This is a genomic window from Kitasatospora sp. NPDC042419 (assembly GCF_056437345.1).
In genome coordinates, this window is the sequence record NZ_JBWKAW010000010.1 from 229,463 (window position 1) to 287,133 (window position 57,671).

Genomic DNA, 57,671 nt, shown 5'->3' on the forward strand with positions numbered 1-57,671 from the left:
GAGGCGCGGGAGTCTGGCGGCGCGTCAGCGCGTGCGGCCCGGTCGGTTGTTGCACCGCCGGAGGTGCGCGGTGGTACGGCCGGAACGGACACGCCGTGTGACGGGAATCACCGGCGGGTCGAGTGGCTCATCCGTGGTCAAACGGGGCTCTACCGGGCGGCGCCGAGGCGGTCCAGCAGGCCGGCCTTCGCCTGGGCGACGAGGTCGAGGAACTGGTCCCCGCTCATCTGGATCCGCTGGCCGAAGTCGTCGGTGATCCGCACCCTCCGGTCGGCGGGGGCGTCCGGGTCGACGAACAGGTGCGGGCAACCGCAGTTGCAGTCGCCGCAGAACGTCGCGAGCGGTTCGGGTCCGGTTTCGTGCATGGGGGCCACCCTGGCTGCGTACGGTCGGCGCGGCAGCGCGCCTTCCTGCGTTCTGCCCGGGAGGGGCGGAGTGCCAAACATCCTTGCAGGCAAGGTGGTTGAAGGAGTCGGACGTGCGGCGCGCCTGCGCTGCCGTCGCCCCGCGGGCCCCGGGCCGGCCGGGCGTCCGTCCCCGCGTCCTCGGGCTCGCGAGCGGTTGTTAGCCTGCGTGGATGGGACTGGACATCACGGTGGTCATGGCCGACTGGGAGCGGCTCGCGCGGACACCGGCGGGGGAGCGCCTGGAGGTACTGACCGACGCGGTGTACCCGGACTTCTGCTGCGAGTCGTGCGAGGAGGCCGACTACGCGGTGAAGGGCGGGTGGGTGTGGCAGCGGCGGTCGCCGTGGTGCGCCGAGTACCGGTTCTTCGGTACCACCGGGTCCTACAGCTGGCACTTCCACCTGGCCAACGCCTGGGACGACATGAGGGCTTCGGCCCCGCCCGAGCTGCGGGAGGCCCTCGACTGCTTTCTGGGCGGCCTGGTGTGGGAGAGTCCGGAGGCCGCCGCCGCGGCGGCCACCGACGACGACGATCCTCCGCCGGCCGGGGGCTTCCCCGGCGACCCGGCGCCGTGGCGCCCCCGGGTGCTCCTGCTCCGCGCACCGGACGAGGTGACGGCGCTGGTCCGCGCCTGGGAGGCGGCCGAGCCGCGGTTGGAGGAACTCCGCGGGCCCTTCGGCTCCGAGTCCGCCGGCTGGGCGGCCCGGCCCCGGAGCTTCGACCAGGCCGTCGCGCTCATGCGCGAGTGGGGTGAGGTGGTCACGCGGGCCGGGGCCCGGGGCTGGGGTCTGATCGGACTCCGGTGACGGCCGCAGTCCGCTCGTAGCGGCCGGTCCGCCCGAACCGGCGTCCCGGGCCCCGGCGTACCGAACCGGCGTCGCGAGCCCTGGCGTCCGCGGTTCCGGCGTACCCGGTTCCGGCGTCCCGGAAGGCCTCGCGCGCGCCCCGCCGGGCGCCGCGCGGTTCGTGCCGGCAATGCGGAGTCTTTAATTCCGCGTAACCGATACCGGGTAAGCGGACCGGCGAAGTCCACCGCCGGCGCGGCGGAAATCCGGTTCTAGCAGGAGAAACTCGATGGTCAGGGCCCGACCTTCCGTGTCCGGGCGGAACGTGTACGAGTCCTGCCGCGTGATCGTCGTTCTGTCATGACCTTGACCGTTCGGGATCTCGTGGGGCAGGATATCCCGGGGTCGGAACGTTCTTTCGACTTGTGCGATCCCGTTCCCGCCCTGCTGAAATGCCCGCAGAACTGCTGCTTTTGATTGCCACTTGACATCAAGGGAGCTTTGTGTGAGTTCGGCGCATGACGGTACCGCATTGGGTAAGAAGCAGTCGCTCGCGGGTATCCTGGCGCGTGCCCGCGCGAAGATCACCGAAGGTCCCCGTCCTCGCCAGGACCGGAACAACATTCTACTCTCGCATTCACAGAATACTTTGTGGTTCGTCGACCGGTTGCGGACCGGTATGACGACCTACAACGTGGCGTTCCTGTTCCGGCTCGAAGGCGATCTCGACGTCGAGGCCCTCACCGACGCATTCACGAGCATCGTCATGCGCCACGAGGCGCTGCGGACCCATGTGCTCGTGGAGAACGACGAATACTTCCAGGGCATCGTCGAAACCCCTGAGGTCGTCATCGCGCGGACGGCGGTGGAATCCGAGGGCGAAGCCGACCGGATCATGGCCGAACTCGCCGAGACCGCGCTCGAACTGACGGAGTTCCCGCTGTGGCGCGCCTCCCTGGTCACGGTCGGCAGCGGTCTCCACTACTTCGGCTTCGTCGTCCACCACATCATCTTCGACGGCGTGTCGACGTCGATCTTCTTCGAGGAGCTGGAGGAGGAGTACAACGCCCGGCGGGCCGGCGCCGTACCCAAGATCGAGCCCCCGACCGTGCAGTTCGCCGACTTCAGCGTGTGGCAGCGCAAGCGCATGAGCGCGGGCGCGTGGCAGGAGAGCGTGGACTACTGGGCCGAGGCGCTCCGCGACGTCGATGTCATGGACATCCCAGGTGATCGCCCCGTCCCGCCCGAGACGACCTACGCGGGTTCCGCGGAGGTGACCACCTGGCCGGGCCTGGCCGCTCAGGTCAACGAGCTCGCCTCGTCATTGTCGACCACGCCGATCACCGTCTACGCCACGGCGATGGGTTCCCTCTTCAGCAAGTACGGGGGATCCGAGGACGTCATCTTCGGAATGCCGACGGCCAACCGCACCGAGGTCGAGTGTGAGAGAACGATCGGCTTCTTCATCAACATGCTGCCGCTGCGGTTCCGAATAGACCCCGACGCGACGTTCCGGGAATGCCTCGCGGACGTCCAGCGCCGCTTCCGCGACGGCCAGTCGCACGGACAGCTCCCCCTCGAGGAGATCATCGCCGGTGCCGGTGTCAAGCGTGAATCGGCGCGCTCCACCCTGTTCCAGTACACGCTGACGATGAACGAATGGGCCGAGCCGCTCCGGCTGGACGGGATCACCGCGGTCGAGCACGAGCCCGACACCACGCACGCTAAGTTCTTCCAGTCGTGGACGGTCACGAAAAAGGGCGCGGACCTGGAGATCCACACCGCGTACAACACCGACATCTTCGACGCGGCGACGATCGCGACCATGCAGCGGGTGCTCGTCGGAATCCTGCGCAGGGCGATATCCCTGCCGGACCTCAGTATCAAACAGTCGTGGTCCCACGACGAGGAATCCCGCGCGGTTCAGGCGCTTCTCGGAAAGGGCGCCGAGAATTCGGTGCCGACCGGCAACGTCTTCACGCACTTCGCCGCGGTCGCGGACGAGCACGCGCAGCGGCCGGCGGTGAGCACACCCGGCGAGTCGCTCACCTACGGCGAGCTGCGGCACCGCGCGGAGGCGCTCCGGGCCCACTTCGCGGCGCACGGCGTCGGCCCCGGCGACCGGGTGGGCGTCGCGCTCGAACCGTCCCCGGACTTCGCCGCGACCGTCCTGGCGCTGATGGCGCTGGGCGCCGTGTACGTCCCGATCGACGCGATGAACCCGGCGGGCCGCATCGAATCGATCGTCGCCAACGCCGCACTGCAGCGCGTGGTGTGCGACGCCACGACGGCCGGCGTCGCGCCCGCACTGGAGTTCCGGCTGCCCGCGGACCTCCCGGACCCGGTGCGGGCTCCCGGGGCGGCGGTTCCGGTGGCGGCCCCCGGCGGCGACGCCACCGCGTACCTGATGCACACCTCGGGAAGCACGGGGACGCCGAAGGGCGTGCTCATCAGCCACGACAACATCCTGGGGTTCATCCGGAACGTCCGGACGCTGTTCGAGCTCACTCCGGAGGACCGCTTCCTCGGCTACGCGTCGTGCGGGTTCGACGTGTCGGTCTTCGAGATGTTCGGTGCGCTGCTGACGGGCGCTTCGCTCCACTTCGTGCCGTCGGCGACGCGTCTCGACATGTCGGGCGTCCAGCGGTTCCTGGAGGAGCACCGCGTCACGGTGACCGACCTGCCGCCGTCGGTCATGAAGCTGCTCGATCCGGCGCCGCTCGACGACCTGCGCATCGTGTTCGTCGGCGGCGAGGCGTTCTCGCACGAGCTCGTGCGGGCCTGGGGCAAGGGCCGGCGCATCTTCAACGGGTACGGCGTCACCGAGTGCACCGTCACCAGCATCGTCGAGGAGCTGGTGGAGCCGCTGGCGCCCGCCGCCCTGCCCATCGGTGGTCCGATGGACAACCACGTCGCGTACGTGCTGGACGCGCAGAACGTTCCGGTGCCCCAGGGCGTCATCGGGCAACTGGCCATCGGCGGCGTCGGACTGGCGTCCGGGTACTGGAACCGGGACGAGGACAACCGGCAGCGGTTCATCCCCGACCCGTTCGGCGACGACCCCTCGGCGCGGCTCTACCTGACCGGTGACCTCGCGCGGCACAACGGCGACGGCCGCCTGGTGTACGTCGGGCGGGCCGACAAGCAGGTCAAGATCAACGGCGTGCGCATCGAGATCGGCGAGATCGAGAGCGCCGTCCGCGCCGCCCGCGGAGTCCGCAACGTGTACGTGCAGGTCCAGCAGGAGCAGGACCACAAGCGGGTCGTCGCGTACTGCGCGACCGGTGGAGCGCGCGACGTCTCCGAGACGACACTCCGGGACCACTGCCGCAAGCACCTCGTGTCCACGATGGTGCCGGCCAAGTTCGTGCTGCTGGACGAACTCCCGATCAACGGGAGCGGCAAGATCGACGAGCGCGCCCTGCCGGCCGTCGGCGCCACCGTCGAACCGGAGCCGGTGGACGAACTCACCGATGTCGAACGCAAGATGATGACCCAGGCCTTCGGCCCGATCCTCGGCCGCACCGACTTCGCGAAGAACGTCAGCTTCTTCGACCTGGGCGGGACCAGCCTGCAGGCCGCCCAGCTGATATCCAAGATCAAGAAGATCTTCGCGACCGAGGTCTCGCTGGCCGCCTTCTTCGCGGATTCCAGCGTGCAGAGCCTGGCCCTGGAGGTCGAACGCGCCAGGCTGGCCAGTCTGTCCCCCGAGGAACTCCAGCAGGCCATCGAGCAGATGACCGAAGAGGACGTCACCCGACTCCTGGCGGAGTGAGAGCCGGGACTTGGACCGCAACGGCAGGGAACGTGTGATGCAACGTGAAGGCGAACGCCTGAGCGCCCTTCTCCGTACGAGATCGGCCACGGCGGACACATCGAGTCTCATCGAACTGAGTCGCTCGGCGACTTCCGGCCGGGTGCTCCTGCTCGTCCACCCGGTGGGCGGCAGTCTGCTGGCCTACCAGCCGCTGGTCCACAGGCTCGTCGACCACAGGTGTCTCGGGCTGGAGGCCTCGTCGCGGACGCTCGTCGACGGCGGGCCCGCCGAGTCCGTCCAGGACCTCGCCCGGCGCTACGTCGAGGGTTTCGGCGAGGACCGCCCCAGGATCGACGTGGTCTGCGGCTGGTCGTTCGGCGGCGCCCTCGCGTGGGAGATCGCCTGTCTGCTCGCGGAAGGCGGGGAGCGCCCGAAGGTCGTGCTCCTCGACTCGACGTGGGCGGTCGGGGAGGTCCCGGTCTGGACGCCCGCCGAAGCGGTACGGGGCTTCCTGGACGACGTGCTGAGGGTCAGCGGGCGTGACGTCGAGGTCACGGCGGACACCCACGACGAAGCCGCCGCGCTGCTGGACATCGATCCGGAGACGTTCACCGAGCGTCTGGAGATCTTCATGCACAACCGGCGGCTCGTCTGCAGCTGGCGGCCCACGCCGGGTGACCTCGACGTCGTCTCGGTGCGCGCCGTGGAGTCGCTCAAGTCCGACTGGCACACGGCGACCACCGGCGGCGTGGACGTCCACGACCTGCCCGGGGACCACTACACCCTGCTCGGCGACGCCGACAACGTCGCCTCGATCGAACGGGTCCTCAGGGACGGAGGTCCCGCCTCGGAACCCGCCCCGGACGCGCCCGAGCAGGCCGGCGAGGCGGCGGCCCACCGGGCCGGCGAGGTGGCGGCCCACGGAGCGGGCGGAGCGGGCGGGGCGGGCGAGGCCGACGAAGCCGGTCTGCACGCGTCGTTGGCCGAGCTCGTGGACACACCGCACTGGCGTGACCTCGTGATCCGGTCGAGGCGGATGGACCCGGAGGCCATCGCCGAGGCGTACCGGGAGCTCGGCCGGCGCGGCCTGCTCACCCCCGACTGGCCGAGTGGGTTCGGCGGCGCGGGAACGCCGACGCGTCTCGCCATCGAGCTCTTCGAGGGCTTCTGCTCGACCGGCCTGCCGGACCTCGTGTACGCGCTCACGGTGCAGATCGTCGGGAACTTCGTCCTCAAGTCCGGTTCGGACCGGCTGAAGCGGGAGCTGCTCCCGCGCATCAGCCGGGGCGAGGAGTTCTCCACGGTCCTCTACAGCGAGCCGCGCGCCGGCAGTGACCTCGCCGCGCTCCGGACCAGGGCGGAGCGCCGCGGCGACCGCTACGTCCTCAACGGCGTCAAGGTGTTCAGCATCTACAGCGACCTCGCGGGGTCGGCGCTGGTCTCGGCGCGCACCGGACAGGGCGGGAACAAGTACGACGGCATCACGCTCTTCGTCATCGACCTGGCGGCCGACGGCGTGACCGTCGAACTCGTCGAGACGGTGCAGCGCGAACGGATGTGCCGGGTGCGCCTGCAGGACGTCGAGGTCGAGAGCTGGCGCCGGGTGGGCGACGAAGGCCGCGGATGGGCCCTGCTGGACGGGGCCCTGGCCATCGAGCGCACCGGCATCGACCACGTCGTCAGGGCGGCCCGCTGGCTGAGGGCGCTGCGCGGGACGACCGGCCGGCCGCGGGGCCTCGAACGCCTCGACCGCCTCGAAGGGCAGGTCGAGTGCGCCACCACCCTGGCCCGCGCGGCCACCGAGGTCTTCCTGCGGGCCGACGTCAAGGCGATCGACACCGCCGTCGCCAAGCTGTACACGAGCGAGACGTGCCAGCAGGTCGGGCACGAGGTGCTCCGGCGCTGGAGCACGCTCGGCGGGACACCCGGCGCCGACGACCTGGTCCGGGAGGAACTGTTCTCGGGGCTGACCGAGTCACCGGGGCTGACTCTGTCCGCCGGCACCTCCGAGATGATGCTGTCCACCATCTCGGCGGACCTCAAGGAGGAGTACTCCCAGCGCTGCCTGGCGGTCCTGCACCGCTTCGGCGGAGAGCTGGTCGACACGGTGCTGGAGGTCCTCGGACCCGTGGGCGCCGGCGTCAAGGTGGAGCCCCTGTTCGCCCACTCGCCGGAGCGGCGCACGGCGCTGGCGGACACCCTGGCCGAACTCGGCCTCGACGGGGTCGAGCGGCCGGAGGACGAGGGAGGCCTCGGTCTCGGCCTCACCGTCGGCTGCGCGATCAGCCTGAGCGCGGGGTACCTCGGGTACGAGAACGCCTACCAGCCGTGCCGGCTCCCGGGCCGGGGGGCCGGGACGGGCGACGAGGGCGCCTCCCACGGGGACTGCGGTGAACCCGCGTGCAGGCTGCGTCACGCGGCCTACGTGCTGGGGCTCGGCATCGGGCTGTTCCGGAGCGCCTGGGAGCACGCCTCCACCCGGGAGCAGTTCGGCCGGCACCTCGTCGACTTCGACGCCCTGATGTTCCCGCTGATCCGCGGCTACGCCGAGATGAACGCCCTCGGTGCGCGGCTCCACGAACTCGCGGACGGCGTGGCGGACGCGGACGAGGGCGCCATCGGGCGGTTCGAGCTCGTGGAACAGGACGTCCTGGTGCGCGTCGTCCGCGGGGCGATGCAGGTCCTGGGCGCCCAGGGCATCACGGAGTGGTCGGTCGCATCGCGTTTCTACATGAAATGCGCGGAGAACATCGGGTTTCTCGACCGCGAAGGCACAGCGACGAACGGATAACCCGGACCGCGGTTCCGCCGGTGCGCGGCCGGCGGCGATTCCAGGCCCCACCGGATCGTACGAGTGTTGTTCGAGTTTCGTAAATCCCAGGCGAAGGCGGTCTTTCGATGCGAATTTCCCTCACGGGTCCCGAACCCTCGGACATGATTTCGCCGGACCTCTACGACGAATCGCAGTACGCGGTGCGGAACATGCATTCCGTGTGGCAGGATCTGCGCAAGAGCGACGGTCTCCGGCAGCAGCGGACCCCCGACGGCCAGGATTTCCTCGCGGCCCTGCGCTACGCGGACGTCCGCGACGTGCTGGGCGATCCCGCGACGTTCTCCTCCGCGTACAGCACCATGCTCACGGTGCGCGGGGGCGGCGACGTGGCGGCGGGGGCGGCGATCCACCTCACCGACCCGCCGCTGCACCCCGACATCAAGCGCGTCTTCACCCCGCTGATGACGGTGCCGGCGACGCAGCGCCTCCAGCAGGCCATCACGGAGCGCATGTCGGAGCTGTTCGAGACGATCCGCGGCCGTGAGTCGTTCGACTTCTGCGACGCCATGGTCACCCTGCCCATGACGATCACGGGACAGCTGATGGGCATCCCGCAGGACAAGTGGACCGTCACGGGCCGGGCGACGGTGCGCGCGATGGGGGGAGTGGACGCGGCCGAGTCGGAGTACCGGCGCCGGTTCGACCTCTTCGAGGCGCACACGACCATCATGTCCGTCCTCGGTGACGTCCTGGAGGGCTCCCCGCCCGCCGACTCGGTGAGCGGCCGCTGCCCGGCCACCGCCGACGTGGTGGGGGACGCGGACCGGAACGTGCCGCTGCTGAACGCCTACGCGTTCCTCATGGGCGCCAATCCGACCGTGCCCCAGACGATCAACCAGACGCTGATCCTGCTGGCCGGCGACGACGACCTGTGGTCGTGGTTCACGCGCCAGGAGGAGACCGACCAGAGGTTCGTCGACGAGGCGCTCCGCTGGGCGAGCCCGGTCAACCACGTGCTGCGGCGCGCCACCGTGGACACCGAGATCGCCGGGACGGAGGTGCGGGCGGGGTCGCTGGTCTCCGCCTGGATCGCCTCGGCCAACCGCGACGAGGAGGTGTTCGCGGATCCGTTCAGGTTCATTCCCGACCGCTCCCCGAACCGCCACCTCGCATTCGGCCTCGGTGTGCACCGGTGCATCGGCCAGCATGTCGCCGGACTCGGTATGAAGATATTCTTCGACCTCTGGCGGGAGAATGTGCGGTCGGTTTCCCTCGACGGCGATCCCAAGCACCTCATCTCGAACTTCCTGAATGGCGTAGTGTGTCTGCCGCTGGCAGTGACCTGGAAGTAGCCGGCCCCGGCGGCCAGGTCGAGGATTGCGTGCGGAAGGCAGAACCGGTGAGCGATTTCGTAACCACAGTTGTCGGACCGAATGACTGGCCCACGGTCGGCGCGTTCTTCGAGCCGAAAGGGCTTGTGGAGAACTGCTGGTGCACGTACTTTCGAATGACGGCGAAGGAACGATCCTCCTGCGGCTCCGCGGCGCGCAGGGAGAAGCTCCGCGACCTGGTCGAGGCCGGCGAGCGGGTGGGCGTCCTCGGCTCGGTGGACGACGTCCCCGTCGGCTGGATCGGAGTCGGCCCCCGGTCGGGTTTCCCGAGGCTGCGCGGATCCCGTGCGGCCAAGCTGATCGAGGGCGACGACCCGGAGCGCATCTGGTCCATCGTCTGCCTCTACCTGGCCCGCGACCACCGCCACCAGGGACTCGTCAGGGTGCTCATCGACCGGGCGGTGGAGTGGGCACGGGACGAGAAGGCGGACGTCATCGAGGCCTACCCCGAGGACGACCGGAACCCCGGGGCCGCGATCGAACGCGGAAGCTTCCACGGCAGGGTGAGCACCTTCGAGTCCTGCGGATTCACCGTCGTCGAACCCCGCTTGCAGCACAGGGCACTGGTACGGAAGGAACTGCGTTGACTGTTCACAAGGTGCTTGCGCTCGAACCCTTTCTGAACAACCAGGCGGCGACCACACCGGAGAACCTCACCGATGGTCGACTGAACGTATGGCGCAACTCGATTCCGGCGCGGTCCGCGCCGCTGGGGCTCGTCGTGGACGGCGTGCCGCTGCGCAGCGCCCCGCTCGACGGACGCGGCCCGGACAACGTCCTCTGCTCGGGACAGCGGATCGACGTCCCGCAGCGGCGGTGGGACTGGCTCTACGTCATCGGGTGCGGTGAGCGGCGGGTCAGGGACGTCGTCACCTGGCACTTCTCCGACGGCACCGTGGACCGGGACCACCTCGCGCTCTCCGACCTGTGGGAGGGCCGGTCGGACTTCGGCGAGGAGCTCGCGCTGCGCACCGACGTCATCCACTACCCGCACCACGTACAGGAGCGCATCGGGATCACCCTCTGGTGCCAGCGCGTGCCGATCACCTCGCGAAAGCCGCTCGGCGCCATCTCGCTGCCCAGGAACCCGGCCGTCCACCTCTTCGCCATGACGCTCGTCGGCCGGCAGGTGAGCGCCGGCCCCGAAGGCGATCCGCAGATACAGGGAGCCAGCCGTGAGCACAGGTAGGACGACCGGCGCGTCAGTGCGCGCGGTCCGCTGGACCGGTGCCGCCGGCACCTACCCCCAGTGGTACGAGGACCCGTTGAGCTGCCTGCAGACCACCCTGGGCAGCATCCTGCTGGAGCACGGCCTGCGGCCCGTCGACGTGCTCGGCCCCGCCTGCGAGTTCGCGTTCGCGCCCGACGACGTCATGAGCGAGGAGTTCTACCGTCCCGCGCAGAGCAGCCGCGGTGTGGCGGCCGACCTGTGCCCGTACCACGACGTGGAGTCCGCCTGGACGACGGGATCGGACGCCGAGGACCTGATCGACCTGATCGAGACGCACGCCAGCGTCATCGTGGCGGTGGACAACTACCACCTCCCGTTCCGCCCCGCCTTCCACGACGTGCACGCGGCCCACCTCGTCGTGGTGCCGGCCTGGCGCCGGACGGCCGACGGCGACGTGGAGTTCTACGTCTCCGATGCCCAACCACCGGCCTTCCAGGGGTGGTTGTCCGCCGAGCACCTGGTGGACAGCTGGACCTCCGGCAATCCGTCCGACACCCAGGACGTCTTCTTCTCCAGCCGGGAGATCGGCGGCCGGGTGCTGACGACGACGGTGCGGTCGCGACCCGAGGAGCCCACGGCCGACCGGGTCGCCCGGGCGCTCCGGGGCAACCTCGACCGCTGGGCGACCGGTACCGCCGGCTCCGCGGACCGCGTGTGGACCGGCCGGGCCGGACTGCTCCGCTTCGTCGAGCGCCTGCAGGAGAGCTCCGGCACCCCGGCGGAACTCCGCAGCGCCTACACGTTCGGCTGGGCGATGCAGGCGCAGGCGTTCCTGCACGGCCGGTTCGCGCAGGAGTCCGCGCACCGGTCGAAGCAGGGCCGGCTGCTGGAAGTGGCCGCGTCGGCGGACCGGGTCGTGTCGGCGTGGTCGAACCTGCGACTGCTCAGCGCCCACGCGGCGACGACGGACGGGATCACGGAGCTCGTGCCGCGCCGCGGCGCCGAGTTGGTGCACGCGTACGAGCAGCTGGCTGTCGACTGGCAGCTCGCCCTGTCGAAGGAATGGACGGACGTCTGATGAATGGCGGGTCTGTGGGCGAGCTGGCGCTCGCCGGGGGCGAGCCCGTGCTCGGGGCGCTCGCGCCGGTGAACTGGCCGAGGACGACGGACGCGGACCGCGCGGCCGTGCTGTCCGTGCTGGATTCCAACGTCCTCGTCTCCGACCGGACGACCGAGGAGACCGCGGTCGAACGGCTGGAGCGGTCCTGGGCGGAGTACCTGGGCGTGCGGCGCTGCGTCGGCGTGAGCAACGGGACGACCGCCATCGAACTGGCGCTCCTCGCGCACGGAGTGGGCCCCGGCGACGAGGTCGTGGTCCCCGCCCTGACCTTCGTCGCGACGGCGATGGCCGTGGTGCACGTCGGCGCCACGCCGGTGTACGCCGACGTCCACCCGGTCACCTTCAACATGACGGCGGACAGCCTGGCCGCCCGGATCACGGAGCGGACCAAGGCAGTCGTCCCGGTCCACCTGCACGGGCTCAGCGCGGACCTGACCGCGATCGACGACGTCGCGCGCCGCCACGGCTGCGTGGTGATCGAGGACGCCGCGCAGGCCCAGGGCGCCCGCTACCACGGCGTCCCGTCCGGCGCGTCCGGCAACACGGCCACGTTCAGCCTGCAGATGACGAAGAACCTCCCCACCTGCGGGGAGGGTGGCCTCGTCGTGACCGACGACGAGCGCGTCGCCGACCGGATCGTCCAGCTGCGCCAGTTCGGGGAGACGATCCGCGCGGACCGCCCGCGGCGCTACGTGAGCCACCGGCTGGGCTTCAACGCGAAGCTGAACAACGTCCAAGCGGCTTACACCTCGAGCCAGTTGGAGCGGTTCGACGCGTACCACGCGGCCCGGCGGTCCAACGTCGAGGCCTTCCTGGCCCGGCTGCGCCACCTGGACGGCCTGACCTGCCCGTCGGAGCCGGACGGGTACGAGCACGCGTGGCACATCCTGCGCTTCGTCGTCGACTTCGACCGGCTCCTCCCCGGCGTGGACACGGGAGAGGCGCGGAACCTGCTGATGCGTGCCCTGCGCGCCGAGGGACTGCCGGCGACCAGGTACCAGATGATGCCGGTCCCCGAGCAGCCGGCGCTGCGCTCGCTCTGCCGGCAGACGCCCGAGGCGTGGCCGGTCACCCAGGACGTCGTCGACCGCAGCTTCACCCTCCAGCAACGCCATCTCCCGCCCGACGCCGGGCCGTTGCTCCAGAGCTTCGCCGACGTCGTCGAGAAGGTCTGGTCGAACCTGAAGGTCCTGGAGGAGCTCGCGGAAGGTGCGGGCCGCTGACCGGGGCCGAGCACGAGCCGACTCTCGCGCAGATGGAATCCTGCGCACGCGCCATCCGCGAGCACATCGTCGACATGTGCGCCGGTCCCGAAGGCGGCCACCTGGGCGGATCGATGTCCGCCGTCGAGATCCTGGTCGCGCTCTTCTTCCACACGATGAACATCGACTCCGACGACCCCGAGTGGAAGCAACGGGACGTCTTCGTGCTGAGCAAGGGCCATGCGGCGATGGCCCTCTACGCCACGCTCGCCGAGCGGGACTTCATCACCCGCGAGGAGGTCGCCACCTTCTGCCGACCGGGGAGCAGGCTGGCCACGCACGGCAACGTCACCGTCCCCGGGGTCGAGTTCGCCACCGGCTCGCTCGGCCACGGGCTCGCCCTGGCCAACGGCACGTCGTGGGCGCAGCGCCAGGCCGGCGAGTCACCCGCGAACACGTTCGTGCTCCTCGGTGACGGCGAGCTGCAGGAGGGGACGGTGTGGGAGGCGGCCCAGGTGAGCCGCGCCATCGGCGCCGACAACCTCGTGGCGGTGATCGACGTCAACGGCTTCCAGCAGACGGGGTCCGTGCGCGACGTGAGCGACGGGGCACCGGTCGCCGACCGCTGGGCCGGCTTCGGCTGGCGCACCGTCGAGGTGGACGGGCACGACCTGGCGGCACTCTGCGCGGTCCTCGACGAGGCGGCCCGCGCGAAGGGGCCGACGGCGGTGGTCTGCCGCACGGTCAAGGCGCGGGGCGTGGGCGCCCTGGCGGGCCGCGCCTCCTCCCACTTCGTCCTCCTCGACACCGAGAAGAAGCGGGCGCGCGTCAAGGCCAGCATGAGCCCGACGGCTTCCCGCGTGACCGTGAAGGGGGAGCCCGGGCATGCTTGAGATCGAAGCGGAGCGGGTCAGCACCCGGGCGGCCTTCACCGAGGCCCTGCCGGAACTCGCGGTGCGCCACAACGTGCTGGTGGTCGACACCGACACGGGAAGCATCAAGCCGACGCCCGAGATGGACTACCTCAACGTCGGCATCGCGGAGAACGCGGCCATCGGGCTCGCCGCCGGTGCCGAGCACAGCGGACGGCGCGCCCTGGTGTGCACGTTCGCCGCCTTCTCGGTGAGCCGGGCGTTCGAGTTCATCAAGCTCGACGTCGCCTACCCGCGCCGCCGCGTGTGCATCGTCGGCACGCACGGAGGCGCCAGCGGCGGCTGGCTGGGGCCGACGCACCACGCCACCGAGGACCTCGCGCTGATGAACGCGCTGCCGAACATGCGGGTGGTCGTGCCGGCCGACGCGCGCCAGGCGGTGTCCCTCCTGGAGCAGTGCCTGGAGTACGACGGTCCGACGTACCTGCGGCTCGGACGCAAGGCCTCGCCGGTGTTCGCGGGACTGCCCGAACCGGAGCTCGGCATCCCGCAGGAGGTCCGCGCCGGCCGGGACATCGCCCTGGTCGCCACCGGCCCGGAGGTCCTGGCGACGGCGCTGGACGTCGCCCGGGGGCTCGCCGACGCGGGGTACAGCACGCAGGTGATCAACGTCCACACCGTCGACCCGGACTCCGCCGGCGCCGTCGGCCGGGTCATCGCCGCCGAGTGCCGGTGGCTGGTCACGCTGGAGGAGGCGTGGACGTCCGGCGGCATGGGCGCGCAGGTCGCGTCGGCGGCCGGAGCCCGCGGGATCCCGTGGCTCCCGATCGGCGTCACCGGCTTCCTCCCGCCCGACAGCCACGCGTCCCTGCTGGAGGCGAGTGGACTCACCACCGAATCCGTGCTCCACGACGTGCTGAAGTTCGTCACCCATCCCTAGTGATCGAGAAAGGACAGACGAGATGGACACACAGTGCATCAGCTGCGACGGCCCGCTGAAGATACCGGGGGACAGCTACCAGGGGGAGATCGTGAGCTGCCCGGGGTGTTCGACCGAGCTGGAGATCCAGTCGACGGACCCGCTGGAGCTGGCGCTCGCGCCGGAGCCCGAAGAGGACTGGGGTGAATGAGCGGCGGGGGACGTCGACGCCCCTCGGGTTCCTCCTGTCGACCGTCCGGTTCGAGGAACGGCGGCTTCTGGCCGAGCTGGAGCGCCGCGGTGTCCCGGTCGTCCGGCTGGACCCCCGCGCCATGTCCTTCGGACCGAAGGACGTCGAGGGGCTGCGGGGGATGACGGTCCTCAACCGTGAGATCTCCAGTCAGCGGGCGGCGCTCGCGGCGGAGTCGCTGGAGGCGTTCGGTGCCCGGCCGTCGAACGACGCCTCGGCGACCCGGGTGTGCGGCAACAAGTGGTCCACCTACCTGCGGTTGAAGCAGTGCGGTGTACCGACGCCGACGACCCTGCTGGCGCCGACCCCGGAGGCCGGCCTGGCGGCGGTCGCCGAGATCGGCTACCCCGCGGTGATCAAGCCGCTGAGCTCGTCCTGGGGCAACCGGGTCGGCCTGATCACCGATCAGTACGCGGCCGACGCCGTCCTGGAGACCTGCGCCGCACTGCCCTCGGCCGTCGCGCGGACGGTGATCGTCCAGGAGGCGGTCCGGCCGGGATCGCCGGACCTCCGGGGAATCGTGGTCGACGGCGTCTGCCTGGGCGTCATCACCCGGTCGAGCGGTGACTGGCGGAACAACGTGGCCAGGGGAGCGACGGTGGAGCGGCACCCGCCGAGCGAGGAGCTCCACGGGCTGTGCGTCCGGGCGGCCGCCGCCGTGGGCGCGAAGATCGCCGGAGTGGACCTGGTCGAGCGAGCGGACGGGAGCCACACGGTGCTCGAAGTGAACTCCCGGGTCGAATTCCAGGGATTCGAGCGGGCGACGGGTGTCGACGTCGCCGCACGGATCGTCGAGGCCTGTACAGCCGAGATGACGGAGGTGAGGGAACCGGTATGAAGCGCATCGCAGTGGTGGGCGGACGGGGTTTCGTGGGAGGCGAGCTGCTCCGCCTGCTCGTCCACCACCCCGAGGTCGAGGTCGCGGCCGTGACCTCCGACACCCAGGCCGGCCGTGCCGTGGAGACCGCGCACCCACCGCTGCGCGGGAGCGGTCTGCGGTACAGCCGGCGTGCGGACCTGGAGCCGGTCGACCTCGTCCTGCTGGCCGGCGTCCACGGGTCCACGGCGGAGATCCTCGACGAGGTCGCGGCGCTCGCGCCGAAGATCGTCGACCTGACCGCGGACTTCCGGATCGAGGACGCGGCGCTCATGGAGCGCTACTACGGCTGGAGCCGTGAGGGGGAGCACGCGAAGGCGTTCGTCCGCGGGCTGCCCGAGTTGCACCGCAAGCAGATCGTCGACGCGAGCCGGGTCGCCGTCCCGGGCTGCATGGCCACCAGCGCGATCCTGAGCCTCGCGCCGCTCGCGGCCCGGGGACTCCTCCAGGAGGTCCAGGTCGACGCGCGGACCGGCAGCAGCGGCTCCGGCGCCTCCGGCGGCGACGCCAACTCCCACGCGCTGCGCGCCGGCGTGATGCGGGTGTTCGCGCCGTTCGACCACCGCCACGAGGCCGAGGTGTCCGAGGCCCTCCGGGTGGACGCGTCGATGACGGTCACCGCGACGCCGCAGGTGCGCGGCGTGCAGACGCTGACGAAGGTGACCGTCGGGGAGGTGAGCGAGCGGGAGCTGCTCGGCATGTACCGCGAGGACTACGGTGCGGAGCCGTTCGTCCGCCTGGTGAACAGCCCGCGCGGCACCTTCCGCTACCCGGACCCGAAGGTCCTGCTGGGCTCGAACTTCTGCGACGTCGGCATCGTCGCCGACAACCGCGGCAAGGCGCTCGTGATGGGGAGCCTGGACAACCTCATGAAGGGAGCCGCGGGCGGCGCGGTGCAGTGCATGAACCTCATGCTCGGTCTGCCGGAGACCTCCGGGCTGACCTTTCCCGGACTGCACCCGGTGTGATCATGATGAGAATCGTGGTGAAGTGGGGCGGCAGCCTCCAGGAGAACAGCACGGCGATCGCCGACGACATCGCCGCCCTGTGGCGCGAGCACCGCATCGTCGTGGTGCACGGCGGGTCGAGGGACATCGACGACACCATCGCGGAACTCGGGCTGCCGAGGCGCACCCTGCGGTCCCCGGACGGCATGGTGACGCGGTACACCGACGCGGCGACCCTCAGCGCGCTCATGATGGCGATGCGGGGGCGGACCCAGGCCCGGATCGTCTCGGAGCTGGCGGCCCGCGGCGTCACGGCCGTCGGGCTGTCGGGCATGGACGGCGGACTGGTCCGCACCGAACGCAAGGCGGCGATCCGCGCGGTGTTCGGCGACAGCGTCCGAGTGGTGCGCGACAACTTCGCCGGCCGCGTCGTCGGCGTGGACACGAGCGTCCTGGACGCCCTCCACGCGTGCGACATGGTCCCCGTCGTGTGCCCCCCGGGCATGACGGCCGACGGCCAGGCGACCAACGTCGACGCGGACCGGATGGCCTGCGCGATCGCGGCGGCCTGGAGCGCCGACCGGCTGCTCCTCTTCACGGACACGCCGGGCGTGCTCGCCGACCGCGACGATCCCGCCTCCACCATCGCCTCGCTGAGCCGGGACGACGCCAAGAGCCTGGTGGCGGAGCTGAGCGGCGGCATGCGGATGAAGGTCGCCGCCGCGGTGGAGGCACTGGGCAAGGGCGCACGGGCGGTACAGGTCTGCGACGGTCGCGTGGACTCGCCCATCACAGAAGCTCTACGAGGGAGCGGAACCCTCATCGGAAAGGGCCGGGGCACACCGTGACGATTCGCCTTCTCAGTACCCAAGCAGGAGAACTGACCGACAGTGACGCCGTCGCGTTGCTCGCCGAGGTCGTGGCGATCCCGTCCGTCTCCGGCAGCGAGCGGAAGCTCGCGGAGCGGCTGCGGGACATCGCGGTCGGATTCGGCGCGGAGAGCCACCTGGACGACGTGGGGAACGTGCACGTCCTGGTCGGGCGGGGACCGCGCACGGTCATGCTGCTCAGCCACCTGGACACCGTGCCGGGTGACGTTCCCTTCGAGCACAGCGAGAGCCTCGTCCGCGGCCGCGGGGCCGTCGACGCCAAGGGCCCGTTGACGGCGATGCTCGTCGCGGCGCTCACCAGCCGCGATCTCGGCCTCCGCATCCACTGGGTGGGCGCGGTGGAGGAGGAGACGCTGTGGTCCCGGGGCGCCGAACACGTCCGCACGACCGTGCCCGTCCCCGACGCCGTGATCGTGGGCGAGCCGAGCGGGGCGTCCTCGGTGACCGTCGGCTACAAGGGGATGGTCGAACTCGGGGTGCGCTGCGAGGTCCCGCGCACGCACACGGCGACGCCCGGGCCGAAGTCCAGCGAGATCCTGGTGCGGGCGCTCGGCAGGCTCTTCGACACCTACGGGGCGCGGGGCAACGACACGTTCAAGGACGTGGGCATGATCCTCAGGGACGGCCGGTTCGAGCCGTTCTCCAGTTCCTGCTCGCTGGTGTTCCGGACCCCTCCGGGAACATCGGCCGAGGACCTGCGGCGCGAGGTCTCGACGGCCCTCGGCGAACCGGTCGAGGTGTCGACGGTCTACGAGGTTCCCGCCGTGACGGTCCCGCGGAGTTCCGTGTGCGTACGTGCGCTGTCCCGCGCGATCTCCGCCGGGGGGCTCCGGCCCGGCCACAAGCTCAAGACGGGCACGAGCGACATGAACACCCTGAGCAGGACCTGGAAGGTCCCGATGGCCACCTACGGGCCGGGGGACTGCCACCAGGACCACACCGACGACGAACACATCCTCGTCCAGGAATACCTCGACGGCATCCGCGTCCTGCGGGCCGCCCTGAGCGAACTGGACAAGACCCTCCCGGAGGCAGCGTCATGACGGAGCAGCCGAGTCTCTTGGCCCTGTGGTCCGTTCCGCGATCGCGATCGACCGCGTTCGAACGCGCGATGTACGAGCGCGGTGATTTCCTCGTGCTCCACGAGCCGTTCTCGCGGGTGTCCGACTTCGGCGAGGCGGAAGTCGCCGGCCGTACGTGCGGGAGCCAGGAGGAGGTGATGGCCGCCCTCGTCGACACGGCGGCCGGCCGGCCCGTCTTCTTCAAGGACACCACCGACTTCCCCGTCGACCGGCTCGGCGCGGACCCCGCGTTCCTGCGGCGCTGCCGCCACGCCGCGATGGTCCGCAACCCCCGTGACACGGTGCGCTCGCACCTCGTGATGCAGTCCGACGCCACCTCCTCGGCCATGGGGTTCGGGCACCTGTGGGACATCGTCTCGACGGTGACCGCGGCGGGGCTGCCGATGCACCTCGTCGACGGCGACCGGCTGGCCGGCGACCCCGGGGCGGAGATGCGGCGGTACTGCACGGCCATGGGGATCGAATTCCGCGCCGAAGCGCTGGACTTCAAGCAGGAGCCGCCGGCCAGCTGGAAGGCGACCGAACGCTGGCACGCCGGTGCCAGCGAGTCGAACGCCCTGGGCGCCTCCCCGTCCGGGAGGAAACAGCTGTCGGAAAGCCTGGAGCGGACCGCCCTCGCATTCGAGCGGGATCAACTGCCCTACTACGAACGGATCACGGCGGCACTGGGCAACAGCGGCGGCTAGTGACCCGCGCCGCCGACCGGCCGATGTCCGACCAATCCCGACAACAGCCGAGCGGCGTACGGCTCAGGACATTAGGTTTGTCATGAGCGCCGGATCCTCCCGACGGCCGGGCCCGGACCGACCGGACGGCCACCGGTGTCGCCGCTCGCGGCGCACCGCGGGAACGGCGCTCCACCGGACCGGACAACACGTCTGTGCAAGGACGACAGAGGAGAACGGACAATGACGTTAGGCCGTAGCTTCACCAAGCTGTGGTTGTCGCAGGGGTTGTCGAACCTGGGCGACGGCTTGGTGCTGGCGGCTGTGCCTCTCCTCGTCGTGACGATGACCCGGGACCCGTTGCTGGTCTCGGGGATGACGGTGGCGCAATTCCTGCCGTGGGTGATTTTCACCCTGCCGGCCGGGGCCCTCGCGGACCGCATCGACCGGCGCCTCATCATGGTGTGGGGAAATGCGATCCGCGCCGTCGGTTTCGGCCTTCTCGTCCTGACGCTCGTGGCCGACCTGCACAGCATCGTCGTCCTCTACCTCGCCGTCTTCCTCGCCGGCACGGCCGAGACCCTGGTGGACAACGCGGCACTCACGGTGCCGCCGCGCCTGGTCGAGCGCAAGGACCTGGAGCGGGCCAACGGGCGCCTGTTCGCCACCCAGTCGGCCATCAACAACTTCGTCGGACCGACGGCGGGCGCCGCCCTGTTCGCCCTGTCGGCGGTCCTGGTGTTCACCTCCACCGCGGGACTCTTCGCACTCGCCGCACTGGCCGCGATCACCCTGCCCCGGATGCTGCCCAACGCGAGCGACACCAGCGGTGCCAAGCACACGCCGGGCGAGGTGGTCCGCAGCATCCGGGAGGGCTGGTCCTACTTCTGGAACCACCGGCTGCTGCGCCGGGTGGCGTTCATCTCCGGCTCGATCAACCTGTTCTCCTCCGCCACCGGCGGCCTGCTCGTCCTCCTGGCGACGGGCCCCATGGGGGTCGCCGAATCCTGGTACGGCGTCTTCATCGCCGTGCCGGCGGTGGGAGCCGTCATCGGCTCGCTGATCGCGGCCAGGGTGGTCCCGGCCATCGGCGGCGGGCCGGTCACCTGGCTCGCCGCGCTCGTGCCCGCCGCCAGCTACGTCGTCCTCGGCCTCAGCGGGAACATCGTCCTCTCCGAGATCGTCATGTTCCTCGCCGCCATCGCCACGGCCCTGAACCAGATCGTGGTGAGCACGCTCCGACAGGCCGCCGTCCCCGACGAACTGCTCGGCAGGGCCACCGCCGGGTACCGCCTGATCGTGCTCGGCGCCGTGCCGGTCGGCGCGCTGCTCGGCGGCGGGCTGGGGCGCTGGCTGGGCCCGGAGAGCACCTTCGTCGTGTGCGGCATCGGCCTGGCGCTCGCCGCGCTCGTGTTCGCCTCGCGGGTGACGACCCGGGCCCTCCGGGAGGCCGAGCGGCCCGTCCGGCCCGCCACCGTCGACCAGATCTCCTGAACCACAGCCGCAACACCCAGAAAGAGCGCGACCTGATGAGCCTGACACTGTCACACACCACCGTCGACGCACTCGACCCGTACGCGCAGGCGCAATGGTGGTGCGAGATGGCCGAGTTCACCCCGAAGGACGGGGTGCGGCCGGGATCCGACGAGTGCTACGTCGTCACCGGGCACGGGTACACCGTGCTCTTCATCCTCGTGCCCGACGGCAAGAAGGTGAAGAACCGCCTGCACTTCTGCATGCGCCCCGAGGGCCGCTCGCAGGACGCGGAGGTGGACCGCGCGCTCGCGCTGGGCGCGAGCGTCGTCACCGACTTCCGGCAGTCGGAGGGCTGGGTGGTCATGGCCGATCCGGAGGGCAACGAGTTCTGCATCCTGGCCGACCGGTAGCCGGCCGGCGCGCTCCTGAGCACAAGACAAGCCGAGCAGACGAGAACAGGAGATCCCGTGACCGAGAACCGCGATGTCGTGTGCAAGGCCGAGTACGAGAAGCCCGCCGACGAGCTGGAGGAGGAGGTCGCCGCCATCATCGCCGAGGTGCTGGACGTCGACCAGGTCGGCCGGCGCGACAGCTTCTACGACTTCGGCGGCACCTCGCTGGCGGCCATCCGCATCTGTGCCCGCATCGAGCGCCGTCTCGGGTTCCGCGTCGACCCGGCATGGCTGCTCGAACACGACGAGCTGGCCGACTTCGCCGAGCAGATCCGGCTCGGTGCGGCGTGACCGAGGCGAAGAACGTGCCGCCCCTGCGGACCGTGCACGCCGCGGTGGCCGAGTCCGCGGACCGGGCGCCCCACGACCTCGCCCTGGTCCAGGGCGAGGAGCGCATCGACTACCGGACCCTCACCACGGCGGCGAGGGTACTGGCGGGCCGGCTCGCCGGATGGGGCGTGCGGCCGGGGGACATCGTCCCCCTGCTGGTGCCGCGCGGCGCCCACCTGATCGCACTCCAGCTCGGCGTGCTGATGAGCGGCGCGGCCTACGCCACCCTCGACCCGCGCTGGCCGGCGGGCCGCATCGCCTCGATCCTGTCCCAGCTCGACGACCCGGTCGTCGTCGGCCGGCCCGGCGCCGAACCCCTCGGCGTCACCCGCACACTCGCCCCGTCACCGCTGTCCGCGATCGCGGACGACGCGGACACCGGCCTGTTCGAACCGGTGCGGACCGCGCTGGACGACCTCGCCATGGTGTTCTTCACCTCCGGCAGCACGGGCGTCCCCAAGGGCGTCCTGATACCCCACCGCGCGGTCACCCGGATGTTCGGCCCGGGCGGGCTGGACGGCTTCGGACCGGGGCACGTCACCCCGCAGGTCGCGCCCGCGGCGTGGGACATGTACGCCTTCGAGCTGTGGGGCCAGCTCACCACCGGCGGCGCCTGCGTCGTGGTCGAGGAGAGCCACCTGATGCCCAGCCGGCTGCGCGCCCTCGTCGCCGACCAGGGCGTCGACACGATCTGGCTGACGACCTCACTGTTCAACCTGGTCGTCGACGAGGACCCGAGCGCGTTCGAGGGCCTGGGGACGCTCTACGTCGGCGGCGAGAAGCAGTCCCCCCGGCACGTCGCGAAGTTCCTGGAGCGCCATCCCGACCTGCCGATCTGGAACGGCTTCGGCCCGGCCGAGAACTGCATGCTGACGACGGTGCACCGGATGGTGCCGGCCGACGCCGCCGCACCCGCCGGCATCCCGGTGGGCGTGCCGGTGCCCGGCACGACCGTGGTCCTGCTGCGCGAGGACGGAACGCCCGCACCGCGCGGCGAACGCGGCGAGATCGTCGCGGTCGGCGACGGCGTCGCACGGGGGTACCTGAACAACGAGACCCTGACGCGTGAGCGGTTCCCGACCCTGGAGGTGGCGGGCGAGCAGCGCCGCGTCCTGCGGACCGGCGACGTCGGCATGCTCGACGGGGACGGGATCCTGCACTACCACGGCCGCCGCGACCGGCAGGTCAAGCTCAGCGGCAACCGGATCGAACTCGGCGACGTCGAGGCCGCCGCGTCCGCGATCCCGGAGATCCGCACCTGCGCCGCCGTCGCGCGGACCGACGCGGGCGGGACGGTCGAACACATCGCGCTGGTCTACACCCTCGTCGACGGCGCCGAACTGGCTCCGCGGGACGTGCGCAAACAGCTCACCACGAGGCTCCCGGCGTACGCCGTGCCCGGCAGGTTCGAGCAGCTGGACGACCTGCCGCGGCGCGACAACGGCAAGGTCGACCTGCAGGCTCTGGAGAGGCGCCCCGGCTGATGCGTGAATTCCCGCAGACCTTCGAACAGGAGGCGCTCTGGATCGCCGACCAGTTCACGGGGGATCCCTCGCCGTTCCTGGAGACGTGGGCACAGCACATCACGGGGCCGCTCGACGTCCCCGCCCTGGAACGCGCCCTCGCCTCGCTCGTCGAACGGCACGCCGTGCTCCGCACCAGGTTCACCCTCGGCGAGACCGGCGCGGTGCAGTGCGTCGACCCGGCCGGCGCCGTGCCCCTGGAGCGCCTTCCCTGGCCCGGCGGCGACCTGCACGACACCCTGCGGCGGGCCGGGCAGCGACCGCTCGACCTGACCGAGTCCCCGGCCCGGCTGACCCTCTACGACTACGCGCCGGGCGAGTACGTCCTGCTGCTGCAGATCCACCACGTCGCCGTCGACGACGCCTCGCTGGTGCTGCTCGACCACGAGCTGTCCGCACTGTACGCCGCGGAGACCGGCGGCGAACCGGCGGAGCTCCCACCGCCGGGACCCTCGCTCGGCGAACACGCCGTCCGGGCACGGGCGGCCGGGATCGCCCCCGAGGACCTCGCGTTCTGGGCCGGCTTCCTGGACGGCGCGCCCGCGCTCACCCACCTGCCGCCCCGGCCGCGCCCGCTCGCCGCACGACGGGGGAGCGCCTGCGACTGCGTGCGCGCCACCGTCCCCGCCGAGCTGGGGGACGCCGTCCGGACGGCGGCACGCTCGCTGCGCACCACGCCGCACGTGCTGATGAGCACCTGCATGGCCGTCACCGCCGCCGCCGTGAACGGCGAGGACGTCGTCATCGGCAGCCCCGTGTCCCGCCGCGGCGAGCCGGACCTCGACGGCGTCTTCGGCTGCCTCACCGACCTCCTGCCGGTGCGGTACCGGGTCCCCTCCGACGCCACGTTCGGCGAGGTGTGCGCCGCCGCGAAACGCAGCTCCCTGGACGTGCTCCGCCACCGCAACGTGCCCTACGCCCGGCTCGGCGGCGGCGTCACCCGTACCCGGGGGGTGCTGTCCGGCGAGCGCACGAGCCGCATCTGCCTCGTCCTCGACCAGTCGCCGAGCCGGCTGGAGCTGCCGGGACTGGAGTGCGAGCGGGTGCACGTGGGGGGAGCCTCGGCGAAGTTCGACTGGCTCCAGTACGTCGTCGCGGACGGCAGGGGCTGGGACGTCCGGGCCGACTACGCCCTGGACTACTTCACCGAGGACGAAGCGGTGCTCACGCTGCGGCAGTGGCTGACCGCGCTCTCGGTGGCCTCGGACGACCCCGGTGTCCCGGTGCGCGAGCTGTTCACCAGACTGGCGGCGCTCGCATGACACCCGCTCCGCGGCCGGGCGCCGCGCCCCGGACGACCGCGGACGACGTGGCGCACGTCGGCGGGGCGCACCCCTGTCGGCCCGGACCGTGACCCCTCCGGGCGGCCGGGAGCGCCGGGACCCCCTGGGCCGGCGCCGCGTCGAAGCAACGCAGGACTGCTCTTCGGGCAGGTCGATCTGCCGCAGGCAGACAACGCTGGATCACTGGATCACTAGAAAGAGAGCGACACGGTGGTGAAGACGGAGCTGCGAACCGACCTGACAACGCGCGAGTGTGAGTGTGGTGCGACGGTTTGGCTGACGGGCCTGCCCAGCTCGGGAAAGACGACGATCGCCCACGCCGTGGCCGACCGCCTCCGGGGCGAAGGGCGCAGGGTGGAGGTGCTCGACGGTGACGAGTTCCGCGAGGTCCTCTCCGCGGGCCTCGGCTTCGGCCGCGAGGACCGGTACACGAACGTACAGCGCATCGGGCTGGTCGCGGAGGTGCTGGCCCGCAACGGCGTACTGGTGCTGGTCCCGGCCATCGCCCCCTACGCGGACAGCCGCCGCGCCGTGCGGGAACGTCACGAGACCTCCCGCACCCAGTACCTGGAGATCCACGTCGCCACACCGTCGAGCACCTGCGCCGAGCGCGACGTGAAGGGCCTCTACGCCAAGCAGGCCGCGGGGGAGCTCACCGGACTGACCGGGGTGGACGACCCGTACGAGGCCCCGGAGTCGCCCGACCTGCGCATCCCCGCGCACGAGCAGTCGGTCGCCGAATCCGTGTCGACGCTGCTGGGCCTACTGGTGGAAAGGCGTCTGATATGAGCTCCCGCCACATCGACCTGGTCGCGGACCACGCCCCCGCCCTCACCCACCTGGACGCCCTGGAGTCCGAGTCGGTGCACATCTTCCGCGAGGTGGCGGGCGAGTTCGAGCGGCCGGTCATCCTGTTCTCCGGCGGCAAGGACTCCATCGTCATGCTGCACCTGGCGCTGAAGGCGTTCGCCCCGGCCGCGGTGCCGTTCTCGCTGCTCCACGTCGACACCGGGCACAACTTCCCCGAGGTCATCGACTACCGCGACCGCGTCGTGGCCGAACTCGGGCTGCGCCTGCACGTCGCCTCCGTGCAGGAGTACATCGACAGCGGCGTCCTGCGCGAACGCCCCGACGGCACCCGCAACCCGCTGCAGACGGTGCCGCTGACGGAGAAGATCCGGAGCGAGCGGTTCGACGCGGTGTTCGGCGGCGGGCGGCGCGACGAGGAGAAGGCACGGGCCAAGGAACGGGTGTTCTCGCTGCGCGACGAGTTCTCGCAGTGGGACCCGCGCCGCCAGCGCCCCGAACTGTGGCAGCTGTACAACGGCCGCCACGCCCCCGGCGAGCACGTGCGCGTCTTCCCCCTGTCCAACTGGACCGAACTGGACGTGTGGCAGTACATCGCCCGCGAGGACATCGAACTGCCCGAGATCTACTACGCGCACGAGCGGGCCGTCTTCCGGCGCAGCGGCATGTGGCTCACCGCCGGTGACTGGGGTGGTCCGCGCGACGGCGAGACGGTCGAGACCCGGCTGATCCGGTACCGCACCGTCGGCGACATGTCGTGCACCGGCGCGGTCGACTCCGACGCGACGACCATCGAGAAGGTCATCGCCGAGATCGCCGCGTCCCGCCTCACCGAGCGGGGTGCCACCCGCGCCGACGACAAGCTCTCCGAAGCGGCGATGGAAGACCGCAAGCGCGAAGGGTACTTCTAGAGATGAGCAGCGACAGGACCACCTCTTCCTCCACCCCCGCCACCGCTTCCTCCACCCCCGCCGCCCCGTCCGGCACCCCCGCCGCCGGGGACCCGGCCGGCCCGTCGGCCACCAGCCTGCTGCGTTTCGCCACCGCCGGATCCGTCGACGACGGCAAGTCCACCCTCGTCGGACGCCTGCTGTACGACTCCAAGTCGGTGCTCGCCGACCAGATGGAGGCGGTGGAGCACGCCTCGCGCTCGCGCGGCGCCGACGGACCGGACATGGCGCTGCTCACCGACGGGCTGCGCGCCGAGCGCGAGCAGGGCATCACCATCGACGTGGCCTACCGCTACTTCGCCACCGCCCGGCGCCGCTTCATCCTCGCCGACACCCCGGGCCACGTGCAGTACACCCGCAACATGGTCACCGGCGCCTCCACGGCCGAGTTGACGGTCATCCTGGTCGACGCCCGCAACGGCGTCGTCGAACAGACCCGCCGGCACGCCGCCATCGCCGCCCTCCTGCGCGTCCCGCACGTCGTCCTCGCGGTCAACAAGATGGACCTCGTCGACTACCAGGAACCCGTCTTCGCCTCCATCGCCAAGGAGTTCACGGCGTACGCCACCGAACTGGGCGTCCCCGAGGTCACCGCCGTCCCGGTCTCGGCACTGGTCGGGGACAACGTCGTCGAGCCGTCCGCCCGCATGGACTGGTACGGCGGCCCCACCGTGCTGGAACACCTGGAGTCGGTGGAACCGGGCGACCGGGCGGCGAGCGGCCCCTCCCGCTTCCCGGTCCAGGTGGTCATCCGGCACGAAGGGGAGCGCTACTACGCGGGCCAGCTGCTCACGGGCCGCCTCCGGGTCGGCGAGACGGTGACGGTGCAGCCCTCCGGCCGCGTCACCACGATCACCGCGCTCGACATCCTCGGGCAGCCGGCGGACGCCGTGTCGGCCGGCTCGTCCCTCAGCGTCCGGCTCTCCGACGAGATCGACATCGGACGCGGTGACATGATCACCACCGGCCTCCGGCCCCCGCGGATCACCAAGGAGGTCGAGGCGACCGTCTGCCACGTCGCCGACACGCCGCTCACCGTAGGCCGGCGGGTGCTGCTCAAGCACACCACCCGGACCGTGAAGGCGATCGTCGAGGACATCCCGTCGCGGCTCACGCTCGACGACCTCTCCCAGCACCCGCAGCCCGGCCGGCTCGTCGCCAACGACATCGGCCGCGTCCGGGTGCGCACCGCCGAGCCGCTCGCGCTCGACTCCTACGCCGACTCCCGGCGCACCGGATCGTTCCTCCTGATCGACCCGGTGGACGGCACCACGCTCGCCGCCGGGATGGCGGGCGACTCGTTCGCGGCCGCGGCGGTGTCCTCGGACGCCGACGCGGACGGGTGGGACTTCTAGGACCGGCACCGGGACCGGATACGGCCGGCCGGGCGGAGTGGGTCGGGGTGGGGCGGGGGCCGACAGCAAGCGGCCCCCGCCGCACCCCGGCGCTGTCTCAGGAGCCGGAGGCCGTGACGGACCGCGCGAGTTCCAGCATGGCGTCGTTGCCGGCCTTCGCCGCCGTCAGCTCCGGCAGGCGCCGGCGGATCAGCTCGTTCTCGTACGCGGTCTCGACGGTGAACCAGACCCCGACCACGTTGGTCCGGGCCTTGCACTCGACGTCGGCGGTGGCCGTCGCGATCTCCTGCGAGGACGGCCTGGCGGTGGCCGCCCAGCGGGGGTCCTTCAGGGCGTCCCCGGGCGTGGCGTAGGAGTGGCCGCGCTCGGCCATGCAGCGCGACCAGTCCCGGAAGGCCGCCACGACCCGGGGGTCCCGCATCGAGCGCTCGAAGCCCTCGTAGTTGACCCCCACCGCGACGTCGGCGTCCCGGCCGGTGCCGCCGCGCGAGGTGAGCTCCTTCTGCGCGGCTCCGACGCACCCGCCGGGCGGCAGCTGCCGGCCGCGGAACGAGGAGGCCGATCCCGGGGCGGACTCTCCGTCCGGTCCCAGGCCGGCACCGAGCACCGTGCTGAGGTCGGCGCTCAGCGGAGGCGCTCCGCTGGGCTTCCTCCCGCGGTCCGGGTCGGGCGAGTGGTAGCCGTTCACCGAGACGTCGGCGATCTCGATCGGGTCGTACCGGTGGGTGGTCTGGGTCTCGGAGGACGCCCCGGCTCCGGCCGGGCGGGTGTACTCCAGACCGAAGTCCCGCACGCAGCGGCCGACCAGCACGGCCTGCGCCGCGTCGTACTGCCGGAACTGCTCCGCGCTCAGCAGGTAGGCCTCGACGGGCAGCGTCCGGTCGTCCACGCGGTTCAGCAGCGGGACGTCCCCGATCGGCGGCGGCTCCATCGGGGCGAGGGAGGAGGTGGGCGCGGCCGCGGGTCCGGCGGCGGGGCGGGAGGCGCAGCCGCTGAGGAGGACGAGGGGGACCAGCAACAGGGCCGGCAGCGAACGGCTGCGGCGGAGGGACGTCAAGGAGGGCTCCTCGGGCACCGGCCCGCGAGGTGGTGCGGGCGTTCGGACGGTGGGGCCGGTCCGGGCGCCGGACCCCCGGTGGGCGGGGGTCCGGCACCCGGTCAGGACAGGGTCGGCGTTCCCGGGAGGGTCAGCGCTCCCAGCTCTGCGAGTGGTTGTTGTTGCGCATGTTGACCGAGCCGCCGTTCCACGGCACGGCGCCCAGGTTCACCCACTGGTCGTGGGGGACGTACTGGTTCGGGCCGGTGTTGCGGATGCTGTACTCGCGGTAGTGGACGCGCAGGTTGTACGTGTGGTCGAGGTTCCGCACGGAGGCGGCGTTGTTGAGGACGGGCTGGCCGTTGCCGGCACCGCCACCGCCGAACTTGCCGTCGTAGTTGCCGCCCTCGCCCTTGCCGAACTTGGCGCCCTGCAGGTTGGGGCTGTAGTAGACGCACGCGTCGCCGGTGACGCAGCCGCCGCTGCTCGCGAGAGCCGGCCCGGCGGTGCCGAGGAGCACCGTGCCGAGGGTGACCGCTGCCAGAGCGGCGGCCGCCATCTTCTTCTTCATGACACTGCCTTCCGATCGGTGGACGGGGAATTCCCCGCGTTCCCGTCAGCGGGGACGCGGGAAATTCCCTGATCATTTCCGGGACGTTTTCCGCCCGGCGGATGACGACTCTGCCCCAGCGACGGAGCAGATCCGAGGGGGATTCGGCTCTTTGAGACGTCTCAACCGGCGCCGACCCGCTGACGTGGGGATTGGGAAACGGATTCGGCGCACTGTGAGACGCCCGGGAATCGACCGCCGGGGGATTCGGCCGATTGCTTCCCGGTTTCCGATTCCACCTAGGCTGATCCGCTTCGGGAGATCTGCCCCACGGCGTTCCGTCCGGGGCTATCCGGAATCTGATCAACCGTTCGGGAAAGGTCGCCGCGGAGGGGTGTGCCGGAAATTCGGCGGGATATCCGTGACGCCCTCCGTGAGGGGCGCCCGGGTGGGCCTGCCGCCGGGGAGGGCGGTCCGACGGCCGGGGCTCCGAGAATTCCTGGCATATTTGATCAAAGTCGTCGGCGGTCGCCGGGAGAATGCGTGGTCACGGGCTCGCGATGATCCGGAACAATGAATTCCGATGGCTGCGGCGGCGGTCGGAGCAGCGGATTCCGGAAGGCGCCGGCCCCGGGCGGCCCCGTCCCGCAGGTGTGCACGGGGAGGCAGGACGAGTGCGCCGGCGGGCGCGGCTCTGGCGGCGGCTCTCCTTCGTCGAACTGCAGGGCTCCGTCGCCCGGTTGTGGCGGGTCGCGCACCGGGAGCCGGGGCTGTGCCGGGACGGCGGGGAGCCGTCCCGGCGCTCCCGGCGGCCCGGTCCCGCGCCGCGGGCGGGCCCCGGCCGAGCGCGCGACGCGCTCCCCGGAGCCGGGCCCGCGCCACCCTCGCCCGGGTGGCCGCCGACGGGTCGGTACTGTGGCCGGACACCCCGTCGAAAGGCGCCCTTCCCCATGGCCAAGAACGCCGCCGAACCACGTGCCGCGGCCCGCAGGGCCCTGCTGCAGCTGACCGGCGTCAGCCGCTCCTACGGCGAGCGGGAGGTGCTCCACCCCGTGAGCCTGTCGCTGGCCGCCGGAGAGTGCGTGGCGCTGCTCGGACACAACGGATCGGGCAAGTCGACCCTGCTCAGGGTCGCGGCCGGACGCGACGCGCCCAGCAAGGGCACCGTGCTCTTCGACGGCATGCCGATGGACGAGAACGACCCCCGGGTCCGGGCCCGGGTGGCGGTGGTCGGCGACACCGTCGCCTGCTACCCCGACCTGACCGTCCGTGAGCACCTGCTCCTGGTCGCGGTCGCGCACGGGGTCGCCGATGCGCCCGACTGGGTCTCCCGGGTACTGGCCGACCGGATGCTCGCCGAACGGGCCGACGCGCTGCCCTCGGCCCTCTCCTCCGGGCAGATGCAGGCCCTGCTGCTGGCCTGCGCGCTGGTGCGCCCGCGTGACCTCCTGCTGCTCGACGAGCCCGAACAGCGGCTCGACCCGGACGCCCGCCGACACCTCGCCGACCTGCTCAGGGCCGAACTGGCGGACGGCGTCGCGGTGTTGCTGGTCACCCATCACACCGACCTCGCCCTGGACGTGGCCGACCGGGTGGTGGTGCTGGAGGACGGCGGGATCCTGAAGCAGGGCGCGACCCGCAAGGTGCTGGCGGCGGAGTTCGCGGCCCGCCCCGCCGCGGACCCGGCGGGCGCCAAGTGACCGCCGCCCGCCCGGAGGCCAGCCCCGCCGCCGAGGCCCGGACGGACGACGACGGGACCACCGAGGGGACGGACGAGCAGACGGACGACTGGACGGACGACGACGACTGGACCGACGAGACCCTCGCCCTGCTGCGCGCCCTGCGCGCCCCCCACCGCCGCAACCGCGCCAAGTCGGTCGGCTACGCCGTCTACTGCGTGGTGCTCCTCCTGATCATCTGGGGCGGTGTGCCCAGCCTCGGCCTGTTCCTGCAGGCCTCCATGGGCGCCGACTACACCGGCCACGGCGGCGACCTGCTCGCCGCGATGCCCGCCGGTGTCACCGCGATCGGGCTGGCCACCTTCCTGCTGCTGGTCCGGGACGGCCTGTGGCGCGGCCCGGTGGTGCCGCCGCGGGCGGCGGCCGACTGGCTGCTGATCCACCCCGTCCGGCCCCGCCCGGTGCTCCGGCCGTGGTTCTGGCTGTCCTGCGCCGTGGCCGCGTCCCCCGGCCTGGTGGCGGCGGTCGGCGGCATGGTCGCGCTCGGGCTGACCGTCCGGGTCGGCCTGCAGGCCGCACTCGGCTGGTGCCTGCTCGGGGGGCTCTGCGTCCCGCTCCTGGCGACCTGCGCCGCGCTGGTGGTGGAGCGCAGCGACCGCGCCGCCCTCTGGGTGCGCCGGCTCACTCCGTGTCTGACCCTGCTGATCGTCGCGCTGGCGGGGCAGGCCGTGCTGGCCGTCGCCGGTCACCCGGTGCACTGGCTGGAGTCGGTCGAGCTGTGGTCGGGGCCGTGGGGCTGGGCCGCGATCGCCGCACTGGCGCCGACCCCGGCCGCCGTGGCGGGCGGCTGGGTGGCCGCCGCACTCCTGCTGCTGTCGACCGGGGCCGCCCTGGTGCTCGCCGACCGGGCCGCCGCGACGGTGCCACTGGCCCGGCTGCGGGAGCGGGCCAGGACGGCCGCCGGGGTGCTGGCCGCGCTCCGGACGGTCGAGCTGCGCAGCGCGCGGCTCGCGGTGAACAGCGCCAACGGCAGCGCCCGGCAGCGCCGGCTCCGGCTGCCGGCGCCCCGGCGGGCCTGGCTGGTGGTGCCGTGGCGGGACACCCTCGCCCTGCTCCGTTCCCCCGCCCGGCTGGGGCGCGCGGTGGTGCTGGCGGTGCCCGCCCTGTTCTGCGCCGTCCTGGCGCACGGCGCCACGGGCTGGCTGTCCTGGGCGGCCACCGCCATCGCCCTGGTGTTCGGCTACCTGGCCGTCGCGCAGTTGCTGGAGCCGGCCCGGATCGAGACGGACGACGTCCGGCGGGCTTCCTGGTCGCCGTATCCGTTCGCCGGTCTGATGCTGCGTCATGCGATCGTGCCGACGCTGGCCGGGATCCTGCTGGGGCTGGCCTGCGCGGGGGCGCTGCTGGCGGCGGGCGCGGGTCCGGCGGCCTGGCTCGCGCCGGCGGCCGCGCCGGCACTGGTCGCGGCGGGGCTGGTGAACGCCTGCCGCGGGGTGCTGCGCAAGGACCTGATGTTCTCCCCGGCGCAGGGCGCGGGCGGCGGGACGGGCCCGGTGCTGTTCGCCGTCTGGTACGCGGCCGGGCCTGCGGTGGGCGTGGCGGTGTTGACGCCGATGTTCTCCTCGGCGCTGCGCGGCGGGGCGGTGGCGCCGGTCGGCAAGGCCGCCCTGATGGCGGTGGTGGTCACCGTCCTGCTGCTGCGCTGGGCACGGGCCAGGGCCGCGAAGATGAGCAGCGCCCGCACCGGAGGGAGCACCCCCTAGGCCGTCGGCTCGCTGCCTTCCGGATGTGCTCTCCGAGCGCCGGCCGGCCGGCGAGCGGACGGCACCGCCCCGGGTCCCTGGACGTCAGGAGCCCGGGGCGCTGAGCCTTCGTGAGCTGATGGGGCTCAGGCTGCTCCGTCCGTGTCGGAGGGCCGCAGGGGACGCCCCCGTTCGCCCAGTACCGCTGCCAGTTCCTCCCGTGCCTTGGCCGTGTCCGGGTGCGCCGCCCCCAGGATGCGGGTCCGGTCCTCCACGACGGACGTCAACAGCCTGACGGCCTCGTCTGCGCGTCCTGCCTGTCGGTACGAGGAGCCGAGGTGGTGACGGGCGGTGAAGGTCTGGGGATGGTCCGGGCCCAGGACCCGAACGCAGACGGCCAGGGCCTGCTCTCCGACGGCGATGGCCTCGGCGAGGCGCCCGACGAGCCGGTAGGACACCCCGAGGCCGCTCTGGGCGGTGATGGTCTGGGGGTGGTGGGGACCCAGGAGTCCACTGCGGGCGGCCAGGACCTGCTCTCCGATGGTGACGGCCTCCTCCAGGCGCCCGGCGAGGCGGTAGAAGGGAGCGAGGTTGCCGTGGGAGATCAGTGTGTCCGGGTGGTGGGGGCCCAGGAGTCGACGACGGGTGGCCAGGACCTGTTCTCCGATGGCGACGGCCTCGTCGTTGCGGCCCGCGCCATGGTAGGAGAGGGAGAGGTTGCTGAAGGCGGTCAGGGTTTCCGGATGCTCCGGGCCCAGGACCCGCACCTTGTCGGCGAGAGCCTGCTCCTCCATGGTGATGGCCTCGTCGAACCGCCCCGCGTCCCAGCGGCAACTGGCGAGGCTACCGCGTGCGGCGAGGGTGTCGGGATGGTCGGGGCCGAGGATCCGTGTGCAGTCGGCCACCACCCGTTCCAGCAGGTCGACGGCATCGGCGGTGCGCCCGGCCTGTCGGTAGAACGCGGCGAGGTTCCCGCGGGTGGTGAGGGTGTCGGGGTGCTCCGGGCCCAGGAGCCGCTCTTTGTCGGCGAGGACCTCCTCCCCGAGGTCGATGGCCTCGGCGGTGTACCCGGTCCGGTGGTAGGCCGTGGCGAGGTTGTTGCGGGCGGTGAGGGTGCTGGGGTGGTCCGGGCCGAGGAGCCGTACCGTGTCGGCGAGGACCTTCTCCCCGACGTCCACGGCATCGTCGAGACGTCCGGCTTCTTGGTAGGCCATGGCGAGATTGCCGCGGGCGGTGAGGGCTTGGGGGTTGTGAGGGTGCAGGAGGCGTGTGCTGTCGGCCACCACCTGCTCCAGCAGCGTGACGGCCTGGGCGGTGTGCCCCGCCTCCTGGTGGGCGAGGGCGAGGTTGCCGCGGGCGGTGAGGACCTCGGGGTGCTCCGGGCCCAGGAGCCGCGCTTTGCCGGCGAGGACCTCCTTGCTGAGGTCGATGGCCTCGGCGGTGCGTCCGACCGCCTGGAGGACCACGGCGAGGTTGCTCCGCACCGTGAGGGTGTCGAGGTGGTGCCCGCCCAGGACGCGCGCGCTGTCGGCCGCCACCCGTTCCAGCAGGGAGACGGCCCGGGTGATGTTCCCGGCCTCCTGGTGGGCCAAGGCGAGGCTGCCGCGGGCGGTGAGGGTGTCGGGGTGGTCGGGGCCCAGGACGCGCGTGCGGTCGATCGCCACCTGTTCCAGCAGCGTGACGGCCTGGGCGGCGTGTCCGGCCAGCAGGTGGCAGACGGCGAGTTCGGCACGGACGCCGATGGCGTCAGGGTGATCGGGACCCAGGGAGCGGACGCTGTCGGCATCGAGCCGCTTGAGCAGGGCGAGGGCCTCCCCGATCCGTCCGGCGTGTCGGTGGCAGGAGGCGAGGATGCCGCGTGCGGTGAGCGTGTCGGGGGAGTGGGCCAGTACCTCTCCCAGCAGGGCAGCGGCCTCGTCGGTGCGGCCCATGCGTACGAGCAGGGCGGCGAGATCGGTGCGGGCGGTCAGGGCCCTGGGGTGGTCGGGGCCCAGGAGCCGTACCTGGTCGGCAGCCACTTCCCTCAGGAGGCCGACGGCTTCGTCGCCGCGTCCGACCTGCCGGTAGGACGAGGCCAGGTTGCCACGGGCCATGAAGGTCCGGGGGTGGTCGGGGCCCAGGATGCGCGCGCTGTCGGCCGCCACCTCCTCTTCGAGGCGGACGGCCTCGTCCGTTCGCCCGACCCGGAAGTACGACAGGGCGAGGCCGGCCCGGGCCGTGAGGCTGTGGGGGTGGTCGGGGCCCAGGAGCTCTACGCGGCCGGCGAGGACTTCCTCATTGATGGTCAGGGCCTGTTCGTTCCGTCCGGCCTGGTGGTAGGAGTCCGCGAGGTTGCCGAGGGCACCGAGGGTGTCGGGGTGGTGGGAGCCGAGGACCCGTCGGCAGTCGGCCACCACCTGTTCGAGCAGGGTCATGGCGTGGGCGGTGCGCCCGGCCTTCCGGTGGGCGAGGGCGAGGTTGCTCCGCGCCGCGAGGGTCTCGGGGTGGTCCCGGCCGAAGCGCCGCGTGTTGTCGGTCACCGCCCGTTCCAGCAGCGGCACGGCATCGGTGGTGCGCCCGGCCTGCTCGTAGCAGACCGCCAGGACGCCCCGCGTTGTGAGGGTGTTGGGGTGGTCCGGGCCCAGGATGCGCTCGTAGTCGGCGAGGACCCGCTCCCCGGTGGCCACCGCACGGTCCAGGTGACCGGCCTGTTTATGGGCGAGGACGAGGTTGCCGCGGGTGGCCAGAGTATGGGGGTGGTCGGGGCCCAGGAGCCGTTGGTGGTCCGAGACGGCCCGCTCCCCGGTGGAGACCGCGTCGTCGAAGCGTCCGGCTTGCCTGTACGCGACGGCGAGGTGGGCGCGGGCGCGGAGCGCATCGGGGTGGTGGGGGCCGAGGAGACGTTCGCCGTCGGCGGTCAGCTGGTTCCAGTGGGTGGTGGCGGCGGTGGCCAGGCCGGCTTCGAGGAGGCTGGTGCCGTAGCGGAAGAGCAGGCGGTGGGCGTGGGGGTCGGCACGGTCGAAGTGCCAGAGGAGTCCGCCGGCGTTCCCCCGCAGCGCTTCGGTGTTGGCCCTCAGGACGACGGCGAGGGCGTGGTCCTCGTGCTCCTCCTCGGGCCACAGGGTGAGGAGCGCGTCGGCGGCCGTGCAGTGCGGGTGCTCGCCGACGGGGACGGTGTCGAGGGTGGCGCGGGCGGTGAGCGCGTGGATGGTGACCTGCCGGTTCGGTTCCTGGGTGAGGGTGAGGAGGCTGTAGTTGTGCAGGACGGCCAGGGCGTCGAGCGCGTCCTCCTCCCGCACCCGCCGTACAACGCCACGCCCGTCCGCGACCGCGGCGCGCTCGCCTCCCACCGCTCCGGTACGGGCGCGGGTGAGGTGCTCCAGAACCGGCACGGTGGCCCACAGGGCCTCGGGATGGCCGGCGGGGTCGAGGAGCGAGGTCAGGACCAGCGCGTGCACGGTCAGCGGATCCTCCTGCCGGACGGCGTCGAGGGACAGCAGAAGGGCCACCGCGACGGACAGGTGGTAGCCGTCGACGCCGTCGCGCCCCGGTAGGACCTCCTCCAAGGACCGGCCGCGCTCACGGAACGACCGGAGGTACTGGCTGCTGCTGCGCCGCCGCTGGATCATGTAGGCGGCCGCGTAGGCGAGCGCCAGGGGCAGGTGCCCGAGCGCCTCGGCGAGGTCGGCGCTCCCGGCGTCCAGCAGGTGGGAGTAGCGGGCGGCTTCGAGGCGCTCACGCAGGTAGTCGGCGGACTCGGAGGCCGAGTAGACGCCGACGTCCACGAGTGCGCGGCCGGCGTCGCTGGCCTCGGCCCCCCGCAGCCTGCTGGTGGCGATCACCCGTCCGCGCCCGCCGCGGCTCGTGGCGGGCCACAGGTCGCCGAGGGTCTGGTCGGTGATGTTGTCGAGGACGACCAGCCAGGACCTCTCGGTGGTGGCGAGCCAGGCCAGGAACGCGGCCGCGTCCTGCTCGACGGTCTCCGGCTGTCCGCCGACCCCGGGCACCCGCACCTTCGCGGCGGTGCGTGCGTACGCCTCCAGCACACCGGCCGGTCGTGTGGCGTCCACCCACATCACCAGGTCGGTGCCCTCGTTGATGGCCCGGCGGGCGTAGTGCGCCGCGAGCTGGGTCTTGCCGACCCCGCCCTGGCCGGCCAGCACCTGGGACAGGACGACGGTGCCGGACCTCTCCCGTGCTTCGTCGATGACCTCGCACACCGCGGTCCGCGGTTGGAAAGCACTGGGCGGGGGCGGAAGCTTGCCCTCCAGGACCGGCCATTGGACCGGGCCCTTCGTGGCTTCGACCGACTCCAGGTCGGGCATGATCCGGCGGTCGCCGTGCCGTGACAGGAGGTCGGCGAACCGCGGGATCCCGAACAGGGGGTGGACCGGCTGGGCGTGCAGGCGGCGCTGCCCGAGTGCCGGGTCGGCTTCGGTGACGACACCGACCAGCCGTCCCTCGCAGAAGACGGCGCTGCCCGAAACCCCCGCCCACGGCGACGCGCCGTTGCGTCCCCTCCGGTGCTCGGGCCAGATCGGGGTGTCCAGGACCCATCCCCCGCCGGTCCGGGAGGTACCGGCCGGGGGCAGGTCGCCCCGCAGGTGCTCCACCTGCGGGTCCCCGCCGTCGTCGGCGAACGACGGGAAACCCAGGCCCTCGTACGACAGCAACGCGGCCCCGGTCGGTCGGCCCCACCGTACGGGCGCGGAACCGCCCACGTCGACGGGCTCGTCCAGCCACAGCAGTGCCACGTCCACCGTGTCGGGAACGTGGTCGCGGGGGGTGGGCCAGCACACGCGGACGCTGCGCCGGTGCGGCTCCGGGCTCAGGACCGGATGTCCGACGCGCACGCTCAACCGCTGCCCGGGGTCGCGCACGACGTGGCGGCTCGTCAGGACCAGCTGGGGCCCGATCAGGTAGCCGGTGCCGTTCGGTGCGCCCCCGACGCGGATCAGTACCAGTCTATTCGGGTCCATGTCACTCGTCCCAGGGCTCGGGCTGCGGCGGCTCGGGCGGCTGAGTGCCGTAGGCGGGGTCCGGCGCCTCGGCGTACGCACCGCGGACGCCGCGCTCGACCCGGAAGCGTTGATCGGGGCCGATGGCCTCGTCCAGGACGTTCAAGGTGAGGGTGAGCCGTTCCCGCCGGACGGTCCCGCGCGCCCCTCCGGCCTCGGCCTCGCCCTTCGCGCCGAGCGCGCCGACGGACACCTTCACCTTGCCGTTGCCGTCCCGCCGGAACTCGACCTCCAGCTCCAACTCGGCCTTCTCCACTTCGAACCTCAACTGCTGCCCCGCGCCATCGGTCTGCGCCTGGTACAACTCCGACCGCAACTGCCACAGCGCTTCACTGAGACTGATCTCGCCCATCCGTGCCGTCCCCATCCATCCATGCCCGCCCCACACCGAGGTGACCGCGGCGGACAACCGATCCAGCCCACCCTCGACAGCCCCAACAGCTCAACCACCCAAGGGAGGAACTGCCACCGGGCCGTCGACGCGTACCAGTCTGCTGGCCGACGCGGGCGCTCGTCCCGGGAACGGCCAACTGCCCGCCCCGCCGGTCCGGCGGTGCCGACCCTGGCACGCCAGGAGAAGCGCCGCGCTCCCACAGCCGGGCACCCGACGCCGCGCACTGGTCCGACAAGATCCGAAAGAGGGGGCCCGGACCCGTACTCCGCAGGTCGTCGGCCCCATCGGAACGTCTGATGCCACGTCAAAGTTCCTAGTTTTCCTGCGAACTTGTGCGAAGCTCCCTTAAGCTCCCGTTAAATACAGCGGCTTACCGCACGCGCGAGAAGTCCCTTGCGAGACAGGGGCGGTAGGCCCGACTGCACGATGAGAGCAGGGATGACAACGACACGTGAACAGAGGCTCGGGGCCGCGCGCGGCCCCGAGCGGCGGCGGCCGGGCGTGTTCGGCCGCCGCGCCGTGGGCGGCACCGCGGCGCTGGTCGTCGGGATCGGAGCGGCCTCGCTGCTGGCGGCCCCGGCGGCCTTCCCGCAGGCGGGCGACGGGACGGTGACGGTCCGCGTGGTGCGGGCCGTGGACGCCAGCGGGGTGTGGACGCCCGCGCTGGAGCCGGGCCTGGCCGGTGTGAAGGTGACCCTCACGGACGACGCGGGCGTCGGCATCGAGGGCACCACGGCGGCGGACGGCACGGTGACGCTGGCACCGGCCGCTGCCAAGCTCACGGGCGGCAAGTACCGCGTCCAGGTGGTGAATCCGAAGCCGGGCAAGCTCTTCCCGGCCTTCGCCTCGCGCCAGGGCCTGACCGGCGCACCCACCCAGCTGAGCAGCAACGAGGAGTTCGTCGACCTCTCCGGCGGCAGGAACGCGGCAATCACCACCGGGTTGTGGAGCCCCGGTGACTACTGCCAGAAGAACGCGCCGCTGGTGACGACCTGCCAGCCCACCACGCGCGAGGGCGGGACGCAGCGCACGCTGGTGTCCTTCCCGTACAGCGCGCGCGGGCAGGAGGGCGTGGACGTCGACGCCACCGACGTCGCCACCAACGCGGAGACCGGCGCGCTGTACGGCATCGCGTGGAACCGGGCGGACCGGCGGGTGTTCTCCTCGGCGGTCGCCAAGCGCACCACGGACTACGGCCCCGGCGGCGCGGGCGCGGTCTACGTGACCGACCTCGCGCAGAAGCGGACCACGTTGTTCGCCACCGTCCCGAACGCCGGTGCGACCGTCCACGGCGCCGGCACCGACGACGCGTTCCTGGCGGTGCCGGGCAAGGAGAGCCTCGGCGGCATCAAGGTCACCGACGACGGCAAGGACCTCTTCGTCGTCAACCTCAACGACCGCAAGCTCTACCGCTACGACGCCACCGGGCCCACGGCGGCCGCACCGAAGGCCGCCTACCCGATCCCCGACCCGGGCTGCCCCGCGGCCGGGGACTGGCGGCCGTTCGGCCTCGGCCTGCAGGACGGCACCGGCTACCTCGGCGGCGTCTGCTCGGGCGAGTCGACCGGCAAGGCGTCCGACCTGCGCGCGGTGGTGCTGCCGTTCGACCTCGCCACCGGGGCCTTCGCGGCGGCGGTGCTGAACCAGCCGCTCGACTACCCGCGCGAGTCCACGGTCGGCGGCGGTCCCTGCGAAGGGGCGGGCTGGTTCCCGTGGACCGACGCCTACCCGACCTCGCAGAACGGCAACCCGTGCGGTGCCGCCACCATCGCCAACCCCGAACCGGAGTTGGGCGAGATCGCGTTCGAGACCGACGGCTCGATGCTGCTGTCCTTCCGCGACCGCTTCGGCGACCGCGCGCCGGCCGGTCCCACGCCGGGTTCCGTCGCCGTCGTGATGTCGGGCGGTGACCTGAACAAGGCCTGCCCGGCGAACGGCACGTACGTGATGGACACCAACAGCGGTTGCGGGATGTCCCCCCGGGGCATCCGCTTCTTCGACACCAGCTGGGGCGGCCACCGCAACACGGCGTTCGCCGGCCTGGCCTTCTCCAAGGTCGAGAACACCATCGCGACCTCCGCCTTCGACCCCGACCACACCGCCTTCGGCTACGGCACGTCGTTCCTCCAGCGGAACGGCGCACAGGACCCGAAGTTCGGCCTGCGCCTCAACCCGGCAGGGACGGCGGCGCCGTTCGGCAAGGGCGCCTCGATGGGCGACCTGGAGGTGCTCTGCGACCAGGCCCCGCTCCAGATCGGCAACCGGGTCTGGTACGACCCCGAGCGCAGCGGCGTCCAGCGCCCGGGCCAGCGCCCCGTGCCGGCGGCGACCGTCAACCTCTACGACGAGTCGGGGAAGCTCGTCGGCACCACGAAGACCACGGCGCGCGGCGAGTACTACTTCGACGACTCCAACGTCACCGGCGGCCTCAAGCCGCGCACCAAGTACACCGTCAGGCTCGACAACCCGGCCGACTACGCGAAGGGCGGCCCGCTGTACCAGTGGGTGCCGACCGACGCCGACGTCGGCGAGAACCGGTTCGTCGACTCCAAGGGTGTCGTCCCGGCGGGCGGGCAGTACGCCGAACGCGCGCTCACCACGGGTGGACCGGGCGAGAACGACCACACCTACGACTTCGGCTTCCGGCAGCAGGAGGGCGCGCTGCGCCTGGTCAAGCACGACCAGGACGGCAAGCCGCTGGCGGGCGCGAAGTTCCGGCTCTGGAAGGAGACCAACGGCACCGACGGGCTGCAGAGCTCCGGCGAGAAGCCCGACACGGCGGTCGGCGACCCCTGCACGACCGGGGCCGACGGCATCTGCAAGGGCAGCGGTGTGCCGGGGACGTACTACTGGCAGGAGCTGGCGCCGCCGGAGGGCTACACCCCGCCGGAGGTGGCGGTGTTCGGGCCGCTGGTGCTGAACGCGGAGAACCTCGGCACCGGAGTCGAGGTGACGGCCGTCAACCGGCTGATCCCGACGCCGACGCCGACTCCGACGGCCACGCCGACACCCACCCCGACACCCACGCCGACCGGGACGCCCACGACGACACCCACACCCACGCCGACGCCGACCCCGGCGCCGACCGGGGTGACGCCGACGCAGACGCAGGCTCCGACGCTGCCGCGCCCGCCGGTGACGCCGCCCGCCCCGCCGGCCCCCGGCCCCGGGCACCTGCCCAGTACCGGTGCGAGCGAGGGGACCCCGGTGATGCTGGCCGGTGCGGGCACGCTGACCGTCCTCGGCGCGGCACTCGTGCTGCTGGCCCGCCGGCGCAGGACCCGGCAGCAGTAGCACGCCCCGCGTGGCGGTCCTGAAGGACCGGCACCGATCGGGCGGGTCCGCGGACTCCGGTCCCCGGACCCGCCCGACTGTCGTGACCGACCGACGAGAGAAGGCAAGCGCATGGCCCGGAAGGCCGAAGCCCGGAAGGCCGGGGCCGGTGAGACAGGGGATCGGAAGGCGGAAGCCCGGTCGGCGGAGGTCCGTGAGGCCGGGTTCCGCGCGGCGGCGACCCGCCCGGCAGGAGCTCGGAAGACAGGGCCCCGGAAGGCAGGGACCCGGAAGGCCGAGAGCCGGAAGGCCGAGACCCGGCCGGCGGAGGCCGACACCCGCGGACCGCGTCGCCGGACCGTCCGGCTCAGGATGCTGGTCGCGCTCGTGGCGTGCGCCACCGCGGCGGGCGGCGTCGTCGCCTACCGGACCGTCGCCGACGAGGCGGGGGAGCGGCCGGTGACCGTCGACGAGGCCTCCCGGCTGGCCCTGTCCCGTCTGAACCTGTTCCAGGCCAGCCCGGTCACGGTGACGCTCACCGCCGCCGAGGGCGGGGGCGTCGGAGTCCGGGTCGAGGGCGTCGTGGACTACCGCACCCGCCGGGGCGCGGGCCGCTACCAGGTCACCGGGGCGAGCGGCCCGCTCGACCGCGGCCTGGTCGTCTGGGACGCCGCCGGCCTCGGGCTCGCCCCCGAACCGGCCGGCAGCGAGGGCCCGGCCTGGCAGCAGGCCGAGCGCATCCCCCGGCAGGGCTGGTCCCCGCGCGCCTACACGGCGGACCCACTCGACGCCGGGCTCCAACTGCTCGTCCAGCTCGGCGCCGACCGGCCGGACAACCCGCTGCTGCTCGCCCAGTCCGGGGCCCGTTGGCTCGGCACCGACCGCCTGGACGGCCGGGCCCACGACCGGTTCGCCGGCCCGCGCGCCCAGGGCGCCGCACCCGACGGCGGGCGGTCGCCGCTGACCTACTGGGTCGACGGCGACGGCACGCTGCGCCGGGTGACGATGCGGATGCCGGGCCTGGGCACCCCGACCACGGTGGAGTTCGCCGGACAGGACGCCGGCGCCAAGCTCCCCGAGGCCCCCTGGCTCACCGGCTGACCCCGGCCCGCTGCCTGTTCCTCCGGCCGCCGCTCGCCCGGCCGCTACTCCTCACCGGGCCGGCCGCCGCCCGCCGGGTGGGTCGTCCCGCACCCGGCGGGCCGTCCCGCTCGCCCCGGTCGGCCGACCCTCACCCCGCCGGCTGCGCGGGCAGCGCGCCGGCATCCGTCGGGAGCGGGTACGCCCCCGGGTCCACCGCCCCCGGCAGGCCGGTCGCCGGGCGGCCGGGCACCGTCGGGTCGGGAAGCGACGGCTGCGCGGGCGGCGCCGGCACCTGGTTGAACGGGACGCCGGGCGGCGCCTGGACCGGGGCCGGGCGGCCCGCGGGCAGCGGACCGCGCCCCTGGCCGCCGCAGCCCGCCGCGGCCTCCAGGCCGTCCGGGCTCTGGGTGGCGGGCCGGTTGCCACCGAAGCAGTTGCCGGGGTCGGTCGAGGCGAGCACCAGGTCGGCGCCGTTGCCGTCCACCTGGTTGCCCTCGACCCGGTTGCCGCCCGCCGGGTGCCCCGGGGGATCGGTGACGATCACCCCGGCCGCGCGGTTGCCCCGGACGAGGTTGCGCTCCACCCGGTTCGCGGTGCCGCCGCCGATCCCGATGCCGATGCCGAAGCCCCCGTCCGCCTGCTGGGGCGTGTCGGCGGCGTTGTTGTCGACGACCACGTTGCCCGCGATCACCGCGCCGTGCTGCGGGGCCAGCGCCTCCAGGTCGTTGGAGTTGACCGTGACGCCCACCCGGTTGCCGGCCACCCGGTTGCCCAGGATCGACAGGCCGTCCGAGGCGTTGGTCAGCTCGACGCCGACCGCGTTGCGCTCGACGGTGTTGCCGCGCACCACGGTGTCGCAGGGCTTGCACTGGCCGACGTAGATGCCGGAGTCGGCGTGCCCGGAGGCGTAGGAGTCCTCGATCACGCCGGCGCGCGCGTCGAAGGCGTAGATGCCGTACAGGCCGTTGTTGTAGGCCGTCACCCGCGTCGCGCGGAAGCCCTCCACGGGCGGGAAACGGGCGGTGTCCAGCGGGTCGTACGCCGAGCCGCCCGCGCCGCGCTGCTGCAGCTTCTCGTCGGTGACGCCGGTGAACAGGACGCCGTTGGCCAGGTAGCCGTGGACGGTGAGGTTCTCCACCACCGAGCCGGGGCCGGTGACGGTGATGCCGTTGGCCAGCTTGAGCCCGCCGTCGAGGACGACGGCGGAGCGGTCCGTCCCGCGCAGCACGACGTTGCGCTTGGCGACGCGCACGCTCTCGCGGTAGGTACCGGGGCCGACCAGCACGGTGTCGCCCTCGCGCGCGACGTCCACGGCCTTCTGGACGGTGGGGAAGTCCTCCGGCACGCGGACCACGTTCCCGGCCGGATGCCCGGCGTCGTCCGAGTCCGGACCCGCCGAGGAGCAGCCGGTGGCCAGGGCGGCCGTGACGAGCAGGGCGGTCGCGGCGGCCGCGGTCCGGAGGACTGACTGACGATCAGGCAACGTGATTTGCATGGCAAGTGTTCTATCGTCTCCAATAGGGCGCATGCCCACGGAACCGGAAAACGCGTCGCCGCCGACCCCGCCCGCCGCGCCCGGACTCGGGCGGCGACGGGCGCTGCTGGCGGCCGGCGCGGTGCTCGCCGCCGGCGTCGGGGCGGCGGCCGGCGAACTGGCGGGCGGCGGGCCGGTGGGCGGCGACCGCGCTCCGGGGCGGGCCACCGCGGCCGGTGGTCCGCCACCCGTGGAGCCGGTCCCCTTCCACGGCTCCCGGCAGTCCGGCCTGACGGCACCTCAGCTCCCCGCGACGAAGCTCCTCGCCTTCGACCTCCCGCAGACCACCACCGCCGCGGACCGGGAGGCCCTGCGCGCTCTCCTCGCCGCCTGGACCCGCACCCTGGCCGCGGCGTCGGCCGGCGCCGGTACGTCACCCGACCGGTCACCCGGTACGTCACCCGACCCGCGACTGCGGGCCGACGGCACCACCCGGCTCACCTCGCTGGTCGGCCTCGGCCCCGCCCTCGCCGCCCGCCTCGGCCTCGCCGTCCCCGCCGGACTGGCCGAGCTGCCGCCGTTCCCCGGTGACCGCCTGGACCCGGCGCGCAGCGGCGGCGACCTGCTGCTCCAACTCTGCGCCGCCGACCACTGGACGCTCGCCGTCGTCACCGAACTCGCCACCACGGCCGCCCACGCCGCGGGCGCCACGCCCCGCTGGTCGCAGTCCGGCTTCCTGCCCGCGACGGCGCCGGGCACCACACCCCGCAACCTGTTCGGCTTCAAGGACGGCACCGCCAATCCGGACGAGACCGCCGCCCGGCAGTGGGTCTGGGGCCCGCCGGGCCCGCACGAGAACGCCACGGTCCTGGTCTACCGGCGGATCCGGATGGACACCGCCGCCTTCGCCGCCCTCCCCGAGGAGGAGCAGAACCTCGCGATGGGCCGCCGCGCCGGCGACGGCGCCCCGCTGACCGGCACCGCCGAACGCGACGAACCCGACCTCTACGCCAAGCACCCCGACGGCGCCTACGTCATCCCCGCCACCGCCCACGTCCGCCTCACCGGCCCCCGCCTCGACGGCGGCGCACGCATGCTCCGCCGGGGCTACAGCTACGACGACACCCCCGGTGACCGTGGTCTGCTCTTCTGCGCGTTCATGCGCGACCAGGGCCAGTTCATCCGCGTCCAGGACCGCCTGGCCGCCCGCGACGCCCTCAACCCCTTCCTCGAACACACCGCCTCCGCCGTCGCGTACGTCCTCCCCGGCGCCCCGGAGGGCACCGCCCTGGGCGACCACCTGTGGGTCTGACACCCCGGAGCCGGCTGAGCCCCCGCCCTCTTCCCCGGCCGGCGTTGTTCCCCGCGCTCCGCTGTGCCCGGTGCCCTCGGCTCGGGCCCGGTCCGTGTCGGCGGGTTCCGGATGTCGGCGCAGGTCAGTGGAGGGTTTGAACGGCCCGGAGTGCTCCATCCGGGTGGCAGCCGGGTTCGCCGCCACGGCAAGGTGGGCAGAGCCTTCGGCATGACGACTCCCATTCGCCGCCGCCACCGCCACCGCCCCGCCGCGCCTGCCGCTCCCGCCTCCCCCGCTGCGGCCAGGGCCCGCACGCCGCAGGCCGCGGCCGCGCTCCGGCCGCGCGGCACGGGCGGGTGCTGCCGGACGTGGTCCAGCGAGCACATCTCGCCCGGCGGGAGGGTCGTTCGGACGACGTGGCACGAGCCCGCCTGCCGGGACGGGGGCCGGCCGTGACCGCGCCGGCCGCCGGCGGCCCGGAGCCCCGGTTCGTACCCGGTGACACCGTCGTGCGCCGAGACGTCCACGCGGGGGTGATGGCCGGCGAGGCAGCTAGCCGGTGTCTTGTCGCACCTCGTTGCGATGCCCCGCCAGGCCTTCGGCCTGTACGGGGGTGCCCCGGCGGTGCGCGTCGCGCACCGCCGGGGCACCCGGCCGGCGTTCCTGCCGCTGCCGACCGCTCAGTGACCGGCCTTCGGCAGCTGCCGTCGTCGGTCGGTGGTCAGTACTCGGCCTTGATGTTCGCCCCGGAGAAGCCCTCCGGGGCGTGGAGGCTGAGGAACACGTAGCCCGCGGGCGGGTTGGCGATGGTGAGGGTCTCGTTGTTGGTGCCGGCGGTGGCGGACCGGGAGGTGTAGGCGTCGGTGTACGCCCAGCTGCTGCCGTTGTAGTAGAGGTCGGCGTTGCCGGTGCCGCCGGTGCTGGTCAGCCTCAGCTCCTTCACGCCGGCCGGCAGGTACAGGTAGAAGTGGGCGTAGTTGCCGGTGGTCGCCGCGACGTTGCCGCGCCCGCAGTTCTTGTCGAGCTGCCGGGTGTCGGCGCCGGAGCAATCGGTCGAGCCCCCCGCCCCGACGGTGACGTCCTTCCGGGCGGTCGCGGTGGTGCCCTTGTCGTCGGTCACGGTGAGGGTGACGGTGTAGGTACCGGCCTTGGTGTACGACTTGGCCGGGTTGGTGGTGTCGGCGGTGGTGCCGTCACCGAAGTCCCAGGCGCGGGTGGTGATCGTCCCGTCCGGGTCGGCCGAGCGGTCGGTGAACGTGACGGCCAGCCCGTCGACCGCGGCGTCGAAGGCGGCGGTCGGCGCCTGGTTGCCCGGCGGGTTGGTGGTGCTGCCGCAGGCACCGGCCGCGCAGGCGGTCAGCCAGGCGTCGAAGTCCGCGTCGTAGCGGGTGCCGATGGTGCTGGTCAGGTAGGTGCGGGCACCCGCCCAGTCGCCGGAGCGGTACTTGGCGAGCACGGCGTCCATGTCCCCGCGCTGCTTCTCCAGCATGTAGCGCACGGCCAGGTAGCCCCAGCGGTAGACCCGCTCGCTGTCGGAGTTCTTGTAGGTGGTGTCGAAGAGGGTGGAGAGCTTGTAGGTGTGCAGGCCGGCGGCGGCGATCGCCCCGTCGTTCGTGACCTTGCGGTACTCGTAGGAGACGTACTCGGCGAAGCCCTCGACCCACCAGACGGTCGGGGTGGTCATGCCGGCGTTGAAGTCGCCGTACATGTCGAACCGGCCGTCGAGGTAGTGGGTGTACTCGTGGTTGAGGTTCCAGATCTGGAAGTCGGGGCGCGCCCACTCGGCCTCGTAGGCGAGGAAGCGCGGCTGGTTGCCGGCCTCGGCGGGCTTGCCCTCCAGGTACATGCCGCCGTTGTTGGTGTCGATGCCGTAGATGCTCGCGGCGAACACCGCGTAGTCGAACCGGGAGTGGAAGACCACGACCTCGATGGTGGTGTTGCCGTCCTCGGCCACCGGGCCGTTGTCCTTCGCCACCGAGTGGAAGAACGCGTCCTGCGCGGTCAGGCTGGAGCAGGCGGTGGCGAGCTGGGTCTGGTCCAGCGCCTGGGCGATGACGCGGATGCTCGGGCTACAGGTGTGGTCGACCGTCAGGACGGCCGACTTGAGCCGCTTGGCCGAGTCACAGGTGCCGTAGTAGGAACAGTTGCCCTCGTCGAAGGCCTCGCCCATCTCCGCGACGGCGGCCCACTGGTAGGCGGTGGGGCCGGACGGCGCGGACTGGTCGGCGAGGCCCTTCTCCATCGGCCGGACCTTGGGGCGGAGCGGCTCGTACTTGAGGAAGCGGCCGAGCTCGCGGGTCGCGTTGTACACCAGGAAGCTGAAGTCGCCGCCGAGCAGGGCCTTGTTGGCGGAGGCGAAGTTGTACACCGAGTCGAGCACGCTCGGGTCGGCCTTGACGGCCTCGACGAAGGCCGGCAGCTGGTGGCCGCGCCAGAGCACCGTGAAGACGCTGTTGAGCGCGGCGCCCATCCCGGCCGGGTTGTGGGTGGCGGCGTCGTATTCGCCCAGCAGGCGCTTGACGACCGGTATGTAGCGGGTGTTCTCCTGGGCGCTGTCGATCAGGGTGATCGCCTCGCCGAGCGTGGCGGCGTTGGCGGCGGTGACGTCACGCGAGTGGGAGTTGCCGAAGAAGCCGTCCAGGGCGCTCTGGATCGCGGTCTTCAGGGTGTCGCCGTAGGTGCCGACGTCGGCCGGGTGGTACCACTGCACGAAGTAGCCGGCGCGCAGGTAGAGCACCAGCTGGGCGGTGGAAGTGGTGTTGTCGCCCGGGTAGTTGGCGGCGTTGTCGCGCAGGGCGTACGCCACGGTGACCATCTGGGACTCGCGGAAGGCCCCGTTGGCGTCGCCGCCGGTCAGGACGAACAGGTCGTTGATGCAGCCGAGGTCGGCGGCCTTGATCGCGTCGATCAGGGCGCCGCCGGAGCGACCGGTGAAGTCGGACACGTTGCAGGGCTGTTCGGCCGCGGCGGCGGCCGCGCTCTCGCCGAAGCTCTTGGCGAGCGCGGTGTCCTTGGCGGCCTTCGACTGGCCGTCGGCCCGGTCGGGCACGGTGGTCGAGAACGGGGCGCGCTCGCGGGCGGGCACCGGCCGGTTCTTGCCGTGGTCGTCGGGCGTCTCACCGATGGCCGGCTGGGGGGCCGGGTCGGTGGGGGCGGCCGAGGCCGAGGGCGAGCTGTTGCCGGGCTGCGGCGAGGCCGGGACGGGGGCGGCCACGCTGCGCGGGGTGAACAGGCCGACCGACAGGAGGAGCGCTACGGCTAGCGCCAACAGCCTGGCGATCTGGGGAAATTGGTGCAGAGGGCGTGAAGCTCTCACAGGTGGCCTCCGAGCCTTTGCGGTCACGTTGGGGGCGCGACCGGTGGGGGGAGTGAGGACCGTTGCGACGGCGCCGTCAGGGCGACCCGTCGGATCGGTGGGGATGTGACATGTACAATGGCACACTTGACATGGCGATCGGAAGGCTCACGAACAGACGTGCGGCAAACGGCCACATCCGAAGAGAAGCGTTCCGTTCGCGAATGCGGCCGCCACAGGGCCAAGACGGTTTCGACACGTCAGGGGCGTTTGCGTGGTGGGGTTTCGCGACACGGCTCACGCAGGTGTCGAGTGGTTCTGACGAACGGCAGCGCCCCGACACGGTCGGCCGAGACCGTCGACGAGGCTCTCGCGTACCGACTGCACGAGGCGGGGCGCGACCTCGCCCGCCGAGGGGGCGACGCGGAGGGCGCGTTCCTGCTGGAACGCGCCCTCCGGGCCGAACCCAGCTCCTGCGACCGCACCCGCTGGCGCCTCGGCCGCATCGAGGCCTCTCGCTGCGGCTTCGACGCCTGACGAGCGGAGCGCCCGCGTGTCCTACGGTCGGTTCTCGCAGAGGTTGAGACCCCCGGTGATGTCCCCTCCGTCCACCCAGAACCTGCCCGAGTTGCCGTACCGGTCATACGCGACGATCTCCGGGTGGCTCCACGCGTGCCACGTCGTCAGCGGCCCGTTCGGGATGTGCCACCCGTTGCCGCCGGTGGTGGAGTGCACCCAGCTGAAGCACAGGTACCGCTCGGGGTAGCTCCGGTCGTAGATCTTCGCGTAGTCCCACCACTTGTTGCCGTCGGGGAAGTTGACGACCTCCGCCTCGCTGCGCCCGTCGTTCGCGACGTAGTACGCGGAACCGTGCGGCTCGCTGTGCCAGACGTAGCCGCCGTAGAAGTTCTTGCGGTGGTTGTCGGAAGGTATGTGGGAGGAGAAGAACCCGTCGTAGTCGGACCGGCCGAAGTAGTTGGACACCGAGAAGGTGACGAAGTAGTTCTCCACGGATTTCAAGGACAGGTAGTAGTTCCAGGCGTCCGTCGTCACGTACTGCGTGTTGCCGCCGTACTTGGTCGACGTCTGCGCGTAGTCCCAGGTGACGTCCGCCAGTCCGTACGTCACGGCTGCCCGCGGACTGAGCTTGATCTTCGCCTGGTACGTTCCGTTCAAGGAGCTCTTGACGGTGTCGTCGCTGTCGGTCCTGACCTGGACGCCGATCGACTTCGGGCTCACTCCGGGGGCGCAGTACACGTAGAACGTGACCAGCTGGGTCCCGTCGTCGTCGAACGAGACCTCGGCGCGCTCACCGGACAGGCCGGGGGTGGCGGTGAAGGCGTTCGTGGTGTCCGTGTAGCACCAGTCCGAGCTGCCCTTCCAGTTGAGCGTCGACTCGGTGACGTAGTCGATCAGCCACAGGCGGCTGAGCAGGTGGTCGGCGTCGACCTCGACGGGATCCCCGTCGTCGTCGGTGGGCGCGACACTGATCATCACGCCGATCCGGTTCCGTCCGTTCGCGTAGATGTCGCACGTCTCGTCTCCGCTCACGAGGATGATCGAGAGCTTCGACACGCTCGTCCAGGTCGACACGCATTTCCTCCTTGGTCCGTGCGGGATGGTGTGGTGGCGCGCGCGGCGGGGGCCTCAGAGTGCCGTGTGGTAGGAAGCCACGTTCGGCGAGTACGAGTAGGTGGCTCCCAGGCCGAGGGATTCCAGGACGGCGTCGTCGTTGCGGCTGAAGCAGAACGCCGCGATGATCTCGTGGCTGGAGTCGCCGCGGAGGATCTGACCGATCCGGTAGGACGACAGGTAGGGGGTGTTGTACACGTTCACCCGCCTGTCCCAGCGGCTCCTCTTCGGCCCCCGCATCCTCTCCTTGGTCATCCTCGCTTCGTCGCCGAGGTCCTCGAAGTAGAAGTCCACCTCCGTGTGCGCGCCGGTCCGCTCCCCGAGCTCGCCGCCGTGCGTGCCGCTGAGGATGTCGACCTTCTTGCCGCGTTGCAGCGCGTCCGCGGCGATCTCCCTGACCATGCCGCCGTCGACCGGATCCTGGCTGACCCACACCTTCGCGCCGTTGGCGTTCTCCACGGCGAAGAACTCGTGGGGAGTCCTCTCCGGCAGGACGATCGGTCGACCGTGGACTTCGGGCCTGGTCCTGCCGAGCTTCAGTTCGAGCCCGGGGTCCGCACTCACCTGTTCGCCGAGGGCGCGCGCGGCCTCCCCGGCGAAGCCCGGGGCGCGCTTGGTCGCGAGGCGGGCCAGGCTCGCGCCGCCCTCGGCGAGCCCGGCCGCCCCGGTGCCGAGCGAGACCCAGCCGAGGACGGCCGAGGCCTTGGGGGAGGCGCTTTCCAGGGCACCGCTCGCGATGGCGGTGACGTCGGAGGCGACGCCGAGTGCGCCGACGACCAGGGTGGTGGCGGAGGCGGCGCCGATCGCGGCCATCACCCCGCCGGCGGCGACGATGGCCATGCCGCCGGTGACGGCGGCCAGGGCGAGGCCCGCGATGCCCAGGCCGATGCCGAGCCAGGCCTGCCAGCTCAGGTGGCCCGAGGGGTCGACCCGGTTGACGGGGTCGCCCGCGCAGTACGCGTAGGGGTTGACGCCGCCCGCGCCGAAGGGGCTCAGGGTGTCGGGGGTGGTGAACCGCAGCAGGACGGGATCGTAGGCGCGGGCCCCGTTGCCGAGGTGGTACCAGCCGGTCACCGGGTCGCTCCGCTGGCCGGTGAAGCCCGGCACGCTGTCGGCGCCGCCCACCGGCCGCTCGCCGTACGGGGTGCGGGCGTACGGCTCCTGGCCCTCGGCACCGGCCGCCAGGTGGACGGTGCCGGCGCCGTCCGTCGCGAGCAGCCGGGTCCGTCCGTCGCGGGACTGGGCCACGTAGGCGCCGTTGCCGAGCTGCAGGAGGCGGGCGGGCCGGCCGTCCTCCGTGACCGCGGCGAGGGATTCGCCGCGGTAGTGCAGGACGGTGGTGCGCCCGTCGGTCCGCTGGGTGAGCAGCCGGTTGAGCGGGTCGTAGCCGTACTCGTTCGCCGGGCCCGTCGAGCGCAGCCGTCCGAGCGGGTCGTAGGTGAGGGTGCGTCCGGCCTGGTCGGTGGTCAGCCGCCCGGCCGCGTCGTAGGCCAGCGTGATCCGGGGCGGGTGGGTGCCGCCGGTGTGGGTGATGCCGGTGAGCTGGCACGGGTCGGACGGGTTCTCGTACAGGTAGGTGGCGGTGTCGGAGCCGTCGGCGTACTGCGACCGGCACCGGGTGACGTTGCCGAAGGCGTCGTGGTCGAAGGTCTGAGCGGTGATCCCGTTGCCCCGGGCGTCCGTCGGAGGCGTCGATCCGGCGCAGGTGTAGGTGGTGAGCCGGTTGCGGCCGTCGTAGCCGAAGGTCTCGTCGCGCAGCAGTTCCGTGCCGGAGGTGGACGTCCTGCGGGCGAGGAGGTCGTTGGCCAGCCACTGCTGGGTGAGCGACCAGGTGCGGCCCCGGCTGTCCCTGGTCGAGCGCGTCACCTCGCGGCCGAAGTCGTCCAGCGTCAGCGTGGTGGTGAGGGTGTACCCGGACTGCGGGTCCCTGACGGTCCACGAGGTCGGGCGGCCGTCGGTGTCGTAGCTCAGCGACACGCCCATGGCCGGGTCGGTGACGGCGGTGATCCGGCCGAAGGTGTCCCGCACGGTCTGCCGGGTGGTGCCGTCCACCCCGGTGTAGCCGGTTTCCAGGCCGCCGGGCGTGAAGGCCCATCGCGCGGTGGCGTCGGGACCGCCGGAGCGGGTGGTGGTCTCGGTGCGGGGCAGGCCGGGCCGGGTGTAGTCGCGCGTCACCGTGACGTCGGCCTCCTGCGCGCTCGTCAGGAAGCCGGAGACGGGGTCGTGCCGGAGGCTCTGGGTGAGGCTCTGGGTGGGGGAGTCGGCCTGGACCCGGGAGACGGCGTTGCCGAGCTGGGGGACGAACGCGTACGTGATCCGCCGCCGGTCGGGCGTGGTGACCTGGGTGGGGAGCGGGTCGCTGTCCTGGGCGTACCGGTAGGACCAGGTGCGGCCGCCGGAGCTGCTGCCGGTCAGCCGGCCCAGGCCGTCGAAGACCTGTGCGCCGTAGGGGTTTCCGGCCACGGTGAGCGTCGTGGCGAGGCCCTCGGAGGAGAACGGTGCGTAGGCGCGGGTGACGGCCGTGCCGTCCGGCAGGGTGGTGCGGGTGAGCCGGCCGCGCGCGTCGTAGTCGTACGCCGTGGTGTTCCCCGACTCGTCGGTCTCGCGGCGCAGCCGGCCCCAGCCGTCGTGCTCCAGCGCGCGCCGGCCCGAGGGGGTGCCCTTGAGGTCGAACCGCTCGGTTGCCACCGGCTCGCCCCGGGTGTCGAAGGTGGTCACCCCTGTTCCGGACACCGGGCTGCCGCCGCCCAGCTGCTGGACCGTGGCCGTCAGTGCGACCGGGTCGACCCGGGTGAGCCGCCCGGTGCCGTCGTCGCAGGCGACGGCCGACAGCCCGCCCCAGTCGTCGTAGGACAGGGTCCGGGTCAGCCCGGCCGCCCTGCCACCGCCGTCGGGCAGGTGGTCCGTCACCGAATCCGTTGCCGTGCGGCCCAGTTGGTCGTAGCTCACCCGCCGGACGACCTGCCAGGTGCCGTCGCCGCCGGCGGGCCGGTGCTCGCCCAGGACCGGCCGCCCCGCGCCGTCGAAGCCGGCGCGCCACTGGTTGCCCAGCGGGTCCGTGGATGTCGTGACGAACGGGGCGGAGGTCGCGACCTCGTAGGCGTGGGTCTCGGTCGCCTCGTACGGGGTGCCCGGGTGGACGGTGCGGGTCAGCGCACGGCCCAGGCCGTCGTAGCTCGTGGTCACGGTGTTGCCCTGCGGATCGGTGGCCGACCACAGGCGCCCGGTGAACCGAGAACGCCGCTGCGAGCGCGTCGTCGTCAGCCCGTCATGGGTCGTCAGGCGGTGCGTCTGGACCAGCGCCTCGCCGTCCGCCTGGAAGGTGAAGGCGTGGGACGCGGTGTAGGAGTCGCCGCCCTCGCCGTCCGGGAACTCGGCCTCGGCCAGCCCGGTGATGCGGCCGAACTCCGCGCCCGAGGTGCCGTACGCGAGGTCCTCCCGCCGCAGCAGCCGGCCGTCGGCGTACCGCCGCTCCGAGGACTTCAGCACCGCGGTGGACACCCGCGCGTCCGGTGTCGCGTACGAGGTGTAGGAGTAGGACGTCCTGACGGTGGGCGCGTCGAACCCGGTGCCCGGCGGCGTGTGCGTGACGGCCTTGAGCCACCGGGTGAATCCGTGCGGGTCGGGCGGGCAGTCCGATCCGCTGCCGCCCGCCGGGTAGAACTCCCAGTCGGTCCGGGTCCCGTCGGCGTCGGTGCGGCTACGCGGGTTGCCGGCGTCGTCGAAGTCGGTCCGCGTGACCTCGTCGCGCGATCGGCCGTTCGGGTCGGTCCAGGTGACGGTGCGGGTCTTCGGGAGCTGGAAGCGGTCGTCCTGCTGCTCGAACCGCCGGCCGACCACCGCGTAGTACTCGGTCCGCACCCGCCGGGAACAGCCGTTGCGGATCGTCGTCTCGTCCGTCTGCAGGTGGTAGTTGTCGAAGGTGCGGGTGGTCCTCGTGGTGCCGCCGCCGGTGGTGACCGACTCGGTGGAACCGTAGGTGTAGCCGGTCAGGACCCCGTACAGACTGTCGAGGTCGGCGTTCCAGGCGGCGCCGGAGTGGCCGCCGAGGAAGTTGTTGTCGGTGTAGCCGTAGTCCACCTCGGTCTGCGGCTGGCCGCCGCCCGGCTTGCGGACGTACCGCGTCACGTAGGGCAGGGCCGGCAGCCGGGCGGAGTCCGGGAACCGGTGACCCGTCGCGCCCTGCGAGTAGGAGACGGTCTCGGACATCCCGCCGGGCATGCTCACACCGGTGATCCAGGAACCCCATGCCCCCTGTCGGCCCACCGGTTCGGAGGTGAAGCTCCACACCAGCGGCGCGTCCGCGCCGAGCCCGAAGTGGTGCACGCTCGACAGCAGGCCGTTCTGGAAGCGCAGTTCGACGCGGTACCCCTCGGAGCGCCCCGGCAGCACCGTCAGGGTGGCCTTGGCGCTTCCGGTGTAGTCCACGGTCAGCAGGGTGTCGCTCTCGTCGTTCACCGCCTTGAGCCGCGGCACCGGGCCGGCGCCGAAGTCCCAGGTCAGGCCGAGGGAGTGCCCGGCCGGCGTGAGCAGCGCGGTGGGCACCTTGAGGCCGGACGCCTTCCGCGGCCCGGTGAGGATCTCCACGTCGCCGGACTTGTGCACCAGGCGGTACGCGTCCCGGTCCTTGGTGACGCGCACCGTGTCGAGCTTCTTCTGCCTCAGGACGACCGCGCTGTCGGTCTCCTGGACCTTGTACTGCTCGCCGGACGCCAGGACGAGCAGCCGGTTGTCCCGGTCGTAGGCGGTCAGCCCCAGCGAGACGCCCCGCCCCAGGCCCGCATCGGTGCCGTTGAGCGGCGAGTAGCCCAGTACCAGCGGCAGCGACGGCCCGAGATTGCGGTTGCCGACCAGATTCCCCAACGAGATCCGCACGTTGAACAGTCCGGTCCGGGGATCCACACCCCCCGTGACCGCACTCCCGAAATTGCCGGCCTGTGAGAAGAACGACGGCGGTGAACTCATGAAGAACACTTCCGGCAGAGGCGGACAGGGGAACGGCGGAACGGGTGAACAGGGCCCGACACCGGCCCCCCTCAACCTCTCACCAGACTGACGCCTCCGGTGTTCGCGTGTGGTGCGGACACGCAGAATGGCTGAATCCCTTACAGGGCAGCGGACTTGAGGGGAGCAAGGGGCCGCCGGGACCCTCGGGCAGGGCGTTGACGGCGTCGCGCAGCAGGGCGCGGGAGGTGCTGCCGGGATTCGGATCCTGCGCCAGACGTACTGCCGCCGCAGACGCCTTCGAGCGTCGGCGTCAGGCGCTGAGCACGTCCAGGGACAGGCGTTTGGCGCGGTCCAAATCGAGTTCGTCGCCGAAGAGTTGGTAGCGGGTGTTGCCGGTGCGCAGGTAGGCGTCGATGCGGAAGGCGTCGTCGGCGGGGAAGCGGCTGCCGGCGGCGGACAGTTCGGACTCCAGCAGGTGCAGCCACTCGCGGACGAGGTCGCGCACCGCGTCGGCGACGGGGCCTTTGCGGCGGCCGTATTCGACCGAGGTCGTGGTGATGAAACACCCGCCGGGGAAGACGCCGGCGCGCAGGTAGGCGACCCAGTTGTCGAGCAGGGCGCGGAGCCGGGGCCGCCCCGGGGCGGAGGGCCACGACGGCTCGACGACGTGCCGCAGGTACAGGGCGCGGGCTTCGGCGACGGCGGCGATCTGGATGGCTTCCCGGTTGGCGAACACCGTGAGGATGCCGCTCTTGCTGTGCCCGGTCCGGGCGGCGAGCGCGCCGACGGTGATGGCGTCCAGCCCGTGCACGGTCGCGGACATGGCTGCCTGCCGGGCGACTTCGTGCCGCGTCCGGTCGCCGCGGGCGCGGCGGCCGTCGGTGCGCGGCGAGGGGGAATCCGGGGCGGAGTCGGGGGTGTCCGGGGCCATGCGCCCATGGTATGCGATCGATCGGTCGTGTAGTGTGCGCAATGATTACGACCGATCGATCGTATAGTGGGGGCGCAGATCATGGGTGTCGACGACGGCGCCGGGCTGGACGGCTTTGCGAAACGCGTGCTCTCGCTGTCCGGGGGCCAGAAGACCGTCCACGTGGCCGGCAGCGGGCCCGCGGTGGTCGTGATGCCTGAAATGCCGGGCATCAGCCCCGACGTAGTGCGCTTCGCCGGGTGGGTGCGCGATGCGGGGTTCACCGTCTACGTGCCCTCGCTCTTCGGCGTCGACGGGGCGTATCCCACCGTCGAGCTCGCCGAGCCGATCCTCAAACGGGCTTGCGTCAGTGAGGAGTTCAGGGCGTTCGCGGGCGGTGGCACGAGTCCGGTGGCGGTGTGGCTGCGGGCGCTGGCCAGGACCGCGCACGACGAGTGCGGCGGACCGGGCGTCGGCGCGGTGGGGATGTGCTTCACCGGCAACTTCGCGCTGAGCATGACGCTGGAACCGGCCGTCATCGCCCCGGTCCTCGGCCAGCCCTCGTTGCCACTGGACGACCCGGCCGCCCTGGAGCTGTCGCCCGAGGACGAGGCCGCCATCCGGGATCGGTTCGAGCGCGACGGACTCACCGCACTCGGCCTGCGCTTCGACACCGACAAGTGGTGCACCGGCCAACGCTTCGCCGCCTACGCACAACTGCTCGGCGACCGCTTCGACGGCCGCGTCCTCCCCGGCGAATACGCGAACCCCGAACCACCGCCGTTCTTCCGCGACCTGGTCCGGACCCCCCACAGCGTGCTCACCGCGCACCTCGTCGACGAGGAAGGCCACCCCACGGTGCAAGCCCGCGACGAAGTCCTCGCGTTCCTGCGCGCCCGCCTGCTTCCCGACCGCACCACGGCCTGACGGCCGGAAGCAGCCTGATCACGACGGCACGCCGGCCGCGGCCCGCCGGCGCGGGTGTGAGCGGCGGCCGCCGAGCGCCCGCGCCCGGTGCGGCGCGCCGAGTCCGCACCGAACGGCCCTCGCCCACGCCGGGGTTGCCTGTCGGTGGCCGCGTCTAGAGTGCTGCCGACGACTGCGCGTCCGGGTCCCGTCCCGTCAGGACGCCGCGAAGACCTGGAGACCGGTGTGCACTCTTTCGTTGTGACGGACGTTCCGGAGACGGACGACGGGGAGGCGTGGCTCGCCTACGCGGATCTGCTGACCGCTGCGGGCGACCCGCGGGGAGCGGCGATCCGCCTGGAGTGCGAGTACGAGCGCGGGCACGGGCGCGGGCACGGGCGCGAGCGAGATGCCGGAGCCGGAGCCGGAGCCGGGGTCGATGGCGGGGCCGATGGCGGGGAGCGAGCCCGGCTCGCCGCGCTCTACGAGGAGGTGGAGCGGCGGCTCGGTCTCGACGGGCTGCGCACGGACGGTTCCTGGCGGTTCACCTGGAGGCGCGGTTTCCTCGACGAGGCGCGGTTCGCCCTGGCCGAGGACACCGGGCCGGGGCGTCGGGCGCTGGTCGAGGGGCTCCTGACGGACCACCCGTACGCCGCGGCCGTCGACCTCACCGACCCCGAGCGGTGGGAGGGCGCGCTGATCGACGCCCTGCTGTCCCACCCCGTCGCCCACCGGCTGCGCGTGCTCGACCTGCGTCTCACCGACTACCACCACTCCGCCGAACACGCCGCCCGCTCGCTCGCCGGCCGTCCGCGCCCCCGCCTTGAGCTCCTGTCCTTCGGCTACGGCTTCGAGTTCCTCTACGAGGACGGCACGACGTCGACGGGCGGCCGGATCGATCCCATGGACAACCACGGTGACGCGCTGGTGCGGACGGCGATGTGGGATTCGCTGCCCGCCCTGCGGTCCCTGGAACTGGAGGGGGCCTTCCTGTTCGGCTCCGTCCTCCACGACGGCCTGACCCGGCTCCGGGTCCGCGGTCCCGCGACCGACGACGGCGCCCTCGTCGATCTCGGGTGGACGCGCGGCGTGGTGTCGCTGGTGGTGGAGGCCGAGTGTGACGTCTTCGGCGCGTGCTGCCCCGTCGAGCAGCTCGACGAGCTGACCATCGAGGG

Annotated in this window: 42 protein-coding genes and 1 pseudogene (2 of these 43 running past the window's edge); 32 read left to right on the top strand and 11 right to left on the bottom strand. The window is 72.3% G+C overall.

Going from position 1 to position 57,671, the window contains the following annotated elements; genetic code table 11:
* Window positions 1–38: pseudogene (locus AC067J_RS21090) on the bottom strand (PepSY domain-containing protein); its annotated part reaches 664 nt to the left of the window's first position; the annotation flags it as partial.
* A 111-nt stretch (window positions 39–149) separates the two neighbouring features.
* A complete protein-coding gene (locus AC067J_RS21095; RefSeq protein WP_478301329.1) occupies window positions 150–365 on the bottom strand; it encodes a hypothetical protein in 216 nt (71 codons plus the stop codon).
* Between the two features lie 212 nt (window positions 366–577).
* Between AC067J_RS21095 and AC067J_RS21100 the strand changes: the two genes are divergently transcribed.
* The 24 genes from AC067J_RS21100 to AC067J_RS21215 all read left to right on the top strand — a co-directional run bounded on the left by AC067J_RS21100 (window position 578) and on the right by AC067J_RS21215 (window position 27,284).
* Window positions 578–1,213, top strand: a complete 636-nt coding sequence (locus AC067J_RS21100) for a hypothetical protein (RefSeq protein WP_478301331.1) — start codon at window positions 578–580, stop codon at window positions 1,211–1,213.
* A 484-nt stretch (window positions 1,214–1,697) separates the two neighbouring features.
* A complete protein-coding gene (locus AC067J_RS21105) occupies window positions 1,698–4,967 on the top strand; it encodes a non-ribosomal peptide synthetase (protein WP_478301333.1) in 3,270 nt (1,089 codons plus the stop codon).
* A 142-nt stretch (window positions 4,968–5,109) separates the two neighbouring features.
* Window positions 5,110–7,740 (top strand): acyl-CoA dehydrogenase family protein, encoded by a 2,631-nt coding sequence (locus AC067J_RS21110; RefSeq protein ID WP_478301335.1) that lies wholly within the window; start codon window positions 5,110–5,112, stop codon window positions 7,738–7,740.
* Window positions 7,741–7,883: 143 nt separating this feature from the next.
* Complete coding sequence (locus AC067J_RS21115; RefSeq protein ID WP_478301337.1) at window positions 7,884–9,074, top strand: cytochrome P450; 1,191 nt, start codon at window positions 7,884–7,886, stop codon at window positions 9,072–9,074.
* A 155-nt stretch (window positions 9,075–9,229) separates the two neighbouring features.
* Window positions 9,230–9,700 carry an N-acetyltransferase family protein gene (locus AC067J_RS21120; RefSeq protein WP_478301339.1) on the top strand — a complete coding sequence of 157 codons (471 nt, stop codon included), beginning with the start codon at window positions 9,230–9,232 and terminating at the stop codon, window positions 9,698–9,700.
* Complete coding sequence (locus tag AC067J_RS21125; protein ID WP_478301341.1) at window positions 9,697–10,302, top strand: hypothetical protein; 606 nt, start codon at window positions 9,697–9,699, stop codon at window positions 10,300–10,302. Before AC067J_RS21120 ends, AC067J_RS21125 begins: the two co-directional genes overlap by 4 nt.
* Window positions 10,289–11,362 carry a BtrH N-terminal domain-containing protein gene (locus tag AC067J_RS21130; RefSeq protein WP_478301343.1) on the top strand — a complete coding sequence of 358 codons (1,074 nt, stop codon included), beginning with the start codon at window positions 10,289–10,291 and terminating at the stop codon, window positions 11,360–11,362. The genes AC067J_RS21125 and AC067J_RS21130 overlap by 14 nt, the downstream gene beginning before the upstream one ends.
* A complete protein-coding gene (locus AC067J_RS21135) occupies window positions 11,362–12,627 on the top strand; it encodes a DegT/DnrJ/EryC1/StrS family aminotransferase (RefSeq protein WP_478301345.1) in 1,266 nt (421 codons plus the stop codon). Before AC067J_RS21130 ends, AC067J_RS21135 begins: the two co-directional genes overlap by 1 nt.
* A gap of 32 nt (window positions 12,628–12,659) precedes the next feature.
* Window positions 12,660–13,499, top strand: coding sequence for a transketolase (locus AC067J_RS21140; RefSeq protein ID WP_478301346.1), 840 nt, complete (start codon window positions 12,660–12,662; stop codon window positions 13,497–13,499).
* A complete protein-coding gene (locus AC067J_RS21145) occupies window positions 13,492–14,418 on the top strand; it encodes a transketolase family protein (protein WP_478301347.1) in 927 nt (308 codons plus the stop codon). Before AC067J_RS21140 ends, AC067J_RS21145 begins: the two co-directional genes overlap by 8 nt.
* A gap of 22 nt (window positions 14,419–14,440) precedes the next feature.
* A complete protein-coding gene (locus AC067J_RS21150; protein ID WP_478301349.1) occupies window positions 14,441–14,608 on the top strand; it encodes a lysine biosynthesis protein LysW in 168 nt (55 codons plus the stop codon).
* On the top strand, window positions 14,601–15,485 hold the full coding sequence (locus AC067J_RS21155; RefSeq protein WP_478301350.1) for an ATP-grasp domain-containing protein: 885 nt from the start codon (window positions 14,601–14,603) through the stop codon (window positions 15,483–15,485). The genes AC067J_RS21150 and AC067J_RS21155 overlap by 8 nt, the downstream gene beginning before the upstream one ends.
* Window positions 15,482–16,492, top strand: coding sequence for an N-acetyl-gamma-glutamyl-phosphate reductase (argC, locus tag AC067J_RS21160; protein ID WP_478301351.1), 1,011 nt, complete (start codon window positions 15,482–15,484; stop codon window positions 16,490–16,492). The genes AC067J_RS21155 and argC overlap by 4 nt, the downstream gene beginning before the upstream one ends.
* A gap of 2 nt (window positions 16,493–16,494) precedes the next feature.
* Window positions 16,495–17,319 (top strand): [LysW]-aminoadipate kinase, encoded by an 825-nt coding sequence (locus AC067J_RS21165; protein ID WP_478301353.1) that lies wholly within the window; start codon window positions 16,495–16,497, stop codon window positions 17,317–17,319.
* Window positions 17,316–18,404 carry a M20/M25/M40 family metallo-hydrolase gene (locus AC067J_RS21170; protein ID WP_478301355.1) on the top strand — a complete coding sequence of 363 codons (1,089 nt, stop codon included), beginning with the start codon at window positions 17,316–17,318 and terminating at the stop codon, window positions 18,402–18,404. The genes AC067J_RS21165 and AC067J_RS21170 overlap by 4 nt, the downstream gene beginning before the upstream one ends.
* Window positions 18,401–19,129, top strand: coding sequence for a sulfotransferase-like domain-containing protein (locus AC067J_RS21175; protein ID WP_478301357.1), 729 nt, complete (start codon window positions 18,401–18,403; stop codon window positions 19,127–19,129). Before AC067J_RS21170 ends, AC067J_RS21175 begins: the two co-directional genes overlap by 4 nt.
* Window positions 19,130–19,351: 222 nt before the next feature.
* Window positions 19,352–20,602 (top strand): MFS transporter, encoded by a 1,251-nt coding sequence (locus AC067J_RS21180; RefSeq protein ID WP_478301359.1) that lies wholly within the window; start codon window positions 19,352–19,354, stop codon window positions 20,600–20,602.
* 35 nt (window positions 20,603–20,637) lie between these two features.
* Entirely contained in the window at window positions 20,638–20,994 is a 357-nt protein-coding gene (locus tag AC067J_RS21185) for a VOC family protein (RefSeq protein WP_478301361.1), read from the top strand.
* Between the two features lie 57 nt (window positions 20,995–21,051).
* Entirely contained in the window at window positions 21,052–21,327 is a 276-nt protein-coding gene (locus tag AC067J_RS21190; RefSeq protein WP_478301363.1) for a phosphopantetheine-binding protein, read from the top strand.
* Window positions 21,324–22,850 (top strand): amino acid adenylation domain-containing protein, encoded by a 1,527-nt coding sequence (locus tag AC067J_RS21195; protein WP_478301365.1) that lies wholly within the window; start codon window positions 21,324–21,326, stop codon window positions 22,848–22,850. The genes AC067J_RS21190 and AC067J_RS21195 overlap by 4 nt, the downstream gene beginning before the upstream one ends.
* Window positions 22,850–24,151 (top strand): condensation domain-containing protein, encoded by a 1,302-nt coding sequence (locus tag AC067J_RS21200; RefSeq protein WP_478301367.1) that lies wholly within the window; start codon window positions 22,850–22,852, stop codon window positions 24,149–24,151. Before AC067J_RS21195 ends, AC067J_RS21200 begins: the two co-directional genes overlap by 1 nt.
* A 258-nt stretch (window positions 24,152–24,409) precedes the next feature.
* On the top strand, window positions 24,410–24,961 hold the full coding sequence (gene cysC, locus AC067J_RS21205; protein WP_478301418.1) for an adenylyl-sulfate kinase: 552 nt from the start codon (window positions 24,410–24,412) through the stop codon (window positions 24,959–24,961).
* Complete coding sequence (cysD, locus tag AC067J_RS21210) at window positions 24,958–25,890, top strand: sulfate adenylyltransferase subunit CysD (RefSeq protein ID WP_478301369.1); 933 nt, start codon at window positions 24,958–24,960, stop codon at window positions 25,888–25,890. The genes cysC and cysD overlap by 4 nt, the downstream gene beginning before the upstream one ends.
* A gap of 2 nt (window positions 25,891–25,892) precedes the next feature.
* A complete protein-coding gene (locus AC067J_RS21215) occupies window positions 25,893–27,284 on the top strand; it encodes a sulfate adenylyltransferase subunit 1 (RefSeq protein WP_478301371.1) in 1,392 nt (463 codons plus the stop codon).
* 97 nt (window positions 27,285–27,381) lie between these two features.
* Here the strand turns inward: AC067J_RS21215 and AC067J_RS21220 are convergent, their stop codons facing one another.
* Both AC067J_RS21220 and AC067J_RS21225 read right to left on the bottom strand, forming a co-directional pair.
* A complete protein-coding gene (locus AC067J_RS21220; protein ID WP_478301373.1) occupies window positions 27,382–28,341 on the bottom strand; it encodes a hypothetical protein in 960 nt (319 codons plus the stop codon).
* A 130-nt stretch (window positions 28,342–28,471) separates the two neighbouring features.
* Complete coding sequence (locus tag AC067J_RS21225; protein WP_478301375.1) at window positions 28,472–28,891, bottom strand: hypothetical protein; 420 nt, start codon at window positions 28,889–28,891, stop codon at window positions 28,472–28,474.
* Between the two features lie 929 nt (window positions 28,892–29,820).
* On the opposite strand from AC067J_RS21225, the gene AC067J_RS21230 reads away from it, so the two are divergent.
* Window positions 29,821–30,570 (top strand): ABC transporter ATP-binding protein, encoded by a 750-nt coding sequence (locus tag AC067J_RS21230; RefSeq protein ID WP_478301377.1) that lies wholly within the window; start codon window positions 29,821–29,823, stop codon window positions 30,568–30,570.
* The gene (locus tag AC067J_RS21235) at window positions 30,567–32,312 is read left to right on the top strand and encodes a hypothetical protein (RefSeq protein WP_478301379.1); all 1,746 of its coding nucleotides are present in this window, start codon (window positions 30,567–30,569) and stop codon (window positions 32,310–32,312) included. The genes AC067J_RS21230 and AC067J_RS21235 overlap by 4 nt, the downstream gene beginning before the upstream one ends.
* Before the next feature lie 125 nt (window positions 32,313–32,437).
* On the opposite strand, the gene AC067J_RS21240 is transcribed toward AC067J_RS21235, so the two are convergent.
* Both AC067J_RS21240 and AC067J_RS21245 read right to left on the bottom strand, forming a co-directional pair.
* The gene (locus tag AC067J_RS21240; RefSeq protein ID WP_478301381.1) at window positions 32,438–37,249 is read right to left on the bottom strand and encodes a tetratricopeptide repeat protein; all 4,812 of its coding nucleotides are present in this window, start codon (window positions 37,247–37,249) and stop codon (window positions 32,438–32,440) included.
* Window position 37,250: 1 nt separating this feature from the next.
* A complete protein-coding gene (locus AC067J_RS21245; RefSeq protein WP_478301382.1) occupies window positions 37,251–37,640 on the bottom strand; it encodes a trypco2 family protein in 390 nt (129 codons plus the stop codon).
* A 480-nt stretch (window positions 37,641–38,120) separates the two neighbouring features.
* On the opposite strand from AC067J_RS21245, the gene AC067J_RS21250 reads away from it, so the two are divergent.
* Together AC067J_RS21250 and AC067J_RS21255 are read left to right on the top strand one after the other, a co-directional pair.
* Window positions 38,121–40,976, top strand: coding sequence for an SdrD B-like domain-containing protein (locus AC067J_RS21250; protein ID WP_478301384.1), 2,856 nt, complete (start codon window positions 38,121–38,123; stop codon window positions 40,974–40,976).
* 351 nt (window positions 40,977–41,327) lie between these two features.
* On the top strand, window positions 41,328–42,056 hold the full coding sequence (locus AC067J_RS21255; RefSeq protein WP_478301386.1) for a hypothetical protein: 729 nt from the start codon (window positions 41,328–41,330) through the stop codon (window positions 42,054–42,056).
* Window positions 42,057–42,186: 130 nt separating this feature from the next.
* On the opposite strand, the gene AC067J_RS21260 is transcribed toward AC067J_RS21255, so the two are convergent.
* Window positions 42,187–43,533 (bottom strand): right-handed parallel beta-helix repeat-containing protein, encoded by a 1,347-nt coding sequence (locus AC067J_RS21260; protein WP_478301388.1) that lies wholly within the window; start codon window positions 43,531–43,533, stop codon window positions 42,187–42,189.
* 31 nt (window positions 43,534–43,564) lie between these two features.
* Between AC067J_RS21260 and AC067J_RS21265 the strand changes: the two genes are divergently transcribed.
* A complete protein-coding gene (locus AC067J_RS21265) occupies window positions 43,565–44,824 on the top strand; it encodes a Dyp-type peroxidase (RefSeq protein ID WP_478301390.1) in 1,260 nt (419 codons plus the stop codon).
* 703 nt (window positions 44,825–45,527) lie between these two features.
* Here the strand turns inward: AC067J_RS21265 and AC067J_RS21270 are convergent.
* On the bottom strand, window positions 45,528–48,074 hold the full coding sequence (locus tag AC067J_RS21270; RefSeq protein WP_478301392.1) for a collagenase: 2,547 nt from the start codon (window positions 48,072–48,074) through the stop codon (window positions 45,528–45,530).
* A 339-nt stretch (window positions 48,075–48,413) separates the two neighbouring features.
* On the opposite strand from AC067J_RS21270, the gene AC067J_RS21275 reads away from it, so the two are divergent.
* Window positions 48,414–48,638: a hypothetical protein gene (locus AC067J_RS21275; RefSeq protein ID WP_478301394.1), complete on the top strand. Its 225-nt coding sequence runs from the start codon at window positions 48,414–48,416 to the stop codon at window positions 48,636–48,638.
* 21 nt (window positions 48,639–48,659) lie between these two features.
* On the opposite strand, the gene AC067J_RS21280 is transcribed toward AC067J_RS21275, so the two are convergent.
* The 3 genes from AC067J_RS21280 to AC067J_RS21290 form a co-directional block, all read right to left on the bottom strand.
* A complete protein-coding gene (locus tag AC067J_RS21280; RefSeq protein WP_478301396.1) occupies window positions 48,660–49,694 on the bottom strand; it encodes a hypothetical protein in 1,035 nt (344 codons plus the stop codon).
* 54 nt (window positions 49,695–49,748) lie between these two features.
* Window positions 49,749–54,635 carry an RHS repeat-associated core domain-containing protein gene (locus tag AC067J_RS21285; RefSeq protein WP_478301398.1) on the bottom strand — a complete coding sequence of 1,629 codons (4,887 nt, stop codon included), beginning with the start codon at window positions 54,633–54,635 and terminating at the stop codon, window positions 49,749–49,751.
* Between the two features lie 355 nt (window positions 54,636–54,990).
* The gene (locus tag AC067J_RS21290; RefSeq protein WP_478301400.1) at window positions 54,991–55,611 is read right to left on the bottom strand and encodes a TetR/AcrR family transcriptional regulator; all 621 of its coding nucleotides are present in this window, start codon (window positions 55,609–55,611) and stop codon (window positions 54,991–54,993) included.
* An 81-nt stretch (window positions 55,612–55,692) separates the two neighbouring features.
* On the opposite strand from AC067J_RS21290, the gene AC067J_RS21295 reads away from it, so the two are divergent.
* Complete coding sequence (locus AC067J_RS21295; RefSeq protein ID WP_478301401.1) at window positions 55,693–56,517, top strand: dienelactone hydrolase family protein; 825 nt, start codon at window positions 55,693–55,695, stop codon at window positions 56,515–56,517.
* 225 nt (window positions 56,518–56,742) lie between these two features.
* Window positions 56,743–57,671, top strand: the 5' portion of a protein-coding gene (locus AC067J_RS21300) for a hypothetical protein (RefSeq protein WP_478301403.1). Its footprint extends 334 nt past the window's final position; 929 of the gene's 1,263 nt are visible here — the first part of the coding sequence; it begins with the start codon at window positions 56,743–56,745; the stop codon falls past the right edge of the window.

Excerpts from the sequence above, each read along its gene's own strand:
- AC067J_RS21265 (WP_478301390.1), top strand. The coding sequence starts at position 43,565 with ATGCCCACGGAACCGGAAAACGCGTCGCCGCCGACCCCGCCCGCCGCG.
- AC067J_RS21135 (WP_478301345.1), top strand. The coding sequence starts at position 11,362 with ATGAATGGCGGGTCTGTGGGCGAGCTGGCGCTCGCCGGGGGCGAGCCC.
- AC067J_RS21180 (WP_478301359.1), top strand. The coding sequence starts at position 19,352 with ATGACGTTAGGCCGTAGCTTCACCAAGCTGTGGTTGTCGCAGGGGTTG.
- AC067J_RS21255 (WP_478301386.1), top strand. The coding sequence starts at position 41,328 with ATGCTGGTCGCGCTCGTGGCGTGCGCCACCGCGGCGGGCGGCGTCGTC.
- AC067J_RS21295 (WP_478301401.1), top strand. The coding sequence starts at position 55,693 with ATGGGTGTCGACGACGGCGCCGGGCTGGACGGCTTTGCGAAACGCGTG.
- AC067J_RS21260 (WP_478301388.1), bottom strand. The coding sequence starts at position 43,533 with ATGCAAATCACGTTGCCTGATCGTCAGTCAGTCCTCCGGACCGCGGCC.
- AC067J_RS21185 (WP_478301361.1), top strand. The coding sequence starts at position 20,638 with ATGAGCCTGACACTGTCACACACCACCGTCGACGCACTCGACCCGTAC.
- AC067J_RS21140 (WP_478301346.1), top strand. The coding sequence starts at position 12,660 with ATGGAATCCTGCGCACGCGCCATCCGCGAGCACATCGTCGACATGTGC.
- AC067J_RS21240 (WP_478301381.1), bottom strand. The coding sequence starts at position 37,249 with ATGGACCCGAATAGACTGGTACTGATCCGCGTCGGGGGCGCACCGAAC.
- AC067J_RS21150 (WP_478301349.1), top strand. The coding sequence starts at position 14,441 with ATGGACACACAGTGCATCAGCTGCGACGGCCCGCTGAAGATACCGGGG.
- AC067J_RS21230 (WP_478301377.1), top strand. The coding sequence starts at position 29,821 with ATGGCCAAGAACGCCGCCGAACCACGTGCCGCGGCCCGCAGGGCCCTG.
- AC067J_RS21175 (WP_478301357.1), top strand. The coding sequence starts at position 18,401 with ATGACGGAGCAGCCGAGTCTCTTGGCCCTGTGGTCCGTTCCGCGATCG.
- cysD (WP_478301369.1), top strand. The coding sequence starts at position 24,958 with ATGAGCTCCCGCCACATCGACCTGGTCGCGGACCACGCCCCCGCCCTC.
- argC (WP_478301351.1), top strand. The coding sequence starts at position 15,482 with ATGAAGCGCATCGCAGTGGTGGGCGGACGGGGTTTCGTGGGAGGCGAG.
- AC067J_RS21250 (WP_478301384.1), top strand. The coding sequence starts at position 38,121 with ATGACAACGACACGTGAACAGAGGCTCGGGGCCGCGCGCGGCCCCGAG.
- AC067J_RS21115 (WP_478301337.1), top strand. The coding sequence starts at position 7,884 with ATGATTTCGCCGGACCTCTACGACGAATCGCAGTACGCGGTGCGGAAC.
- AC067J_RS21120 (WP_478301339.1), top strand. The coding sequence starts at position 9,230 with ATGACGGCGAAGGAACGATCCTCCTGCGGCTCCGCGGCGCGCAGGGAG.
- AC067J_RS21100 (WP_478301331.1), top strand. The coding sequence starts at position 578 with ATGGGACTGGACATCACGGTGGTCATGGCCGACTGGGAGCGGCTCGCG.
- AC067J_RS21095 (WP_478301329.1), bottom strand. The coding sequence starts at position 365 with ATGCACGAAACCGGACCCGAACCGCTCGCGACGTTCTGCGGCGACTGC.
- AC067J_RS21245 (WP_478301382.1), bottom strand. The coding sequence starts at position 37,640 with ATGGGCGAGATCAGTCTCAGTGAAGCGCTGTGGCAGTTGCGGTCGGAG.
- AC067J_RS21290 (WP_478301400.1), bottom strand. The coding sequence starts at position 55,611 with ATGGCCCCGGACACCCCCGACTCCGCCCCGGATTCCCCCTCGCCGCGC.
- AC067J_RS21225 (WP_478301375.1), bottom strand. The coding sequence starts at position 28,891 with ATGAAGAAGAAGATGGCGGCCGCCGCTCTGGCAGCGGTCACCCTCGGC.
- AC067J_RS21165 (WP_478301353.1), top strand. The coding sequence starts at position 16,495 with ATGATGAGAATCGTGGTGAAGTGGGGCGGCAGCCTCCAGGAGAACAGC.
- AC067J_RS21145 (WP_478301347.1), top strand. The coding sequence starts at position 13,492 with ATGCTTGAGATCGAAGCGGAGCGGGTCAGCACCCGGGCGGCCTTCACC.
- AC067J_RS21215 (WP_478301371.1), top strand. The coding sequence starts at position 25,893 with ATGAGCAGCGACAGGACCACCTCTTCCTCCACCCCCGCCACCGCTTCC.
- AC067J_RS21200 (WP_478301367.1), top strand. The coding sequence starts at position 22,850 with ATGCGTGAATTCCCGCAGACCTTCGAACAGGAGGCGCTCTGGATCGCC.